The organism is Geodermatophilus sp. SYSU D00697, assembly GCF_054050175.1.
The window spans coordinates 1-57671 of sequence record NZ_JBJGYV010000013.1 but is presented as its reverse complement, the minus strand read 5'-3'; the positions used below and the strand labels follow the sequence as shown (position 1 = coordinate 57671).

Below are 57671 nucleotides of genomic sequence, written 5' to 3'. Positions count from 1 at the left end.
CCGCCGGAGCTGGTCGACACCGCGCGGCGGCGGGACGTCGTCCTGCTCGCGCTGCGCGAGGTCGTGCCGTTCGTGCGGATGGTCGAGGACTTCGCCGACCTGCTGCTGCGCCGGAAGCTGTCCTGGCGGCACGCCGGCGAGCCGGTCTGGCAGGAGCTGCTCGGGCTGGTGGTCTCCGGGCAGGGGCTGGCCGGGCTGCTCGACGCGGTGGCGCGGCTGGCCGACTGCCCCGCCGAGCTGGTCGACGTCGACGGCCGGGTGGTGGAGCGCAGCCGCCTCCCGGGGCAGGCGCACCCGACCGACCGGACGATCGCGGAGGTCCGAGGCCCGCACGGCCCGGTGGGTCGACTGGTGCTGCTGGGCCGGCGGACCGCGCGCCGGACGGGGGTGGCCGACCGGGCGGCGGTGGCGGTCGCGCTGGAGCTCGGCCGCCACCCGGACGTCGGCTCCCGCCCCTCGCTGGCGCAGGCGGTGGTCACCGACCTCGTCGCCGGCGTCCTGGTCTCGGAGGGGAGCTGCGGACCCGCCTGGCCGCCGCCGGCTGGGTGCCGGCACCGGGCGTGCCGGTCCTCGTGGCCGCAGTCGAGTTCGACCGCCGGACCCCGGCCAGCGAGGCCGTGCCCGCGGTGCGGCAGGCCGCCGAGGAGGTCCTCGGGCAGTGCCTGGTGGGCGCCGCGGGCAGCGCCGTGCTCGTGCTCGCCCGCGGCCGGCCGCGGCCGGAGCTCCGGCGGCAGCGGGAGGCGGTCGCCGGCCTGCGGGACCGGCTGTGCGCGGGGCCGCTGGCCGCGGCGATCCGCACCGTCGGCGTGGCGGACGCGGTCGGGGCGCTCGCCGACGTCCCGGCGGCCGTGGCCCAGGCGCGGGAGGTTGTGGCGCTCAGCCGCCGGATCGGCAGCCGGGAGCCCGTCGTGCTGGCCCGGGACGTCGCCATCCACCGGTTGCTGGCCGCCGGCACCTCTGCTGCCGAGGTGGGTCGCTTCGTCGCCGGCCAGCTCGGGCCGCTGGTCGACCACGACGCCGCGCACGGCACCGAGCTGCTGCGCACGCTCGACGCGCACCTGGCCACGGGGCTGAGCAAGACGCGGACCGCGGAGCTGCTCGGCATCCGCCGGCAGTCGCTCTACGCGCGGCTCGACCGCATCGAGCAGCTGCTCGGAGCTCCCGTGGACGACCCCGCCCAGCACGTGGGGCTGGGCGTGGCTCTGGCCGCCTGGCGGCTGCGGACCGGGCTGGACCCGCAGGCGGTGCCCGGGCACACCCGCGGCTGAGGCCCTCGCCGGTCCCCTGGCGTCGGGCCGCAGGGAGCGACGGCAGGATGGAGGGCATGGGACAGGTCGTCGCCACCGCCGAGCACGTGGTCCGGGCACCGGCCGAGCGGGTGCTCCCCGCCCTCGCCGACTACACCGAGACCCGCCGCCGCATCCTCCCCGAGCAGTTCAGCGACTACCGCGTCGAGGCCGGTGGCCAGGGCGCGGGCACCCGCGTGGCCTGGCGGTTCGCCGCCACCTCCAAGCGGGTGCGCGACCAGCTGGTGGAGGTCAGCCAGCCCGACGCCACGACGCTGGTCGAGCGCGACACCCGCTCGTCGATGGTGACGACGTGGACGGTGCACCCGGCCGACGCGGGGCTCAGCACCGTGCGGGTGCGCACCACCTGGAACGGAGCCGGCGGCATCGGCGGCTTCTTCGAGCGCACGTTCGCCCCGAAGGGGTTGCGCCGGGTGTACGAGGACCTGCTGGGGCGGCTGGACCGGGAGCTGTCGGCGTCCTGAGCCGGCGGCGCGAACCGGCATTCGAGGGGACGATGGCCCGGTGACCGCAGTGCCCGCCGCCGTCGAGCCGCCCGCCGTGGACCCGGCTGGCCTCGACGCGCTCGCCCGCCTCGTGGGGGACGGCGACGTCGTCGTCCTCTCCGGGGCGGGGCTGTCCACCGACTCCGGCATCCCCGACTACCGCGGCGCCTCGGGGGCGCTGCGCCGGCACACGCCGATGACCTACCAGACGTTCCTGCGCGACCCCCGCGGCCGGCACCGCTACTGGGCGCGCAGCTTCGTCGGCTGGCGGCAGATCCGGGCGGCGCGGCCCAACGCCGGGCACCGGGCGGTCGCCGACCTGCAGGACGCCGGGCTGGTCGGCGGGGTCATCACGCAGAACGTGGACGGGTTGCACCAGGCGGCCGGCGCACGGGACGTCGTCGAGCTGCACGGCGGCCTGGACCGCACGATCTGCCTGGCCTGCGGCGACGTCGCCGACCGCGCCGAGCTGGACCGGCGGCTGCGGGTGGTCAACCCGCACTTCGGTCCGCACGTGGACGAGGTCAACCCCGACGGCGACGCCGAGCTGCCCGACGAGCTCCTCGACGGCTTCGTCATGGTCGACTGCCTGGCCTGCGGCGGCGGGCCGCTCAAGCCCGACGTCGTCTTCTTCGGTGAGACCGTCCCGAGGGACCGGGTGGACGCCTGCTTCGCGATGGTCGAGGAGGCCGGCGCGCTGCTCGTGCTCGGCTCCTCGCTGACGGTCATGAGCGGCTACCGGTTCGTGCTGCGCGCCGAGAAGCTCGGCATCCCGGTCGGCCTGGTCAACCTCGGCGCCACCCGCGGGGACGCGAAGGTCGACGTCCGCGTCGACGCGCCGCTGGGGACGGTGCTGCCCGACCTGGTCCGGCGCCTGGCCGCGTGACCCACGAGACGAGGGACCTCCCTGCCCCCCAGCACTCGCCGGCCCGCGCCGTCCCCCTGCAGGGAGGCCGCCCGGCGGGTGAGGACGACGGCCGGTGGCTCGTGGTCGACGGACGGCGGTGGCGTCGCGCCGACCCCGCGCTCCCCGAGGACGTGCGGGCGCGGCTGCTGCACCACCTGGGGGTGGCGCGGGCCGCCGTCCGGACCGCCGGGTCGGCCGGGGACGACGCGGCCGTGGCCGCCGCCCGCGCCCGGGTCCGGCTGGCGAAGACCGGGCTGGGCGAGCGGGGCACCGCGTGGTGGGAGCAGGACGACGCCGAGCGCCGCGAGCGCTGGACCGCGGCGCTGACCGCGCTCGAGTCGTCGGGCGGTTGACCCCGCGCCGGCTCGGGAAGGAGGAGCCGCGATGCAGACCTTCCTGCCCGTCGCCGACTTCGAGGAGAGCGCCCGGCTCCTGGACTCCCCCCGCCTCGGCAAGCAGCGGGTCGAGACCCTGCAGGTGCTGCGGGCGCTGGAGCTGCCCGACTACGGCTGGGTCTCCCACCCCGTCGTCCGGATGTGGCGGGGGCGCACCCCGGCGCTGGTGGCCTACGGGCTGGCGATGGTCCGGGTGTGGCGCGAGCGGGGCTTCGCCGACAGCACGCACACGCTGATCGCCGAGTTCGCTCCCGACGTCGTGGGCGTGCCCCAGGAGGAGCTGGCCCGCGCCGGGCTGCTGCCCTCCTGGGTGGGCGACGAGGCGCTGCACCTGTCGCACCGGTCCAACCTGATGGCCAAGGAACCCGACTTCTACCGGGCGCGGTTCACCGAGCGCTTCGGGCCCGAACCCGACGACCTGCCCTACGTCTGGCCGGAGCCCGACGACGTCCCGCCCGCGCCGCCGCCCGAGGGCGTGACGGTGTGGGTGGTGCGACCGCGCGCGCACAACGAGCTCGGGGCGTGCCTGGCCGCCGGCGTCGTGGGGCTGGGCACGCAGTCGGGCATCGACGTCGACGCGACCGGCATGGGTCCGGCGGAACTGCGGGCCCTGTCCAAGGAGATCTCCGGCCGGCGCCCGGCCAAGGACCTCCGCCAGCTGTCGACCTTCCTCGACGAGGTGCGCCCCGGAGACCGGGTCGGCCTGCCCATCGAGCACGGCGCCGGGCTGCTGCTGGGCGAAGTGGTGGGGGAGTACCTCTTCGAGGGCCGGGAGCTCCTGCCGCACCGCCGTCCGGCCCGGTGGGACCGCGTGGTGCCGCGGTCGGCGGCGCGCCCGCCCGCGACGCTGCAGGACCCGCGCGCGCTGTTCTCCGTCGTGCTCGACCCGGCGCACGTGCCCGGCAACTGAGCGGCGCGCAGCCCGCGCGCTGTGCCAGGGTGCCGACGTGGCCAGACCCGCCGTGCTCACGAGCCAGTCCGCCGACTTCCCGCGCTGGTACCAGGACGTCGTGGCCAAGGCCGAGCTCGCCGAGAACGGCCCGGTCCGCGGGACGATGGTGATCCGGCCCCACGGGTACGCGATCTGGGAGCGGCTGCAGCGCGAGGTCGACGACCGGATCAAGGCCGCCGGCGCCCGCAACGCCTACTTCCCGCTGTTGATCCCCGAGCCGTACCTGCGCCGCGAGGCCGAGCACGTCGAGGGCTTCAGCCCCGAGCTGGCGGTGGTCACGCACGCCGGCGGCAAGGAGCTGGAGGTCCCCGCGGTCGTGCGCCCGACCAGCGAGACGGTCATCGGCGAGTACATGGGCAGGTGGGTGCAGAGCCACCGCGACCTGCCGCTGCTGCTCAACCAGTGGGCCAACGTCGTCCGGTGGGAGCTGCGGCCCCGGCTCTTCCTGCGCACGACGGAGTTCCTCTGGCAGGAGGGGCACACCGCGCACGCCACCGAGGCCGACGCCGCCGCCTACGCCCGGCGGATCCTGCGCGAGGTCTACGCCGACGTCATGACCGAGGTCCTGGCGATCCCGGTCCTGCCGGGGCGCAAGACCCGCAGGGAGCGCTTCGCCGGCGCGGTCAACACGCTGACCTGCGAGGCGATGATGCGCGACGGCAAGGCCCTGCAGATGGGCACCAGCCACGAGCTGGGGCAGAACTTCTCCCGCGCCTTCGACATCGGCTTCCTCGGTGCCGACGGCGAGCGGCGGCTGGCCTGGACGACGTCGTGGGGGTCCTCCACCCGCATGGTCGGCGGGCTGGTCATGAGCCACGGCGACGACGCGGGGCTGCGGCTGCCGCCCCGGCTGGCACCGGTGCAGGCGGTGGTGATCGTGGCCCGCGCGGGCGAGGGCGTGGAGCAGGCCGCCCGGACGGTGGCCGACGAGCTGCGGGCCCGGGGGGTGCGGGTCGAGCTGGACGACCGGGTCGACGTCCCCTTCGGCCGCCGCGCCGTCGACTGGGAGCTCAAGGGCGTCCCGCTGCGCGTCGACCTCGGGCCCCGGGACCTGGCCGACGGCCGGGTGACCGTCGTCCGCCGGGTCCCCGGCGAGACCGCGCCGCTGGAGCTGGGCGCGGTGGCCGAGCAGGCCGGGCGCGCGCTCGCCGACGACCAGGAGCGGTTGCTCGCCGAGGCCCGCACCCGGCTGGCCGAGCGCACGGCGGACGTGGACACGGCCGACCAGGCCCTGGCCGCCGCCCGCGACGGGTGGGCCCGGGTCCCCTGGGCGCGGCTGGGCACCGCGGGGGAGGCACGCCTGGCCGAGCACGGCGTCACCGTGCGCTGCCTGGTCAGGCCGGACGGCGGCCTGCCGGACAGCGACGACGAGCCGGGCGCCCTGGCCGTCGTCGGCCGCGCCTACTGAGGCCCGCCCGGCAGGGGCACGTTCTGCAGCCGCACCTGGCCGCGGGCCACCGGCTTGCCGTCGTCGCTGCGGGTCAGGGTGACCAGCCACAGCTGCAGCGTGCGGCCCTGCTGGATCGGCTCGGCCAGGACCTCGACCCGCCCGGTGGTCACCGGCCGGAGGAAGTCGGTGCTGTTGTTGACGCCGACCGCGAACTGGCCGCGGTCGACCACCGCCGCGCTCGCGCCGATGCTCGCGGCCGACTCGACGACGGTGCAGTAGACCCCGCCGTGCACCACGCCCCACGGCGTGTGCTGGTCCGGACCCAGGTCGACGTGCCCGGCCACCCGGGTGCCGCTGGCCTCGGTGACCTGGAACCCCGAGGCGGCGACGAACCGGCTGGCCGCGCTGAGGTCGACCGGTGGCAGGGCGCTCCCGGCGCTCACGCGTCCCACACCAGGCAGAAGGGGTGACCCACCGGGTCGGCGTAGACGCGGAAGTCGCCGCCACCCCCGGGCAGTCGCCGGGCACCGAGGGCCAGCACCTGCGGCTCCGCCTCGTCGACGTCGGCGACCCGGACGTCGAGGTGGAACTGCTGGGGCCGGCCGGGGTCCGGCCAGTCCGGTGGCTGCAGGTCCGGGGCCTGCTGGAAGGCCAGTCGGTGGCCCTGGCCGGTCACGACGACCCAGTCGTCGCCGGGCTCGCCCTTGCTGACCTCCATCCCGAGCAGCTCGGCGTAGAACGTGGCGAGGGCGTGCGCGTCGGGTGCGTCGATGACGACGGAGTGCAACTGGCCGATCATGGCCCCATCCTGCGGGTCCGCACCGGGCGCTGACCAGCGCGGTCCGGGCCGGATGCCGCAGCGTTCCGGCCATCGGGGCAGGATCGGGACGTGGCTGCGACTCCCTCGACCGCTCCCCAGCTCGGCTCCCTGACCTGGGTCCCCGCCGCCGACCGGCCCGAGCTGCTGGCCCCACCGGTGGCCGCGGCGCTCGGGGACCTCCCCGGGCGGGCCTGGGTGGCCGAGATCGACGACGACCTCGCCGACACCACCGAGTTCACCGAGGCCTACGGGGTGCCCCTGGCGGCGTCGGCCAACTGCGTGGTGGTGGCCGCCCGCCGGGCGGGCCAGACGACGATGGCCGCCTGCGTGGTGCCGGCGAGCACCCGCGCCGACGTCAACGGGCTGGTGCGCCGGCACCTGGGGGCTCGCAAGGCGTCGTTCGCGCCGCAGGACGTCGCCGTCGCCGAGAGCGGGATGGCCTATGGCGGGATCACCCCGATCGGGCTGCCGCCGTCCTGGCCGGTGCTGGTCGACGCCGTGGTGGCCGCCGCGGACCTCGTCGTGGTCGGGTCGGGCACCCGCGGCAGCAAGCTGGCCGTCCCCGGGGCGGCGCTGGCCGCGATGCCCGCGGTGGAGGTCCTCGAGGGGCTGGGCCGGGAGCCGGCCGAGCCCCCGCAGTCGGTGCCGGCCGCCGTCGCCGAGCGGGCACCCGACGACCGCGACGTCGGCTGGGGCGAGCGGCCCGACGACCGCACCGCCGACGACCGCCGCTACCTCGAGGACCGGCCCCCGCACTGGGGCAGCGACTGAAGACTCACAGCCGGCCGGGCAGCGACGTCGTCCCCGGGCCGGACGGGTCTCCGCCGGGACCGGCGCCCTGCTGGGCCCGCAGCAGGTCGCGGATCTCGATGAGGAGTTCGACCTGCGTCGGCTCGGCCGGGCCGGGCTCCTCGCCGCGCTTGCGCCGCTCGATGAGCGTCTTCATCGGCAGCACGACGAGGAAGTAGACGACCGCGGCGGTGATCGCGAAGGTGATGACCGCGTTGACGAACGCGGCCCAGTCGAAGACCTGGCCGTCGACGGTGAACGTCCCGCCCTCGATGCCCCCGCCGCCGAACAGTGCGATGAGCGGCTCCAGGAACGACGCGGTGAACTGGCTGACGACCGCGGTGAACGCCGCCCCGATGACGACCGCGACCGCGAGGTCGACGACGTTGCCGCGGAGCAGGAAGTCCTTGAAGCCCTTGATCATGGCGGTATCCACCCACACCGGGGCGCGCCCGTCCACGCGCCACTCAGGGCGGCGGCGGGAGGCTCAGGGTGAGTGTCGCGGTGGTGGCCGCGGCGGCCAGGTGCGCGGCGGTGGTGTCGTCCACGGCGAGCAGGAGCAGGCCGTCGTCCGCGTCGTCCGGCCCCGGCGCGGCCAGCACGAGCGCGCCGGCGGCGACCACCTCGGCCCGCTCGGCGCCGGCCGGGGTCGCCAGGACGTCGACCCGGTCGCCGGCCCGGACCAGCCCGCTGACCGCCAGGTCGGCCGGCCGTACCGGCGCGGCCACCTGTCCCTCGGCCAGTTGCGCGGTCAGGCCGGCACCGACCAGGGCGGCGTCGGTGAGCGGCTCCCCGGCGCGCGTGCTCCCGGCGAGCGTGCCGCCGACCAGCGCTCCGGGGTCAGCGCTCGCCCCGGTGGGGCGCAGGGCGTCCGGATAGCGGGCCACGGCCAGGTCGTCGGCGGTCAGCACCGACCCCGGGGGCAGGTCGGTCGCGGCCACGACCACCGGCACGGTGGTCGGGGCGCGCGCGGCCGCCGGGGCGGGGGCCGGCCGCAGGGCCAGCACGAGGGCCGCGGCGGCGAGCAGCCCGGCGAGAGCTCGCCGGGCCGAGTGCACCGGCGAGCGGGGACGACGGAGTCGGACCATGGGCCCACGCTCGCCGGTCGGTCACGACCGCGGGGCGGCTACCGCCGGGTTGTGGAGGGAGCGGGGTCCTGTGGACCCGCTCGGCTCAGCCGGCGGCGGCCTTGCTCGACGAGGAGCTCGACGTCGAGGAGCTGCCGCTCGACGACGACGAGGAGGACGACGAGGAGGACGAGGAGGACGAGCTGCCGCTCGCGGCCGGGGCCGTCTCCTTCTTGTCGGCGCTCGTCGACTCGCCCGAGGTGGAGCTCGACCGGCTGTCGGTCCGGTAGAAGCCCGAGCCCTTGAAGACCACGCCCACCGAGCCGTAGACCTTGCGCACGGTGGTGCCGCACGTCGGGCACTCGCTCACCGGCGCGTCGGTGAAGGACTGCACGACCTCGAACTCGTGCTTGCCCTGGGGGTTGGTGCAGGCGTACTGGTACGTGGGCACGGCGGGAGCTCTCCTCGTCGGACGGGCCGGGCTGGCACTCTCACCCGGCGACTGCCAATGATGCGCGCTGTCGCGCCCGGCGTCCACGTGCCGCCGGTGAGTGTCCCCCCGGTGCGCGCGGAGAGGTCGACGCGGACTGCCGCGGGCAGCTCACCGCGGTGCTGCCCGACCCCTCGGACACCGCCGTCCAGCCGCGGGGCTCAGGCCTGCCAGCCGAGCACCTCGTCGCCCACCACCAGCACCAGCACGAGCACTCCCGCGGCCAGGACCGGCACGCCCGGGGTCCACCACGACCGGCGCAGTGCCAGCCGGACCAGCCACACCGCCAGGAGCCCCCAGAGGAGCCACAGCGGCAGCAGGGCGGGGACCGGGACCACCAGTCCGCTGACCAGGTAGAAGTACCCGACCCCCAGGTGCCCGGCCCCCGCGAGCACCGCGAGGAGCAGGGCCGCGGTCCCGGCCGCGGAACGCGTCGGCATGGGCGGGTCGAGACGGTCAGCGACCGACGTAGGCCGCGAGGTGCTCGCCGGTGAGGGTCGAGCGGGCGGCGACGAGGTCGGCCGGGGTGCCCTCGAAGACGACCCGTCCGCCGTCGTGGCCGGCGCCCGGGCCGAGGTCGATGACCCAGTCGGCGTGCGCCATCACCGCCTGGTGGTGCTCGATGACGATGACCGACTTGCCGGAGTCGACCAGCCGGTCGAGCAGGCCGAGCAGGTTGTCGACGTCGGCCAGGTGCAGCCCGGTGGTCGGCTCGTCGAGGACGTAGACGCCGCCCTTCTCGGCCATGCGGGTGGCCAGCTTGAGCCGCTGCCGCTCGCCCCCGGACAGCGTGGTGAGCGGTTGGCCGATGGCCAGGTAGCCGAGCCCGACGTCGGCGAGCCGGTCGAGGATGGCGTGCGCGGCCGGGGTGCGTGCCTCGCCGGCGCCGAAGAACTCCTCGGCCTCGGTCACCGACATGCCGAGCACCTCGGCGATGTCGCGGCCGCCCAGCGTGTACTCCAGCACCGACGCCTGGAACCGCCTGCCCTCGCACTCCTCGCAGGTCGACTCGACGGTGGCCATGACGCCCAGCTCGGTGTAGATGACGCCGGCGCCGTTGCAGGTCGGGCAGGCGCCCTCGGAGTTGGAGCTGAACAGCGCCGGCTTCACGCCGTTGGCCTTGGCGAACGCCTTGCGGATCGGGTCGAGCAGCCCGGTGTAGGTCGCCGGGTTGCTCCGTCGCGACCCGCGGATCGCCCCCTGGTCGACGACCACCACGCCGTCCCGGTCGGCGACCGAGCCGTGGATGAGCGAGCTCTTCCCGGAGCCGGCCACGCCGGTGACCACGCAGAGGACACCGAGCGGGATGTCCACGTCGACGCCGCGGAGGTTGTGGGTGTCGGCGCCGCGCACCTCGAGCGCCCCCGACGGCGTCCGGACCGAGGACTTCAGGGCCGCCCGGTCGTCCAGGTGCCGCCCGGTGAGCGTGCCGCTGGCGCGCAGCCCCTCGACGGTGCCCTGGAAGACCACCTCGCCGCCGGCGGTGCCGGCGCCCGGGCCGAGGTCGACGACGTGGTCGGCGATCGCGATCGTCTCCGGCTTGTGCTCGACGACCAGCACGGTGTTGCCCTTGTCCCGCAGCTGCAGCAGCAGGTCGTTCATCCGCTGGATGTCGTGGGGGTGCAGCCCGATCGTCGGCTCGTCGAACACGTAGGTGACGTCGGTGAGCGACGAGCCCAGGTGGCGGATCATCTTGGTCCGCTGCGCCTCTCCTCCGGAGAGGGTGCCGGCGGGCCGGTCGAGCGAGAGGTAGCCCAGACCGATCCGCGCGAACGAGTCGAGGAGGTGCTGCAGCCCGGTGAGCAGCGGGGCCACCGACGGCTCGTCGAGGTCCCGGATCCAGTCGGCCAGGTCGCTGATCTGCATGGCGCAGACGTCGGCGATGCTCCTGCCCCGGATCTTCGACGACCGGGCCTCCGGGGCCAGCCGGGTGCCGTCGCACTCGGGGCAGGTGGTGAAGGTGATCGCCCGCTCGACGAAGGCCCGGACGTGCGGCTGCATCCCGTCGACGTCCTTGGACAGCATCGACTTCTGGATCTTGGGGATCACGCCCTCGTAGGTGAGGTTGACCCCCTCCACCTTGATCTTCGTCGGCTCCCCGTAGAGGAGCGTGTGCAGCTCCTTCTTGCTGAAGTTCGCGATCGGCTTGTCCATGGGCAGCCCGGCGCCGCTGAAGATGCGGCCGTACCACCCGTCCATGCTGTAGCCGGGGACCGTCAGCGCGCCCTCGCTCAGCGACTTGCTGTCGTCGTACAGCGCGGTCAGGTCGAAGTCGGTGACCGCGCCCATGCCCTCGCAGCGCGGGCACATGCCGCCGAGCCGGGTGAAGGTCGCCTTCTCGGCCTTGGTCTTGGCCCCGCGCTCGACGGTGATCGCACCGCTGGCCCGCACCGTGGGGATGTTGAACGAGAACGCGTTCGGCGGGCCGATGTGCGGCTGCCCGAGCCGGCTGAAGAGGATGCGCAGCATCGCGTTGGCGTCGGTGGCGGTGCCGACGGTGGAGCGCGGGTTGGCGCCCATCCGCTCCTGGTCGACGATGATCGCCGTCGTCAGGCCCTCGAGCAGGTCGACCTCCGGCCGGGACAGCGACGGCATGAAGCCCTGCACGAAGGCGCTGTAGGTCTCGTTGATCATCCGCTGGGACTCCGCGGCGATCGTGTCGAAGACCAGCGAGCTCTTGCCCGACCCGGAGACGCCGGTGAACACCGTCAGCCGGCGCTTCGGGAGCTCGACGTCGACGTCCTTGAGGTTGTTCTCCCGCGCGCCGTGCACGCGGATCAGGTCGTGACTGTCGGCGACGTGCCGCGCGGGCGACTGCGTGTCCGTGCTCATGGGGTCTCCATCCGTCGGGCAGGGCCTGCGGGGTCCGTCGTCGGCGACGCCGGGCCCGGTCGGAGCAGCGTCGGGTGGTGCGTCCGGTCCCGGGTCGCCGGCGCGGTCGGGGACCGGAGCGTTGTCTACCGGATCAGGGGGACGGCCGGGAGGCGCGCCGCCCGTCCGGATGACGCCGGGCGGGCGTCGCACCCGGCGGGGGAGTCCGGCCGGATCCGGAGTCGGCCGACGGGTCAGGGCCGCTCCTGGATGCGGACGGTGTTGCCCGCGGGGTCGCGGAAGGCGCAGTCGCGGATCCCGTACGGCTGGTCGGCCGGTTCCTGCAGGACCTCGGCGCCGCTGGCCCGCACCCGGCCGAACGTGCCGTCGAGGTCCTCGGTGGCCAGGACGACGGAGGCGTAGGTGCCCTTGGCCATCATCCCGGCGACCACCCGCCGCTCGTCCTCGGTGATGCCGGGGTCGGCGGTCGGCGGGTGCAGGACGACCGACGTGTCCGGCTGGTCGGCCGGACCGATGGTGAACAGCGCATCCCGCCGTGGCCGACGTCGTTGCGGACCTCGAACCCCAGGGTGTCGCGGTAGGAGGCCAGCGAGGCGTCGGGGTCGGCGTGCGGGAGGACGGTGTGGTGGATGGTGACGTCCATGGCGGTCACGCTAGGGACGACGCGCTGACCGGGGCTTCTCGATTCGTGACCGGTCCGGGGCCCGCCTCGACGCCGCCGGCCCGGGAGGCGTCCCCGACGACCCGGCCCGCGGGCCCAACGTCCCCGCGCCGCCGCGCGTCCGGCCCGCTGGCCTGCTGCGGCGCGCCAGTACGGTTCCGTCCGTGGTCCAGCGGTGGCTCGACGAGCAGCAGCAGCAGACGTGGCGTGCCTGGCTGACCGTGGCCGAGCTGCTCCCGCGGGTGCTCGACGCCCAGCTGCAGCGCGACGCCGGCCTCACCCACGCCGCCTACGTCGTCCTCGCGATGCTGTCCGAGGCGCCCGGGCGCAGCCGCCGCATGAGCGACCTGGCCCGGCGGGCCAACCAGTCGCAGAGCCGGCTGTCGCACACCGTGGCCCGGCTGGAGGAGCGCGGCTGGGTGCGCCGGGAGCGCTCGCCCGAGGACGGCCGCGGCAACGTCGCCGTCCTCACCGACGAGGGGTGGGACGTCGTCCGCGCGGTCGCGCCGGGCCACGTGAACGCCGTCCGGGCCGCGCTGTTCGACCCGCTCACCGACGAGCAGGTCGCGGCGCTGGGCGAGGCGCTGCAGGCCGTCGTCGACCGGCTCGACCCCGACCACAGCATGCGTGTCGAGCACGGCGCGGACGTCTAGCGGGGAAGCGACCGACGGCATCCGGCGTTGGCGCCGGTGATGACCGAGCCGCTGCCGCTGTCCGTCCTCGAGCTGGCCACCGTCGGGTCGGGGCAGTCCACCGCCGACGCGCTGGCCGCCACCACCCGCGTGGCGCGGGCCGCCGACCGGCTGGGGTACGTCCGGCTGTGGGTCGCCGAGCACCACAACATGCCGGCGGTGGCGAGCACCAGCCCGCCGGTGCTCATGGCCCACCTGGCTGCGGTGACGGAACGGATCCGGGTCGGCTCCGGCGGCGTGATGCTGCCCAACCACGCGCCGCTGGTCGTCGCCGAGCAGTTCGCGCTGCTGGAGGCGCTGCACCCCGGCCGGATCGACCTCGGCATCGGCCGGGCACCGGGCACCGACCAGCAGACGGCGATCGCCCTGCGCCGTGACCCCGCCGCGCTCTCGGCCGACGACTTCCCGCAGCACCTGGTCGACCTGCTGGGCCTGTTCGGCGACCCGCGCGTGGAGGGCGGCCTCGCCGAGCGGTTCCGGGCCACCCCGGCGGCGTCGTCCGTGCCGCAGGTCGTGCTGCTGGGCTCCAGCGGGTTCTCCGCGCAGCTGGCCGGCCAGCTCGGGCTGCCCTTCGCCTTCGCCCACCACTTCGGCAGCCCGCACACGCTGACCGCCGTCGGCCTCTACCGGGACACCTTCCGCCCCTCGCCGGCCCTCCAGCAGCCGTACACGATCGTGACGGCGAACGTGCTCGCCGCCGACACCGAGCGGGAGGCCCGCCGGCTGGCCCTGCCCGGGCAGCTGATGCGGCTGTCGATCCGCCTGGGCCGACTGCGCCCGGTGCCCACCATCGAGGAGGCCGAGGTCGACCCGGAGCGGGCCGCGGCCGAGGCCATGCCGAGCAACGCGATCGTCGGGGACGTCGACTCGGCGGTGCGGCAGCTGCGGCAGCTGGCCGCCGACACCGGAGCCGACGAGCTCATGCTCTCGGCGTCCACCCACGGCATCGAGGAGCGGGTGCGCAGCCTCGAGCTGGTGGCGCGGGCGTGGGGGCTGACCGCGCGGGAGTCCGCCGCCTGAACGGGCGGGAGCGCGCCGCCTGACGGCACTCCGGCGACCACCCGGCGGCTCAGGAGCCCGCTCGGATCGTGGCCGGGGCCTCAGCGGCCGAGGTGCCGGTAGCGGTGCAGCCGGCTGCGGAACCGCTCGCCGTCGTCGCGTCCGAGCAGGTCGGCCAGCTCCTCGCCGAGCACCCGGCCCAGCCGCTGGCAGAACTCCACCGGCTCGTCGGCGGCGTCGGGCCGCTCGGGCACCACCCGGTCGACGATCCCGGCCCGCCACAGGTCGGTGGCGCGCACGCCCTGCGAGGCGGCCATCTCGCCGGCGCGGTCGACCGTGCGGTGCACGATCGCCGAGGCGCCCTCGGGCGGCAGCGGACCCAGCCAGCCGTTGGCGGCGGCCAGCACCCGGTCGGCCGGCACCAGCGCCAGCGCCCCGCCGCCGGTGCCCTGGCCGAGCAGCACGGCCAGCGTCGGGGCCTTGAGCATGACCAGGTCCTGCAGGCAGCGGGCGATCTCGGCGGCCAGCCCGCCCTCCTCGGCGTCCTTCGACAGCGCGGCGCCGGGGGTGTCGATCAGCGTGAGCAGCGGCAGCCGCAGCTCGGCGGCCAGCCGCATGCCGCGGCGGGCCTCCCGCAGCGCGGCCGGCCCGAGCGGCGCCGAGAGCGACTGGCCGCGCCGGTCCTGGCCGAGGACGACGCACGGCGCGCCGCCGAAGCGGGCCAGGGCCAGCAGCAGGCCGGGGTCCTTCTCCCCGGCGCCGGTGCCCGAGAGGCCGACGATGTCGGTGGCCGCCGTCCGCAGCAGCCGGCGCACGCCGGGCCGGTCCGGCCGCCGGGACGCGGTGACGACCTCCCACGCGCTGCGGTGGTCTGCACCGTCCACCCCGCCCAGCCCGGCATCCGTGCCGTCCTCGGGCCGCGGCCGCTCGGCGTCACGGACGTCGTGGTGCCAGGTCTGCCGCGCGGCCAGCACCCGCAGCGCCCGGTCGGCGAGGTCGGCGATCTCCTCGTGCGGGACGACGGCGTCGATCAGCCCGTGCGCGGCCAGGTTCTCGGCGGTCTGCACGCCCTCGGGGAAGGGCTCGCCGTAGAGGGCCTGGTAGACCCGGGCGCCGAGGAACCCGATCGAGGCGCCGGGCTCGGCGATGGTCACGTGGCCCAGCGACCCCCATGAGGCCAGGACGCCGCCGAAGGTGGGGTGCCGCAGGTAGACCAGGTACGGCAGCCCGGCCTCCTTGTGCCGGGCGATCGCCGCGGTGATCCCGATCATCTGCAGGAAGGCGACGGTGCCCTCCTGCATGCGGGTGCCCCCGGAGACGGGGGCGGCAAGCAGCGGCAGCCCCTCCTCGGTCGCCCGCTCCACGGCGGCGATCAGCCGTTCGGCGGCGGCGACGCCGATGGAGCCGGCCAGGAAGCCGAACTCACCGGCGAGCACGGCGACCCGCCGGCCACGCAGCCGTCCCTCCCCGGTGATGACCGCCTCGTCCTGGCGGGACTCCTCCGCCGCCCGCGCCAGCTCGTCGGCGTAGGACTCGGGGACCTCGCCGATCTCGATCGGGGCGTCCCAGCTCTTCCACGAGCCGGGGTCGAGGACGAGGTCCCGCAGTGCCCGCGCGTCCGGCGGGCGGGTCATGCCGCCTCCTCGCCGGCGCTCGTCGGGGACGTGCCCCAGCGAGCTGTGCCCATGGGTGGGCTCGCGAGCTCGCTCACGTCTGGAGCCAGGCGCGGATCGCCTCGTTGGACGAGCCCAGCACCGGAGGCGCGGCGTGGTGCCGGCGGGTGGTCTCGGTCTCGCCGTCCGGGCCCGCGGTGAAGAACCGCAGGGGCGGGCCGGGCAGCTGCAACGGGCCGAGGGTGGCGTGCTCCACGTCGACCAGCAGGCCCTGGGAGAGGGTCTGCTCCCAGGTGTAGACCTCGTCGAGGGTGCGGACCTTGCCCGCCGGGATGCCCGCGGCGGCCAGCCGGGCCAGCAGCTCCTCGGGGGCGATGTCGGCGAAGGTCCGCTCCAGCAGCTCGATCACCTGCTGGCGGTTGCCGACCCGCTCGCCGTTGGTGGCCAGGCCGGGGGCGTCGGGGTCCAGGCCGAACTCGGCGCACAGCTTGCGCCACAGCCCCTCCGAGCCGCAGGAGAGCTGGACGCTGCCGCCCTTGCAGTGGAACAGCCCGTACGGCGCGATCGAGGGGTGGTGGTTGCCCTGGGCGCGGCCGACCTTGCCCGCGACCGTCCACGCCGTCCCCTGGAAGGCGTGCACCCCGACGATCGCCGCGAGCAGCGAGGTCCGCACCACCTGGCCGCGGCCGGTCCGCTCCCGCTCCATGAGCGCGGCGAGCACCCCGTAGGCGCCGTACATGCCGGCCAGCAGGTCGCCGATCGGGACACCGACGCGCTGGGGGTCGTCGGGGCCGGACCCGGTCAGCGACATCAGCCCGCCCTCGCCCTGGGCGATCTGGTCGTAGCCGGCCCGCCCACCCTCGGGGCCGTCGTGGCCGAAGCCGCTGATCGACAGGGTCACCAGCCGCGGGTTGAGCGACTCCAGCACGTCGGTGCCGAAGCCCAGGCGGGCCAGGGTGCCGGGGCGGAAGTTCTCCAGCAGCACGTCGGCCCGCCGGATCAGCTCGGTGAGCAGCGCCTTGTCACCGTCGTCCTTGAGGTCGAGGGTCACCGACTCCTTGTTGCGGTTGGTGCACAGGAAGTAGGTCGACTCCCGGTCACCCTCGTCCGGCTGCACGAACGGCGGGCCCCAGCCGCGGGTGTCGTCACCCGACCCGGGGTTCTCCACCTTGACCACCCGGGCGCCGAGGTCGCCGAGCATCATCCCGGCGTGCGGCCCGGCGAGGGCGCGGGTCAGGTCGACGACGAGGATGCCGTCCAGCGGTCCAGGCACGTTCGGGTCTCCGTTCCGGTCAGAACCACGACGGGATGACGACGAACACCAGCCAGGCCAGCAGCGGCCCCACGGCGACGACGATCCCGGCGTAGGCGAGGATCTGCTTGTAGAAGCGGTCCTTGTCGACGTCCTGCGCGTTGGCGAGCACCAGCGCACCGTTGGTCGAGAACGGACTCACGTCGACGATGGTGGAGGAGACCGACAAGGCGACCACGACCCCCACGGCCCCGATGGTCCCGGCCTGCAGGAACGGCACGGCCAGCGCGATGGCGACCCCGATGATCGCGACTGACGACGCGAACGCCGACACCACTGCGCCGATGTAGCAGAGCAGCAGGGCCACCAGCAGCGGGGCGCCCAGACCGGTGACCGCCTCGCCGACGTAGTCGATCGCGCCGGCCTCCTGCAGGACGAACACGTAGCTCAGCACGCCGGCGATGAGCAGCACGGTCGACCAGCTGATCTGGCTGACCGCGTTCTTGTGCCGGGCGGCGGCGAACAGGGCGAGCACCGTCGCGACGGTGATGGCGACGAACCCGATGTCGAGGTCGAACACCAGGGCCAGGACGGCGACGACGGCCAGCCCGAGGAGGGTCAGGACCTGGTCGATCGTGACCTTCGGGCTCTCCGGCTCCGCGGTGCCGTCGCCGCCGGTCCCGCCCGTCACGCGGTCGCCGCCGGTCGCCGTGCCGTCGCCTCCGCCGACCGCCGGACCGGGCGCGGCGCCGTGCCCGCGGACGACGGTGGCCTCCGCGTGCTCGGTCTCCGCCGGCGCCGTGACGGCGACCTTCCGGCCGATCAGCTGGCGGCCGCCGAGCACGAGGAAGAGCACGACCGCGATGGCGATGTTGAAGACGAGGCTGCCCAGGAAGACCGCGACCGGGCTGCCCGGCAGACCCTCGTCGTCGACGATCGTGTTGACCGTGACGCCGTAGACGCTGATCGGCGAGAACCCGCCGCCCTGGGCACCGTGGATGACCATCATGCCCATGAGCAGCGGGTTGATCCCGTGTCGGACGGCGAAGGTGAGCGCGATCGGGGCGATGATCGCGACCGCGGCGGGGGAGAGCGCGCCGATCGCGGTGAGCAGCGCGGTGACGAAGAACATGATCCACGGGATGGCCGCGACGTGGCCGCCGACCAGCCGCACCGCGCCGCGCACCAGCAGGTCGACGGTGCCGTTGTTCTGGGCGATGGCGAACAGGTACGTGACGCCGATCAGCGTCACGACGAGCTCGGCGGGGAAGCCGCCCAGGATGTCGTCGGTGGTCAGCCCGACCGACAGCGTGCCGACGATGAACGCGGCCGTGAACGCCAGCGCGCCCATGTTGATCGGCAGGAAAGTCGCGATCGCGAAGATCACGACGAGCGCGATGATGGTGACTATCTCGGGGGACACGGCGCGCTCCCACGGCGTCGGGGGGACGAAGGCGTGATCACTGTGTCAGTGACCGGTCGGTAGCGCCTCCCAGCCACCGGAGGGCGTGACCACCGCGGTGACCCGTCGGTCGTGCGGCTCCGATGGCAGGTCGTCCACCAGTTCGTCGTCGAACACCACGGCCACCAGCTGGGCGTCGGCACGGGCGTGCCGCAGCGCCCGGTCGTAGTAGCCGCCGCCGCGGCCCAGCCGGACGCCGGACCGGGACGCCGCCACCGCGGGGACGACGACGACCTCCGCGGCGCCGATCGCGGTCGGCCCCAGCCGCGGGCCCACCGGCTCCATCAGGCCGAAACGGCCCGGGGCCAGCCGGCCGGTGTCGACTGCCCAACCGAGCTCCCGCCCGTCGGCCGGCACCACCGGCAGCAGCACCCGCGCGCGGAGCTGGGTGTAGGCCGCCGGGAGGCGCCCCGCCCCCGGTTCGGTGGGGTCGGGGACGAAGGCGGCCAGCGTGCGGACCCCGGCCAGCCCGCGCAGCAGGGTGGCGGCGACCGCCGCCGCGGCGGCGGCCCGCGCCTCGCTCGTGCGGCTCGCACGCAGGGCCTGGAACCGGGTCCGGAGCATCGCCTTGGCCGCGGCGACGTCGTCCGGAGAAGGCACCGTCGAAGGCTAGCCAGGGCCGGGGACCGTCCTCCGGCCGGGCCGGGGGGCGGTCGTGCCGCCTCCACTACGCTCCGCCCATGCCGACTTCGAGCTCCCGCCCCGCGCGGAAGGCCGTTCTCCCGGTCGCGGGCCTGGGGACCCGTTTCCTGCCGGCGACCAAGGCCGTGCCCAAGGAGCTGCTGCCGGTGGTCGACCGGCCGGCGCTGCAGTACATCGTCGAGGAGGCCGCGCGCGCCGGGCTGGGCGAGGTCCTCATGGTCACCGGTCGCAACAAGGGCGCGATCGAGGACTTCTTCGACCGCTCTCCCGAGGTCGAGGCCGCGCTGGAGAAGAAGGGCGACGCCGACCGGCTGGCCGCCGTCCAGGCCTCGACCGACGTGGCCCAGGTGCACTTCGTGCGGCAGGGCGAGGCGCGGGGGCTGGGCCACGCGGTGCTGCAGGCGGCGGCCTTCGTCGGCGACGAGCCGTTCGCCGTGCTGCTCGGTGACGACCTCATCGACGCCCGTGACCACCTGCTCGAGCAGATGCTGGACGTCCAGGCCGAGCACGGCGGCTCGGTGGTCGCCCTGCTCGACGTGGGCCGGGAGAACATCGACAAGTACGGCGCGGTGGCGGTCGAGGACACCGACGGCGACGTCGTGGCGATCACCGGCCTGGTCGAGAAGCCGCCCGTGGAGGAGGCGCCGAGCAGCCTGGCCATCATCGGCCGCTACGTGCTCGCGCCGGAGGTCTTCGACGTGCTGCGCGAGACCGCGCCCGGCCGCGGCGGGGAGATCCAGCTGACCGACGCCCTCGCCACCCTCGTCCAGCGGGGACAGCCGGTGCACGGCGTGGTGTTCCGCGGCCGGCGCTACGACACCGGGGACCGGCTGGACTACCTCAAGGCGGTCATCCGCCTGGCCGCCGAGCGCGACGACCTCGGCCCGCCGCTGCGGGCCTGGTTGACCGAGTTCGTGGCCGACCTGTCCCCGAAGGGCGCGTCGCAGGCCTGAGGGCGGCCCCTCAGGGGGGAGCATCGACCTCCGTGGTGGGTATGACCGAGGACGGCACAGGACAGCGGGACACCACGGCGATGGACCTGCGCCGCGGCACGGTGGTGTCCCCGGCGCCGGCGGGGACCCACGAGACGACCGCGATCGAGCCCGGGCAGGTCCCGCCGCCGCCACCGGGCGCGGCCGAGCCGCCCGCGCCCCGGCCGGTCGAGCAGCACCTCGACGAGATCCTCTCCGCGGTGCCGCAGCCGGACCCGATCGAGCTGGCCGTCCTCGACGCGCAGGGGCTGCTCTGCGCGGAGGAGGTCGTCAGCCAGCGGGCGTTGCCGGCGTTCGACCAGGCCGCCCTGGACGGCTACGCCGCGCGGGCCATGGACATCGAGGGCGCCACCCCCGGTGAGCCGGCCTCGTTGGCGGTGGTGGGGGAGAGCGTCCCCGGGCCCAGCGGCCCGTCGTCCATCGGGCCCGGGCTGGCGTTGAAGGTCGCCGCAGGCTCGATGCTGCCCACCGGCGCCGATGTCGTCGTCCCGGCGGTCTGGACCGACCGCGGCGTGGCCAAGGTGACGGTGCACGCGGCCGTGGCGCCGGGCGGCTACGTCCGCCGCACCGGGGACGACGTCACGCCGGGGACGACGGCGGTGCAGGTCGGCACCCCGATCGGCCCGGCGCAGATCAGCCTGCTCGCGGCGGTCGGCCGCGACCGCGTCCTGGTGCGGCCCCGGCCGCGGATCGCCGTCCTCTCCGCCGGTGCCGAGCTGGTCGACATCAGCAGCGCGGCGGCCCCCGGCCAGGTCGTCGACGTGAACAGCTACGCGCTGGCGGCCGCCGCGCGTGACGCCGGCGCGGAGGCCTACCGGTCGGGGATCGTCCCCTCCGACCGGCGCCGCCTCTCGGAGGTGCTGGAGAGCCAGCTGCTGCGCAGCGACCTGGTGCTCATCGCCGGCACCCTCGCCGACGAGGGGGACATGGTGCGCGAGGCCCTCGCCGAGCTCGGCGACATGCGCTTCTCGCAGGTCCTCATGCACCCCGGCCCGGTCCAGGGGTTCGGCCGGCTGGGCCGCGACTCCGTCCCGGTCATCTGCGTACCCGGGGAGCCGGTGGCCGCGCTGGTCGCCTTCGAGGTGTTCGTACGGCCGGCGATCCGGCTCATGCTGGGCAAGCGGCAGCTGTTCCGCCGCACCGTGCAGGCGATCGCCGCCGAGCAGCTGACCTCCCCGCTGGGGTACCGGCAGTACCTGCACGGCCAGGTGATGCGCCACCCCGACGGCGGCTACGTCGTCGAGCCGCTGGGCGACGGTGACGAGGCGATGCTGGCGCGGATGGCGCGGGCCAACTGCCTGATCGTGATCGACGAGGACGTCACCGAGGTCGCCGCCGGCGGGCTGGTCACCGTCATGCCCCTGCTGCTGGGCGGCTGAGCCGACCCGTGCCCGACCCCGCGCAGCACCCCGGCTGGCCCGCCCGCCTCTCCCACGGGCCGGTGGAGCTGCACCCGCCGCGCCGGCGGGACGCCGAGGAGTGGAGCCGGGTCCGGCTCGCGAACGAGGCGTGGCTGTCCCCGTGGGAGCCGACGGCGCCCTCGTCGTGGGCGGCCCGGCACACCCCGCAGGCGTACCGGGCGATGCGCCGCGCGGTGCTGCGCCGGGCCCTCATGGGCACGACGCTGCCGTTCGTCGTCCGCGTGGAGGGGCGGCTGGCCGGCCAGGTCACCATCGACAACGTCGTCCGTGGCGCGCTGCGCTCGGGCAACCTCGGCTACTGGATCGACCGCTCGGTCGCCGGCCGGGGCATGGCCTCGCTCGCGGTGGCGCTGGTGTGCGACCACGCGTTCGGCGCGGCGCGGCTGCACCGGTTGCAGGCCGACATCCGGCCGGAGAACGGCCCGAGCCAGCGGCTCGTGGAGCGGCTCGGGTTCCACCACGAGGGGTTGCTGCGCCGATACCTCGACATCGACGGGGACTGGCGCGACCACCGCTGCTACGCGCTGCTGGCCGAGGACGCGCCCGAGGGGGTCCTCGCCCGCTGGCACGCCGCCGCCTCCGGCTGAGCCGCGCCCGCATACCACGCGCACGGGCGTCCGCCCCGGGGCTCTTTGTCGACACGCCGCGCCGACGACACTCCAGTCACACGACACTTCAGTGACACGCCCGCGCGCCTCCCTCGAACGGGGGAGTGCAGGCCGTAACTTCGCCCGTCAAGTGACTCGTGTGACGGGTGGTGTTCTGGATGGGTTCGGGCGTGCTGCTGGCCGCTCTGGTCGTGCTGTGGTTCGTCGTGCTGGTCCCGATGGTGGTGACCCGCGGTGACTCCCAGGCGGGTCGAGCCGGGCTGACCGACTCCGGCCGGACGCTGCAGCGGCGACGGGCGGTGGACCCGGCGGTCTACGCCGAGACCGAGAAGGTGTCCATCGACCGCGGGGCGCTGCTGACCTCCGGCGAGCTGCGGGTCGACGTGCACGCCGTGCGCCGTCGCACGCTGGCCGGCCTGGTGGGGCTCACGCTGGTGGCCCTGGCCGGCGCGTTGCTCTACAGCCCCTGGCTGTGGATCGCGCAGGGCGTGCTCGACCTCGCCGTCGTGGCCTACCTCATGGTGCTGCGCGCCGCGGCCCGCCGGGAGCGGCTGGCCGCCCGCCGGGCCGCCCGGGCCGCTGCTCGCGAGTCGCGTCGGCCGGTCGCCCGGCCCGTGCCGGCGCCGCGCCGCGCGGAGGAGGTGCCGGTCGCCGAGGAGGTGCACCACCACACCGTCGACCTGCCGCACCCCAGCCTGCCGCTGGCGCCGGTCCACCCGCTGCGCCCCGGCCGCGTCGTCGCCGCCCGCACCGCGGCGCCGGCCGGCTGGCAGAACAGCGCCGTCGTGGGGCTGGACGACGACGACATCGGCTTCGCCGACATCGACGTCTACCAGCCGCGCCGGGTCGTCAACGGCTGAAGGACCACCCTCCCCCACGCCTCGCAGGCTCCGCGTGGGCCCTGGAGGGTGGCCACCCGGTGGCGGTGCCGGAACCGGTGGACGGTAGACTCGTCCACCGTCAGGGGCTGTAGCGCAGTCCGGTAGCGCACCTCGTTCGCATCGAGGGGGTCAGGGGTTCAAATCCCCTCAGCTCCACCCCGACACAGGAGGCCCCGCCCGGCACACCGGGCGGGGCCTCCTGCTGTCCCGGGCCGGGTGGCTCCCCGCGCACGGCCGGGCACCCGCCGTGCGTCCCGCCCCGGCGGGTCGCACGGACCCGCGTGTTGCGTTGGTCGGACGGCCCGAGGACGGGGAGCGTCGCCCGGCGTGACCCGAGAGCCAGGCGGTTCCCTCCGGGCGGCGCGCGCCGCCGTGCGGATCGGCGTCCTCGTGACCCTGGTCGCCGGGACGGTGGCCGTCACCCCCGGCCGGGCCGCGGCGGCCCCGGCGCTGACGGCCGGCTTCGTCGTCGTCGACCTGCCCAGCGGCCAGGACGAGCTGCTCACCGACTTCGCCCACCTGCCCGACGGCGGCTGGCTGACCACGGGCAAGAACGGGCGGGTGGCCCGGGTGGCGCCGTCCGGGGAGGCCCGCACGGTCGCCGAGCTGCCCGTGGTGACCACCGGCGACCTCGGGCTCGTCGCGGTCGAGGTCGCGCCCGACGGGACGGTCTACACCGGTCGCACCCTCGACGTCGACGGTCAGTGGACGATGCGGCTGTCCGCCTGGGCCCTCACCGACGAGGGCCTGGCCGACGAGCGCGTCGTCCTGGAGCTGCCCGCCGGGTCCGACACCCACGGGCTGACCGGCGTCGTCGCCGACCCCGACGGTTCCCTGTGGGTGACCATCGGTGACTCCGCCGACTTCCGGGACGTGGACCCGCTGGCCCTGCGCGCGCTGGACCCCGCCACCGGGTACGGCAAGCTGCTGCACCTGCTGCCCGACGGGCGCGGTGTCGCGGACAACCCCTTCTACGACGAGGCCGACCCGGCGTCGTGGCGCAGCCGCGTGTACGCCCTGGGCTTCCGCAGCCCGTTCCGGTTCAGCCTGGACCCGGTGACCGGCGGCCCGATCGTGGGCGACGTCGGCTGGGCGACCTGGGAGGAGGTCGACGTCGTCCGCCCCGGGGCGAGCTACGGCTGGCCGTGCTGGGAGGGCGACGCGCGCAGCCCCGGCTACGCCGACCTGCCCGAGTGCCAGGACGCCCCCAACACCGCGCCACTGTGGCGGTACGAGCACGGCCCGGCCGGCACGGCCGTCACCGGCGGCGTCGTCTACACCGGCAGCGCCTACCCGGCCGAGTACCAGGGGGCCTACTTCTTCGGCGACTACTCCTCCCAGCGCGTCTACACGTTGCGCTCCGACGCCGAGGGCGGGCTGGTCCGGGCGCCGGAGGCCGAGGGCTTCGGCGCGGGGAACGGGCTGCCCGTGGCGTTCGCCCTCGCCCCGGACAACGGCGACGTCATCTGGGCCGACATCGGCGGCAGCGTGCTCAAGCGGCTGGTGCACGCGCCCGGCAACCGGCCCCCGACGGCGCGGGTCACCGCCACGGTCGACGCCGCGACGCGCACGGTCACCTTCGACGGCAGCGCCTCCAGCGAGTGGGACGGCGAACCGCTGACCCACCGGTGGGACTTCGGCGACGGGACCACCGGCGAGGGCGTCCGGGTGGACCACGCCTACGCCGACCCCGGTCCGGTCACCGCCCGGCTCACGGTCACCGACCCCGGCGGGGCGGAGGCCAGCACGACGGTGACGGTCGTCCCCGGCAACACCGCGCCGGTGCTGACCCTGACCGCGCCGCCACCCGAGCGCCACTACTCACCCGGGGACCTGGTGCAGGCCGGCGCGACGGCCACCGATGCCGAGGACGGGCCGCTGACCGTGCGGTGGAGCGAGGTGCTCGTGCACTGCAGCGGCGGGCTCTGCCACGACCACCCCGGGGAGTCCTTCGAGGGGCCGGAGTACTCCCGTCCCTTCGTCGACCACGGTGCGGGCACCCGGCTGGTCGTCACGGCGACGGCGACGGACTCGACCGGGGTCGAGGCCAGCGCGTCCTTCGAGGCCTGGCCGGTGGAGGTCGTCTAGACCGGCTCAGCGCGCGTTGCGGAAGTCCGGCTGTCGCTTCTCCACGAAGGCCCGGACGCCCTCGCGGCCCTCGGGGTCGGCGGCGGACTCGGCGATCAGCCGCGCCTCGTCGTCCAGCTGCTCCTCGAGCGTGCGGACAGCGGCCTGCCGGACCAGCGCGCGGGTGCGCACCATCGCCCGCACCGGGCCCGCGGCCACCCCCTGCGCCAGCGCGATGGCGGCCTGGTGCACCTCCTCGTCCTCCACGAGTCGGGCGACCAGACCGAACATGTGCGCCTCGGCGGCGGTCAGCGCGCCGTTGGTCAGCATCAGCTCCAGCGCCCGCGGGGCCCCCAGTGCCCGGGTCAGCGCCCACGAGCTCCCGCCGTCGGGGGAGTAGCCGATCGCGCCGTAGGCCGGCCGGATCTTGGTGGACCGGGCGCAGACGACGATGTCGCACGCCCCGATGAGCCCGACCCCCGCACCGGCGACGGCACCCTGCACCCCGGCGACGACCGGCACCGGGCAGTACAGCAGCGCGCGGACCACCTGGTGCCAGTCCTGCGCCAGCTGCCCGACGTAGGCGGCCGGGTCGTCCACGCCGGCGAAGGCCCGCACGTCGCCGCCCACGCAGAACCGGTTCCCGTTGCCGAGGAGGAGCACGGTGCGGGTCTCCACCGGGCGGTCGCGCAGTGCCGCGGCCAGCTCGGCGGCCATCGCCGGGTCGAGGGCGTTGCCGGTCTCCGGGCGGTCGAGGGTGATCGCCCAGACGTCGCCGTCCACCCCGGTCAGCACCCGCGGTCGGTCCTGTGCGCTGGTCATCGCCGTCTCCTCCGTGGCCGTGCACCGTTCCCCTGGGTCGTCACGGTACGGAGTCGGGGGTGGTCAGGCGCGGGCGCGGGGAGCTCCCGCCTGCAGCTCGCTGTCGATCGCGGCGGGCGCCCCGCCGAACTCGCCGGCCACCTCGCCGGCGGCGAACGGGGCCAGGCCGCCACCGAGGAACCGGACGAAGCCGTGGGCGGCCGAGGCCACCGGCCGCTCGACGGGCGAGACCAGCATGACCGCCTGGGTGGCCAGCGTGTTGTTGACGCCGATGAAGACCCCCGCGACGACGACCGCGGTGATCAGCGCCCACCGGGTCTCGACGACGACGCCGATCGCCAGCAGGTCGACGGCGAAGAGGACCAGCGCGGCCGACAGCGAGCGCGCGGCGTCCCCCGCGCCTGCATGCGGGGCGCGGCGACCACCGAGGAGAAGGCCACCAGCAGGCCCCAGCCGAAGAACACGAAGCCCAGCTGCAGCTCGGAGAGGTCCATGGGGAAGGGCGTGCAGCCGAGCATCGTGAAGGAGCCCCAGTCGTGGAGCAGGGCGGTGAGGTTCGTGGTCAGCAGGGGTCAGAACCACGAGGGGAACCACATCCGGTCCAGCCACTCGGCGTGCGACAGCGGCTGCCCGGTCAGCACGGGGTAGAAGAAGACGAAGGTCGCCGCCACGACGCCGACGTAGAGCGCGACCACGCCCAGCCCCACCTGCCGCCGCCAGCGGTCGCTGCCCGGCCGGCCCAGCACGTCCTGCAGGACCAGCACCACGGCCAGCACGAAGAACGGCACCACCGGGGCCATGTAGAAGACGAACATCGTGCGCTCGGGGTTGAGGAACCAGGTGCCCCACCCGGCGGCGATCGCGGTGGCCACGACCAGCGCGGCCGGGTCGCGGCGGGCGACCAGCCGCCAGGCCAGCCAGACCAGCGCCGGCGCGAAGGCGAACCACAGGGTCGGCGTCCCGACCATGAGGATGTAGCGGACGACCTGGTCGCCGGCGGCGTCGGTGAGCCCCTGCGGGTTCCACAGCAGGATCGGCCGGCCGTTGACCAGCCACGACCACGGCCCGGACTCCCAGGGGTGCGGCGTCGACAGGCCGTTGTGGAAGCGCAGCCACTCGGCGTGCTGGTGCCACAGCGAGCGCAGCGCGTCGGGGATCCACGGGAACGCCGTCCCCGGGTTCTGCTGCGCCCAGGCCTTGCCCTGCGAGGTCTCCCCGAGGAACCAGCCGGTGAAGCTGGCCAGGTAGGTGAGCACCGGGACGGCGGCCAGCGCCCACAGCGCGCCGGGCAGTGCCCGCCGCGCCGCGGTGAGGCTGGGCCGGGGGACGCCGGCCTCCCGCCAGGCGGCGCGGTCCCAGAACAGCGACAGGACGGCGAAGAAGGCGAGGAACCACACCCCGCTCCACTTGACCGCGCAGGCGCAGCCGAACAGGAACCCGGCCGCGAGCCGCCAGCCGCGCGGGCCCAGCCGGGAGCCGGTGCCGCCCTCCGCCGCCCGGGTGCGCGCGCGCACCTGATCGCGGTCGACCACCAGGCAGGCCACCGCCGAGACGACGAACACCTGCAGGAAGACGTCGAGCAGGCCGATGCGCGACAGCGAGAAGGCGAACCCGTCCAGCGCCAGCAGCAGGCCCGCCACGAGGCCGAGCAGCGTCGACCCGGTGAGCCGCCGGCCCAGCCGGGTGAGGACGACGACGGCGACGGTGCCGGCCACCGCGGAGGGGATCCGCCAGCCCAGGGAGTCGTAGCCGAACAGGTGGATCCCGCCCGCGATCATCCACTTGCCCAGCGGCGGGTGGACGATGAACGTGTAGCCGCGGTTGTACTCGTGGCCCCACTCGAGCAGCTCGCGGGCCTCGGGCGGGTAGTAGGCCTCGTCGAACAGCAGGTCCGCGGGGTAGCTGAGGTCCCAGAGCCGGACGACGAAGGTGAGGGCTCCCAGCGCCGCCGCGAGCACCCACGACAGGAGCCGGTCTGCCGGCAGCGGCGGCGTGCGGTCGCGGCGCGGCCGGGGCGGCGGCCACCGGCGCGACCGGCCGGCCGGGGGCTCGCCGGGCTCCCGGTCCGTGCGATCGGGAGCCAGTACCGCCATGGGGGTCAGGGTAGGGCGGCCGGCTGCGGCTCCCGGCGTGACAGGCTCGCCCCGTGACTGGACGCCTGGTGCTCGGTGGCGCTCCGCTCGGCCAGCCCGGTGACGTGGGGCCGCGGCTGCGCACCGCGATGGCCTCGGCGGACGTGCTCGCCGTCGAGGACACCCGCCGCCTGCACCGCCTGGCCGCCGACCTCGAGGTGACCCTCACCGGGCGGGTGGTCACCTTCCACGAGTCGGTGGAGCGGTCGCGGCTGCCCGGGCTGCTGGCCGCGCTGGCCGAGGGGCGGACCGTGCTGCTGCTCACCGACGCCGGGATGCCCTCGGTCTCCGATCCCGGCTACACGCTGGTGCGTGCCGCCATCGACGCGGGTGTCGAGGTCACGTCGGTCCCGGGGCCGTCGGCGGTGACGACGGCGCTCGCGGTGTCGGGCCTGCCGGTCGACCGGTTCTGCTTCGAGGGCTTCCTGCCGCGCAAGGGCGGGGAGCGCCGGTCGCGCCTGGCCGGGCTGGCCGACGAGCGCCGCACGATGGTCTTCTTCGAGTCGCCGCACCGGCTGGCCGACGCGCTGGACGACGCGGCCGCCGCGTTCGGGCCGGACCGCCCGGCCGCCGTCTGCCGGGAGCTGACCAAGACCCACGAGGAGGTCCGCCGCGGGTCGCTGGCCGAGCTGGCGTCGTGGGCGGCCGACGGGGTGCGCGGGGAGATCACCGTGGTCGTGGGCGGGGCGCCGGCGGGTCCGGTGTCGGTCTCGCCCGCCGAGCTGGCCGCGCTCGTGGCCGACGAGGAGGCCGCGGGCGCCACCCGCAAGGACGCCATCCGCGCCGTCGTCGTCCGCACGGGGCTGCCGCGGCGCACCGTCTACGACGCCGTCGTCGCCGCGAAGGGCGAGGCCTGACCGCTGTGGGTTGAGCGCCGCGTGCACACATCGCGATCCCGCGCCCGCGCGTCGGGCGGTGTGTGCACACAGCGCTCCCTGTGGACGGCGGGAGAGGGTGCCCCGGCCGGTCGGGCGAGCCTGCGCCCATGTCACCGGCGACCCGTCTCCCTGGATCGTTGCGAGGCCGCGTCTTCCGCGGGACCGACGTGGTCGGGCGCGGCCTGCTCACCCCCGCCGCGTTGCGTGGCCCGTCCTGTCGCCGGCTCCACCGCGACGTCTACGTCGACGCGCGGGTGCCGGACTCGCACCAGCTGCGCGCGAGCCGCGGCCCTCGTCCTCCTCCCCGGTGCCGTCGTCTCCGGCCTGAGTGCTGCGGTCCTGTGGGGCGTGGACCTCGCCGACGAGCGGGACGACGTCGAGGTCGTCCTGCCGCCGGGATCGCACCCCCGCCGCATCCCCGGCGTCCGGGTCCGGGCGGCGGCGTCGCTCGACCCGGACGACGCAGTCGTGGCGATCGACCGCATGGCTGCTGCAGGACTCGTCGACCTCGAGACCGTCCGCGCCCGGGTCGACGTCCCCGGTGCGGCGTCCGCCCGGGTCCGGCGGGCCTGTCGCCGAGCGGACGGCCTGGCCGAGTCGCCGCAGGAGACCCGGCTGCGGCTGCTGATGGCCGACGGTGGGCTGCCGGCGCCGGTGGCCCAGTACGTCGTCCGGCACGAGGGCCGGGAGGTCGCCCGGGTCGACGTCGCGTGGCCCGAGCTCGGGATCGCCGTCGAGTACGACGGCGCGTGGCACGCCGAGCCCGGCCAGTTCGCGAAGGACCGGAGGGGCCTGAACCGGCTCCAGGCCGCGGGCTGGACCGTCGTCCTCGTCACCGCCGCGGACCTGCACCGTCCCGCGGAGCTCCTGGCGACGATCCGGACGGCGCTGGCCAGGTGACGAGGTGTGCGCACAGCGCGCTCGGGAGGTCGCCCTGTGCGCGGCGTGTGCACACAGCGCGGGCGGCCCCCGCGCTCAGAGCCAGCCGTTGCGCTTGAAGCCGCGGTGGAGCAGCACGCAGACGGTCGCGATCACCAGCAGCACCAGCGGGTAGCCGTACCGCCAGCGCAGCTCCGGCATGAACTCGAAGTTCATCCCGTAGATGCCGGCGATCGCGGTGGGGACGGCGATGATGCCGGCCCACGCGGAGATCTTCCGCATGTCCTCGTTGTCCGCCTGGGAGGTGCGGGCCAGCGACGCCTGCAGGATCGAGGTCAGCAGCTCGTCGAGGGCGGCGACCTGGTCGCGCACCCGGATGGCGTGGTCCTCGACGTCGCGGAAGTAGGAGCGCATCGCGCTCGGCACCACCTCGAGCTGCCGCTCCGCCAGCTTCTGCAGCGGCACCTCCAGCGGGGAGACCGCCCGCCGCAGCGCCATCAGCTCCCGCTTGAGCTGGTAGAGCCGGCCGATGTCGTCGGTGCGCCGGTCGCTGAACACCGACGCCTCCAGCTCGTCGACGTCCTCCTCGACCAGGCCGGTGACGTCGACGAAGTCGTCCACGACGTGGTCGGCCACCGCGTAGAGGACGGCGGAGGGCCCGAGGCACAGCAGGTCGGGCTGCTCCTCCAGGCTGCGGCGCAGCGCGGTCAGCCCGCCGTGCTCGCCGTGCCGGACGGTGATCACGTAGTCCCGGCCGAGGAAGACCATGACCTCGCCGGTGTCGACCACCTCGCTGGTGGCGGTCAGCCGGTCGTGCTCCACGTACGTCGCGGTCGTGAACACCATGAACAGGGCGTCGTCGTAGCGCTCGAGCTTGGGCCGCTGGTGGGCGTACACGGCGTCCTCCACCGCCAGCGGGTGCAGCCGGTACCGCTCGGCGATCGCGCTCAGCTCGTCCTCGGTCGGGGCGTAGAGCCCGAGCCAGACGAAGCCACCCTGCTCGCTCGCCGCCCGGAGCGCGTCGTGCGGGTCGACCGGGGCCTGCCGTCGGCCGTCGACGTAGACGGCGCAGTCGACGACCGGCCCCACGCCGTCGGGCCGGGACGGCGTCGTGCGCGGCGGGCCGGCCGGACGCGGGCGCACCGCCGGGCGTTCCGGCAGCGGCCCGCCCGGTGCGCTGCGGGGGATCTCCGTGCCGGTCATCTGCACTCCTTCGCGCGGTCCTGCTGCGCACGTCAGCGTAGGCATGCGGTCCGGCCCGCCCCGTGCGACGCTCGCCTGGGTGAGCAGCGCCGGGGGCACCCCGGCCGGCCGGGAGGAGCCGCCGTGGCCGTGAACACGCGCCGGGTCAAGTCCGTCGAGGACTCCATCCGCGACACCGACGAGCCGGAGCACCGGCTCAAGAAGAACCTCTCGGGCCTGGACCTCACCGTCTTCGGCGTCGGGGTCATCATCGGCACCGGCATCTTCGTCCTCACCGGCCTGGTCGCCCGCGACCAGGCCGGACCGGCGGTCGCCGTCTCCTTCGTGATCGCCGGCGTGGTCTGCGGCCTGGCCGCGATCTGCTACGCCGAGTTCGCCTCGACCGTGCCGGTGGCCGGGTCGGCCTACACGTTCTCGTACGCGACCTTCGGCGAGTTCGTCGCGTGGGTCATCGGGTGGGACCTGGTCCTCGAGCTGGCCCTCGGCGCGGCCACCGTGTCGGTCGGCTGGTCGGGCTACCTCAACCAGCTGCTCGACGACATCGGCATCGCGCTGCCCTCCTCGATCGCGGGGGAGACGGCGGTGTTCAACATCCCCGCGATCGCGGTCGCGCTGGCGATGACCGCCGTCCTCGTGCTGGGGATCAAGCTGTCCTCCCGGGTCACCGCCGTCATCGTGGCTATCAAGCTGGCCGTCGTCCTCCTCGTGATCATCGTCGGGCTCTTCTACATCACCGCCGACAACTACTCGCCGTTCGTGCCGCCGGCGCAGCCCGCGGCCGAGGGCGAGGGGGGACTGCACACCCCGCTGATCCAGCTCCTCGGGGTCACCCAGGCGACCTTCGGGTGGAGCGGCGTGCTGGCCGGTGCGGCCATCGTGTTCTTCGCCTTCATCGGCTTCGACATCGTCGCGACCGCCGCCGAGGAGACCCGCGACCCCAAGCGCGACCTGCCGCGCGGGATCATCGGCTCCCTGGTGATCTGCACGCTGCTGTACGTCGCGGTGTCCCTGGTCGTCGTCGGGATGCAGAACTACACCGAGCTCAGCGCCACCGCACCGCTGGCCGGGGCGTTCGCCGCCAACGGGCTGACCTTCTTCTCCAGCGTCATCTCCCTGGGGGCGCTCGCGGGCCTCACCTCGGTGGTCATGATCCTGATGCTCGGCCAGTCGCGGGTGCTGTTCGCGATGAGCCGCGACCACCTGCTGCCCCCAGCCCTGGCCAAGGTGCACCCGCGGTACGGGACGCCGTACCGGATCACCATCGCGACCGGTGTCGTCGTCGCGCTGCTGGCAGGGCTGGTGCCGCTGTCGGCCCTCGCGGAGCTGGTCAACATCGGCACGCTCTTCGCGTTCCTCCTGGTCTCCATCGGGGTCTGGTGGCTGCGACGCACCCGCCCGGACCTGCACCGGTCCTTCCGCGTGCCGCTGATCAACGTCGTCCCGTGGATCTCCGCGGCCGCCTGCCTGTGGCTGATGGCCAACCTGCCGGTCGACACCTGGCTGCGGTTCCTCGTCTGGATGGTCCTGGGGATCGGCATGTACTTCGTCTACGGCCGGCAGCACAGCCGCATGGCGACGGGCGAGCGCCGCCCGGCCGACACCCCGCGCTGACCCCCTCGGAGGGGTGAGGCCCCTCCCCGCGGGCGTACAGCGGGCCGCGGCGCACGCCGACCCGACCGGTGACCGTCGTCCCCGGCCAGGGAGAGCAGCCCCGTGGCGAGCACCACCGTCCTCGACCCCCGCACCCCCGTCGTGCCGGGGGCGCCCGACCGGCGCCGCCCGCCGCCGACCGTCGTCGCCGCCGCCGCGGTGGCCGGGGTCGAGGCCGTGGGGCTGGTCGCGGGTGCCCTCACCGGCCTCGACGGGCTGCTGCTGTCCCCGCTGCGGCCCTCCGGCCTGGTCGTCGCCACGGTGCTCCTGCTCCTGGCGGTCTGGGTGGTGCTGTGCGCCGGCGGCGGCGTGCTGCTCGCCGACGGCTCGGGCCGGCGTCTCTACACGGGGGTGGCGGTCACCGAGGTCGGCCTGGTCGCCGTCCTGCTGGGGCTGAGCCTGGGGACCCCGCTGCTCGACGGGCTGCCCGCGTCCCTCCCGGGCCCGGCCCTGGCGCTGCTGGCCCTCGGCGTCCCGGTGGGCAAGCTGCTGCTCGCCGGCGCCCCCACGGCGGTGGCCTGGGGAGCCGCCGGGCCCCGCGCCCGGGCTCGCCAGCCGGAGCCGGCGCCGGGCCCCCCGGCCCTGCGCGCGGCCACCCTGGGCGTCATCGCCCTGGCGCTGGTGACGATCGCCCTCGTGACCCCGACGCCGCAGGCGGCGACCGGCAGCTCCACGACGGCGGGGACCAGCCAGCCCTGAACCGGCTGGACGGCGCTCCGTACTGTTGGAGTGTGAGTGATCGGCACATCCTGACCGCCGTGGCCTGGCCCTACGCCAACGGCCCACGGCACATCGGCCACGTCTCCGGGTTCGGCGTCCCCTCGGACGTCTTCAGCCGCTACCACCGGATGGTCGGCGACCGGGTGCTGATGGTCAGCGGCACCGACGAGCACGGGACGCCGATCACCGTGGCCGCCGACGCCGAGGGCGTGTCCCCGCGGGAGATCGCCGACCGGAACAACCGGGTCATCGTCGGCGACCTGCAGTCGCTCGGGCTCTCCTACGACCTGTTCACCCGGACGACGACGGCCAACCACGCCGCGATCAGCCAGGAGATCTTCCTCGGCCTGCTGAAGAACGGGTACGTCTTCCCGAAGACGACCCTGGGCGCGATCAGCCCGTCGACCGGGCGCACCCTGCCCGACCGCTACATCGAGGGCACCTGCCCGATCTGCGGCTACGACGGCGCCCGCGGCGACCAGTGCGACAACTGCGGCAACCAGCTCGACCCGATCGACCTGATCAACCCGGTGAGCCGGATCAACGGCGAGACGCCCAAGTTCGTCGAGGAGGAGCACTACTTCCTCGACCTGCCGGCGTTCACCCGGGCGCTCGGCGACTGGTTGGACACCCGCAGGGGCTGGCGGCCCAACGTGCTCAACTTCGCGAAGAACCTGCTGACCGACCTCAAGCCGCGCAGCTACACCCGTGACATCGACTGGGGTGTGCCGGTGCCGCTCGACGGGTGGCGCGACCGCCCTGACAAGCGCATCTACGTGTGGTTCGACGCCGTCGTCGGCTACCTGTCCGCGTCGATCGAGTGGGCCCGCCGGTCCGGGGACGGCGAGGCGTGGCGGCAGTGGTGGCAGACGCCGGACTCCGACGCCTACTACTTCATGGGCAAGGACAACATCGTCTTCCACGCCGAGATCTGGCCCGCCCAGCTGCTCGGCTACGACGGCGAGGGCGACAAGGGCGGGACGCCGGGCTCGCTGGGCCGGCTCAACCTCCCCACCGAGGTGGTCTCCAGCGAGTTCCTCACCATGGAGGGCCGTAAGTTCTCCTCCTCGCGCCAGGTCGTCATCTACGTGCGCGACTTCCTGGCCCGCTACGACGCCGACGCCCTGCGCTACTTCATCGCCGTGGCCGGCCCGGAGACCCAGGACACCGACTTCACCTGGTCGGAGTTCCTGCGCCGCAACAACGACGAGCTGGTCGCCGGCTGGGGCAACCTGGTCAACCGCACGGTGTCGATGGCGGCGAAGAACGTCGGCGCCGTCCCGACGCCGGGGGAGCTGGCCGACGCCGACCGCGCGCTGCTGGACGCCACGACGGGGGCCTTCGGACCGATCGGCGAGCTGCTGTCCCGCAACCGGCAGAAGGCGGCCGCCACCGAGGCGATGCGGGTGGTCGGTGAGACGAACAAGTACCTGTCCGACCAGGCGCCGTGGAAGCTCAAGGAGGACCCGGCCCGCCGGGACACCGTGCTGCACACCGCGCTGCAGGCGGTCAGCGACTGCAACGCGCTGCTCACCCCGTTCCTCCCGCACTCCGCGCAGAAGGTCCACGAGCTGCTCGGCGGCACCGGCGTCTGGTCGCCGGCCCCGCGCATCGAGGAGGTCACCGACCTCGACGACGGCTCGCCCTACCCGGTGATCACCGGCGACTACGCGTCGGCACAGGCGGTGTGGGCCTCCCGGCCGCTGCAGCCGGGGACTCCGCTGTCGCCGCCCACCCCGGTGTTCACGAAGCTCGACGACTCGATCGTCGCCGACGAGCTGCGGCGGCTCGAGGGCGACGAGTGAGCCGGTCGGCGCGCGGCGCCGGCGGGGCGGCGCGGTGAGCCGGTCGGCCAGCGCCCGCGCCAACCGGCGCGGCGAGCCGCCGCCGTCCCCGGAGCCGCTGCCCGCGCCGGCGGTCGACAGCCACACCCACCTCGACATCGTCCTGGGCGAGCGGCCGGCCGACGGGCACGGCGAGTGGGCCACCGCCGAGCAGGTGGACGCCGAGATCGCGGCGGCGGCCGCGGTCGGCATCCCGCGGCTGGTGCAGGTCGGTGTGGACGTGGGCTCCTCGCGGTGGTCGGCCGAGCTCGCCGCGCGGCACCCGAACGTGCTGGCGGCCGTGGCCGTCCACCCGAACGAGGCCGGCGCGGGCGCGGCGACCGAGGAGGCCCTGGCCGAGATCGACCGGCTGGCGGCGCTGCCGCGGGTGCGTGCGGTGGGGGAGACCGGGCTGGACCGCTTCCGCACCGGGCCGGAGGGCTGGGCGGCGCAGGAGGCGTCGTTCCGGGCGCACATCCGGATCGCGAAGGAGCGCGACGTCGCCCTGGTCATCCACGACCGCGACGCCCACGAGGAGATCCTCCGCGTGCTCGACGACGAGGGCGCCCCGGGGCACACCGTCTTCCACTGCTTCTCCGGTGACGCGGCCTTCGCGAAGGCCTGCGTGGAGCGGGGCCACGTGCTCTCCTTCGCCGGCACGCTCACCTTCGGCAACGCCGGGTACCTGCGCGAGGCGGCGGCGCTCACCCCGCTCGACCAGCTGCTGGTGGAGACCGACTCCCCGTTCCTGACACCGATGCCACACCGCGGCCGGCCGAACGCCTCGAGGCTGGTCCCCCTGACCGTCCGCTCGCTGGCCGAGGTCACCGGGGTGGACCTGCCGCGGTTGTGCGCCGCGCTGACCGCCACCGCTGAGCGCGTGTTCGGCCGGTGGGAGGAGGACCCGCCCGCCGGCCGCTGAGCGCCGGGAGCACCGCCCTCCCTCTCCCGGGAGAAGCGTGGACACTGATGTCGTGGGCCGCCTCATCGCCGTCGTGCTGTTCATCGCCGTGCTGGTCCCCGGGGTCCTGCTCGCCCGTGCCTGGGCGCTGGCCGCCGGCCGCCGCGCCGTCGCCGGCGCCGCCGTCGACTTCGCCACGCCCACGCAGGAGGGGACCGCGACCCTGCAACGCCAGGCGCAGCACGGCCGCCGCATCCGGGCCCTGGGCTGGCTGCTCGGCCTCGTCGGCGTCGGCGTGAGCATCGTGCTGTTCGCCGAGGCGTCGGTCTTCCTGTGGGCGCCGGCGCTGGTCATCGGCCTGCTCGTCGGCGTCGTGCTCGCCGAGGTGACCCGCCCGCGGCCCCGCTGGCGGGTCAGCTCCCCGGCGCGGCGACCGCGGCGCTCCGAGCAGATCTCCCCGGCGCTGGTCTGGACGATGCGGCTGGTGGTCGCCGCCGAGGTGCTCGCCACGGTGCTCATGTGGCGGCAGGACAGCCTGCCCTCCTCCGTGGGCTGGGTCGCGCTGGTCGTCCCGCTGCTGACCTGGCTCCTGGCCGAGGTGGCGCTGCTGCGGGCGATCGTCCGCCCGCTGCCGGCCGAGGGCGCAGACGTCCCGGTCGACGAGGCGCTGCGCACCTGGACCGCGCACCTGGTCACCGCCGCGGCCAGCGTGCTGGCCCTGCTGCCGCTGGGCACGCTGCTCCTGACCGCAGGCATCGACCTGGGCGACCGGGTCACCGAGGGCGTCGACCTGCTCCCGGTGGCGCTGGTCGCGGGTGGCTTCGCCGGGCTCGCCGCGGGCCTCGCGGTCGCCGTCTTCCTGATCACCTGGCTGCGGCCGGTGCGCTCCCGGGACCGCGCCCTCACCAGCTGAGGGACCGCGCCGCTTCCCCGGGAGGCGGCCGCCACACTGTGGCGTTGCTCACCCCGAGGGCTTCACGCAGCGCAGCCGTCACACCCGCCCCACGCGGCACGTCGCTGACCATGCGTGTCGGCGTGCCCACATGTCGTCAGGTCGACGCTCTGCTTGACTGCTCTCGCCCCGTCGCCAGACGGGCACCAGTCGTTATCGTGTCGTGACCAGCCGGGGTGGGGACCGACCCGGGCGGCGTCGGCCCGACCGGGAGCTCCCCTCCTGGTGGGCGGCCGTCCGGGGTGCGGGACGGCCCTCTGCCCGGGTTCCGTGACCCCTGGAAGTGTCGTGCCCCGATCGCTGAAGCTCGCCCTCTCCGCCCTCGTCCTGCTCGGACTGGTGGGCGGGTCCCTGGCCTTCTACGCCGCCCAGAAGTCCCTGACGCTGACCGTCGACGGGCAGGCGCGCGAGGTCAGCACCTACGCCGAGACCGTCGGTGAGGTGCTCGAGGAGGAGGGGCTGCAGACCCAGGCGCACGACGTCGTCCTCCCCGACGCCGGGGCGACCGTGGCCGACGGCGACACGGTCGTCGTCAACCGGGCCCGGCCCCTGCAGCTGACCGTGGACGGCGTCCGGAGCGAGGTCTACGTGACCGCGCTGTCGGTCGACCAGGCGCTCGACCAGCTCGGCTACCGCGCCGAGGACCTCCAGGTCTCCGCCAGCCGCAGCGAACGGCTGCCGCTCGACGGCATGGCGCTGGAGATCACCACGCCCAAGGACGTCACCCTCGTCGTCGACGGCCAGCAGCGGGTCGTGACCACCACCGCGGCGACCGCCGGCGACCTGCTCGCCGAGCAGGGCGTCGCCCTCGCCGAGACCGACCGCACCAGCGTCTACCCCGACCAGGCGCTGCTGGACCGGATGCGCGTGCAGGTCTTCCGCGTCCAGGTCGCCGAGGTCACCGAGACCGCGGCCGTCCCGCACGGGACGGTCGAGACCGAGGACGCCGGGGCCTACGAGGACGACCGCACCGTCACCCGGCCGGGCGTGGACGGCGAGCAGGCCACCACCTTCCGCGTCACCGTCACCGACGGCGTCGAGACCGCCCGCGAGCAGCTGGCCACGACCGTGACCCGGGCGCCGGTCGACGAGCTGGTCACGGTCGGCACCAAGGAGCGCCCCGCGGCCCCGGCGGTCGCCGGCGGCAGTGTCTGGGACCAGCTCGCCAAGTGCGAGGCAGGTGGCAACTGGGCCATCAACACCGGCAACGGCTACTACGGCGGGCTGCAGTTCTCGCTCGGCACGTGGCGGGCCAACGGCGGCACCGGCATGCCGCACCAGGCCAGCCGGGAGGAGCAGATCGCCGTCGCCGAGCGCGTCCAGGCCTCGCAGGGCTGGGGTGCCTGGCCGGCCTGCACCCGCAAGCTCGGCCTCCGCTGAGCACTCCCGACGACACCGACGGGCTGCTTGGCCCGGCCGCGATCCGCGACCTGGCCCAGCAGCTCGAGCTGCGTCCCACCAAGACGCTCGGGCAGAACTTCCTGCACGACGCCAACACCATCCGGCGGATCGTCCGCACCGCCGAGCTCACCCCCGAGGACGTCGTCCTGGAGGTCGGGCCGGGGCTGGGGTCGCTGACCCTCGGGCTGCTGCCGGTGGCCGCGCACGTGACCGCGGTGGAGATCGACCCGCGCCTGGCCGCCCGGCTGCCCCGGACGGTGGCCGAGCGGCTGCCCGCGCTGGCCGACCGGCTGACCGTCGTCGAGGCCGACGCGCTGCGGGTGAGCGAGCTGCCCGGCCCGCCTCCCACGGCGCTGGTGGCCAACCTGCCGTACAACGTGGCGGTGCCCGTCCTGCTGCACCTCCTGGACCTGCTGCCCACGCTGCGCCGCGCCCTCGTGCTCGTGCAGGCCGAGGTCGCCGAGCGGCTGGCGGCCGGCCCGGGGACGGCCGCCTACGGCGTGCCGTCGGTCAAGGCCGCCTGGTACGGCGACGTGCGCCGCGCGGGCAACGTCGGCCGCCGCGTGTTCTGGCCCGAGCCCAACGTCGACTCCGGGCTGGTCTCCCTGGTGCGCCGGCCACCCCCACCGGGCGACCGGGCCGCGACCTTCGCCGTCGTCGACGCCGCCTTCGGCATGCGCCGCAAGGGGCTGCGCGCGGCGCTGGCGCGCTGGGCCGGGAGCCCCGCGGCCGCCGAGGCCCGGCTGCGCGCGGCGGGCATCGACCCGGCGACCCGCGGTGAGCAGCTGTCGGTCACCGACTTCGCCCGGCTGGCCGCGACCGACCCCGGGGCGCCGGCATGAGCTGGTCCTCACCGGGCGGTCCGGGGCGGCTGGCCGGCGGTGGCGCCGTCGTCGCGCGGGCGCCGGCGAAGATCAACGTGCACCTCGGGGTGGGCCCGCTGCGCCCCGACGGCTTCCACGAGCTGCGCACCGTCTACCTCGCCGTCTCGCTGTTCGACACGGTGACGGTGCGGCCGGGGAACGGGCTGACCGTGACGGTGACCGGGGAGGGGACGGCCGGGGCCGACGCGGTGCCGACCGACCGCCGCAACCTCGTCTGGCGCGCCGCCGAGCTGCTGGCCGAGCGCGCCGGGGTGGCCGCCGACGCCACGATCGCGATCGACAAGTCCATCCCGGCCGCCGCCGGGCTGGCCGGGGGCAGCGCGGACGCCGCGGCGGCGCTGGTCGCCCTCGACGCGCTGTGGGGCACCCACGCCACCCGGGGGGAGCTCGCCACGCTCGCCGCCCAGCTGGGCAGCGACGTCCCGTTCAGCCTGCACGGCGGGGTGGCGCTCGGTTCCGGGCACGGGGAGCAGCTCTCCCCGGTCCTGGCCCGGCAGCGCTGGGACTGGGTGCTCGGGATCGCTGGCGAGGGGTTGTCGACCCCCGCCGTCTACGCCGAGCTCGACCGGCTGCGCGCCGAGGGGCGGGTGCCGGACGGCGAGGTCCTCGACCCGGTGGAGCCGGTCATCTCGGCCCTGCGCAGCGGACCGGTGACGACGCTGGCCTCCGCGCTCGCCAACGACCTGCAGCCGGCCGCCCTGTCGATGCGGCCGGCCCTGCGGCGGGCCCTGCGGGCGGCCACCGACGCCGGCGCGGCGGGGGCGATCGTCAGCGGGTCGGGGCCGACGATCGCCGCGCTCAGCGAGGACGAGGAGGCCGCGGTGCGGCTGGCCGCCGTCCTGGCCGGTGAGGGCGTCTACCGCACCGTGCGCGCCGTGCACGGCCCGGTGCCCGGGGCCCGGCTGGTGGGCTGAGGGTCGCCCGGTCGGGTGGGCGTCGGCGCGCGGGCGGCCGCTGCCCGTCCGGAGGGGGCACCCTAGGCTCCTGGGGGACGCCGACCGGTGTCCGCGCCGCCGGGGCACCGGTGACGCCCGCAGTGGGGGATGGGGTAATCGGCAGCCCGCCGGCCTTTGGAGCCGGGAAGTCTCGGTTCGAGTCCGAGTCCCCCAGCAACGCCGCCCCGAGCCCGAGGCACGAGGAGACCCGTGACCGTTCCACCCGCCCCGACCGTCGCCGCCGTCGTCGTCCTCGCCGCCGGCCAGGGCACCCGGATGAAGTCCGCCACGCCCAAGGTGCTGCACACCCTCTGCGGGCGCAGCATGCTCGGGCACGTGCTGGCCGCGGCCGAGCCGCTGTCGGCCGGGCACACCGTCGTGGTCGTCGGCGCCGGCCGGGAGCAGGTCGAGGAGCACCTGGCCGCGGTCGCGCCCGACGCGCGCCCGGTGTTCCAGGCCGAGCAGCGGGGGTCCGGGCACGCCGCGGCCGTCGCGCTGGACGCCGTCCCGGAGGTCGACGGGCCGGTGCTCATCGTCAACGGCGACGCGCCGCTGCTGCGGCCGGAGACGGTCACCGCGCTGGTCGACGAGCACCGCGCCGCGGGCAACGTGCTGACCGTCCTCACCGCCGTGGTCGACGAGCCCACCGGCCTCGGCCGGATCGTGCGGGACGCCGACGGCGCGGTGACCGCGATCGTGGAGGAGCGCGACGCCACCGACGAGCAGCGCGCGATCCGGGAGATCAACGCCGGCGTCTACGTGGGCGACGCCGCGGCTCTCCGCCGGAGCCTCGCCGGGCTGGGGGAGGACAACGACCAGGGTGAGCAGTACCTCACCGACGTCCTGGGGCTGCTCGTCGCCGAGGGCGCCCGCGTCGGCGGTGCCCCCGCGGAGGACCCGGTCGACGTCCTCGGCTGCAACGACCGCCGCGAGCTCGCCGCCCGCCGGCGCACCCTCAACGACCGGCTGCTCGACGAGCTGATGCGCGCCGGCGTCACCGTCGTCGACCCGGCGACCACCTGGGTCGACGTGACCGTCACCGTCGAGGCCGACGCGGTGCTCGAGCCAGGCGTGCAGCTGCAGGGCGCGACGGCGGTCGCGACCGGGGCGGTCGTCGGCCCGGACACCACGCTGCGGGACACCGCGGTGGGGGAGGGCGCCAGCGTCGTGCGCTCGCACGTCCTCGGGGCGGTCGTCGGCCCCGAGGCCACCGTCGGGCCGTTCAGCTACCTGCGGCCGGGCACCCGCCTGGCCGCGGGGGCGAAGGTCGGGGCCTTCGTCGAGACCAAGAACGTCACGGTGGGCGAGGACTCCAAGGTGCCGCACCTGTCCTACGTGGGCGACGCCACCATCGGGCGGGGCGCGAACATCGGGGCGGCGACCGTGTTCGTCAACTACGACGGCGTCGCCAAGCACCACACGACCGTCGGCGACCACGTCCGCATCGGCTCCGACACCATGCTCGTCGCGCCGGTCACCGTGGGCGACGGCGCCTACACCGCGGCCGGGTCGGTGATCACCCAGGACGTCCCGCCCGGGGCGATGGCCGTCGCGCGGGGTCGCCAGCGGAATGTGGGAGGCTGGGTGCAGCGGCGGCGTCCGGGGACGGCCGCGGCGAAGGCCGCCGAGGCGGCCGGGGATGCAGGGGCCGGGTCAGCGCCCGACACTGGGACGACGGGGTCCGAGTAGACCGGCGAACGGCGACGAACTTCGACGACCACCAGGGGTAGCAGAGCCGATGAGCGCCATCCGGCAGACACCGAGCAAGAGCCTGATGCTGTTCTCCGGCCGGGCCTATCCGGAGCTGGCCGACGAGATCGCCGGGCACCTCGGGGTGACCCCGACGCCCACGGCGGCCTACGAGTTCGCCAACGGCGAGCTGTTCGTCCGCTTCGAGGAGTCGGTACGCGGCTGCGACGCCTTCGTGGTGCAGAGTCACACGGCGCCGATCAACACCTGGCTCATGGAGCAGCTGATCATGGTAGACGCCCTCAAGCGGGCGTCGGCCAAGCGGATCACCGTGGTCGCCCCCTTCTTCCCGTACGCCCGTCAGGACAAGAAGCACCGCGGCCGCGAGCCCATCTCCGCCCGCCTGGTCGCCGACATGTTCAAGACGGCCGGCGCCGACCGGCTGATGACCGTCGACCTGCACACGGCGCAGATCCAGGGCTTCTTCGACGGTCCGGTCGACCACCTGTTCGCCCTCGACCTGCTGGTGTCGCACGTCTGCGAGCGGTGGGGCGACCGGGACATCACCGTCGTCTCGCCGGACTCCGGCCGGGTGCGGGTCGCCGAGCGCTGGACCGACAAGCTCGGCGGCGTCCCGCTGGCCTTCATCCACAAGACCCGCGACCCCATGCGGCCCAACGAGGTCGTCGCCAACCGCGTCGTCGGTGAGGTCGAGGGCCGGGTCTGCATCCTGGTCGACGACATGATCGACACCGGCGGCACCATCGTGAAGGCCGCCGAGACGCTGTTCGACGCCGGTGCCGCCGACGTCATCGTCACCGCGACCCACGGCGTCCTGTCCGGGCCCGCGGTCGACCGGCTCAAGAACAGCCGGGTCAGCGAGGTCATCGTCACCAACACGCTGCCCATCGAGCCGGCCCGCCAGTTCGACAAGCTGACCGTGCTCTCCATCGCCCCGCTGCTGGCCCGGGCGATCAAGGAGGTCTTCGAGGACGGCTCGGTGACGAGCCTCTTCGACGGCGCCAGCTGAGCACACAGGCGTCCACCGCGGCGCGACGAGAGCCGCGGTGTGGTCGCCGGACCCGGGCCGTACCGCGGCTCCGGCGACCACCCGGCGAGGTCGGTGGCCAGGGACGGCGGGCTCGGGGGCTGGGGTACCCTGGGTGAGTTGCCCGGCGAGGGAGACGGTCCGCCGTACTCCGTGATCGACGTGCGTGTGCCCTGCGAGGTGTGCCGCGCCGTGTGCCGGCTCCAGACCTGATCCACCTCCCGAGGAGCACACCACCGTGGCTGACTTCCGCCTCGTCGCCGAGGCCCGCACCGAGTTCGGCAAGGGCAGCGCCCGCCGCACCCGCCGGGCCGGCCGCATCCCCGCCGTCCTCTACGGGCACGGCCAGGACGTCGTGCACCTGTCCCTGCCGGCCCGCGAGTTCGCCGCGGCGCTGCGCAACGGCGGCACCAACGCCCTGCTCACCGTCGTCCTCGACGGCAAGGAGCAGCTGGCCCTCACCAAGTCCGTCCAGCGCGACCCGCTGACCCGCGTCCACGAGCACGTCGACCTGCTGCTGGTCAACCGCGGCGAGCGGACCACCGTCGACGTCCCGATCGTCGTCGTCGGTGAGCCCGGGGTCGACGCGATCACCAACCACCAGCTGAACACCGTCTCCCTCGAGGCGGACGCCACGAACCTGCCCGAGACGATCGAGGTCGACGTCACCGGGCACACTGCCGGGCAGAACATCACCGCGGGCGACCTGGTGCTGCCCGCAGGCGTGACCCTCGTGACCGACGCCGAGGCGCTCGTCATCGGCTTCCTCGGCGCGCCCACCGCCGAGGCCCTCGAGGCCGAGCTCGAGTCCGCCGAGGCCGAGGCCGGCATCGAGCGCGAGGAGTCCGCGGCACCCGTCGAGGAGGCCACCTCCGAGATCGAGGGCGCCGTCCCGGCTGACGCCGGCGAGAACACCGGCGTCCAGCCCTGAGCACCGCGTCCGGGGACCCCGGGGGCGCCGGCACCGCCGGCGCCCCCGGGGCGTCTCCGTCCGAGGGGCCCTTCCTCGTCGTCGGGCTGGGCAACCCCGGGCCCTCCTACGCCGGCAACCGGCACAACGTCGGCGCGATGGTGCTCGACGAGCTCGCCGCCCGCGCCGGGGTGAAGCTCTCCCCGGGCAAGGGCAAGCGGGCGCGGACGCTGATCGGCGAGGGCCGCCTGGCCGGCCGCCGGGTCGTGCTGGCCCGCCCGACCAGCTACATGAACGAGTCCGGTGGCCCCGTTCGTGGCCTGCTGGACTACCACTCCATCCCGGCCACCGACCTCGTGGTCCTGCACGACGAGCTGGACATCCCCTTCGCCAGCGTGCGGCTCAAGCGCGGCGGCGGCGAGGGCGGGCACAACGGGCTGCGGTCGATCACCCGGTCCACCGGCACCAAGGACTACCTGCGGGTGCGCGTCGGCATCGGCCGCCCGCCCGGCCGGCAGGACCCCGCCGACTTCGTCCTCAAGGACTTCTCCGCCACCGAGCGCAAGGAGCTCGACCTGCTCCTCGCCGAGGCGGCCGACGCGACCGAGGAGCTCCTGGTCCGCGGCCTCGAGGCGGCGCAGAACGTCGTCCACCCCCGCAGCTGACCCCGGCACCCCATCCGGTGACACGGTCACCGTGCGTGCTCCCGATCGGGTGAACGGTCACGCTCCGCATTGACCTTCCCGTGACGCCTTGTGATGGTGACGAGGTCGCCGAGCGTCGCGACGGGGGAGAAGTCCTGGTGACACGGGCAGTCCTTCCCCCGCACGCGTGACCGTCGGCTACACACCGTCACGCGTGCTCGGGGGGAACCGTGCTGCTCGACCACTCCAGGATCCGTCTCGGGACGGCGTCGCGTGCGGCGGCCGTCGATGCCGCGCCGCGGATCCGGCCACGCGCCGGCGCGCCGGCCTGGGCGGCCCGGTACTCCCTCGCGCTCACGGTCTTCGAGGTCCTCGCCGCCGCGGTGGCCGGAGGAGCGGTCCTCACCACGCACCCGGGCGCCTTCTCGCCCGCGACGTCGCTGTTCTGGGCCGCGCTCGCCCTCGTCGTCGTCTGGCCGGTGCTCCTGCAGGCCACCGGCGCGCACTCGGAGCGGGTGTTCGGCACCGGTAGTGACGAGTACCGCGCCGTCGGCAAGGCCGGCTTCGTGCTCCTCGCCGTCGCGGGCTTCCTGTCCTACGCCGCCGCCCTCGACCTCAGCCGGGCGCTGGTCGTCGTCGCCGTCCCGGCGCTCACCCTGGCCACCCTCCTGGGCCGCTGGGCCGCGCGCTGCGCCCTGCGCCGCCTGCGCGCCCGCGGCCTGTGCACCAAGCGCGTGGTCGTCGTCGGCCGTGGGTCCGCCGTCCTCGACCTGGTGGGCCAGGTGCGGCGGGAGCAGTTCGCCGGCATGGACGTCGTCGCCGCCTGCGTCACCCCCGGCGACCGGGCCCGCGTGGCCGAGACCTCCGGCGTCCCCGTCGGCGGGCTGGACGAGGTCGTCGCCCTGGCCGGCCGGCTCGGCGCGGACACCATCGCGGTCACCTCGGCCAGCGAGACCGCCGCCCAGTACCTCCGGCAGCTGTCGTGGCAGCTCGAGGGCACCGGCATCGAGCTGCTCGTCGCCCCGGGCCTGATCGAGGTCGCCGGGCCGCGGCTGCACATCCGGCCGCTGGAGGGGCTGCCGCTGCTCTCGGTCGAGCAGCCGCGGTTCGAGGGCTGGCGCCGGGTGGTCAAGGGCGGCCTGGACCGTGTGGCCGCCGCGGGCGCGCTGGTCCTCATCGCCCCGGTGCTGCTCGCCATCGCCGTCGCGATCAAGCTGACCAGCCCCGGCCCCGTCCTCTACCGCCAGGAGCGGGTGGGGGTGAACGGCCGGTCGTTCACCATGCTCAAGTTCCGCAGCATGGTCGTCGACGCCGACCGCCAGGTGGACGCGCTGCGGGCGGAGAACATCTCCGACGGCCTGCTGTTCAAGATGCGGGTCGACCCGCGCGTCACCCCGGTGGGCCGGCTGCTGCGGCGGTTGTCGCTCGACGAGCTGCCCCAGCTGTTCAACGTCCTGGGCGGCTCCATGTCCCTGGTCGGGCCGCGCCCGCCGCTGCCCGGCGAGGTGGCCCGCTACGACACCTCGGTGCACCGCCGGCTGCTGGTGAAGCCCGGCCTGACCGGCCTGTGGCAGGTGTCCGGCCGCAGCGACCTGCCGTGGGAGGAGGCCGTCCGCCTCGACCTCCGCTACGTGGAGAACTGGTCGCTGGCGATGGACCTGCTCATCCTCACCAAGACGTTGCGCGCCGTCCTCAGCCGTTCCGGCGCCTACTGACCGTCACTGCCCTCCTCCCGGGTGACCCGTGGGGGTGAGGGCGTCCGCTCTGCACTCCCGTCGGCGGCCCGAGCCGACGAACCTCACTGGGAGCGACGGCACGAGTGCGTCCCGCACCGCGTGCCGTTCGCTCGGACGCCGAGGAACGGAGAACCCGTGGACCGCTTGAGCATCGCCCTCGTGGGCACGCGCGGTGTCCCCGCGCGCTACGGGGGCTTCGAGACCGCCGTGGAGGAGGTCGGCCGCCGCCTGGCCGAGCGCGGGCACCGGGTCGTCGTCTACTGCCGGACGACGCCCGGCGCCGAGCAGGCCCCGCCGGCCGAGCACCTGGGCATGGAGTTGGTGCACCTGCCCGCCGCGCGGAAGCGCTCGCTGGAGACGCTGAGCCACACCGCGCTGTCGGTGCGGCACCTGCTCACCCACCGCACCGATGCCACGATCGTGTTCAACGCGGCCAACTCCCCGCTCCTGCCGGCGCTGCGCGCCGCCCGGATCCCGGTCGCCACGCACGTGGACGGGCTGGAGTGGAAGCGCGCGAAGTGGGGCCCGGTCGGCCGCCGCTACTACCGGGTGGCCGAGGCGCTCGCCGTCCGCTGGTCCGACGCGCTCATCGCCGACGCCCAGGGCATCGCCGACTACTACCGCGACGCCTTCGCCGCCCCCACCACGCTGCTCAGCTACGGGGCGCCGCTCATCGAGCCCGGCTGTGACCGGCTCGCCGAGGTCGGCCTCGAGCCGCGCGGCTACCACCTGGCGGTCGCCCGCTTCGAGCCGGAGAACCACGTCGACGTGATCGTCGAGGGCTACGCCGCCAGCGCCGCCCGCGAGCCGCTGGTCGTCGTCGGGTCCGCCCCGTACGCCGACGAGTACACCCGCCGGGTGCACGCGCTCGCCGACGGCCGGGTGCGCTTCCTCGGCGGGGTCTGGGACCAGGAGCTGCTCGACCAGCTCTACGCCAACTGCTGCACCTACCTGCACGGTCACTCGGTGGGGGGCACCAACCCCTCGCTGCTGCGCGCCATCGGCGCCGGCGCTGCGGTCACCGCCTTCGACGTCGACTTCAACCGCGAGGTCGTCGCCGACACCGGCCGCTTCTTCCGCACCCCTGCCGACGTCGCCCGCGAGGTCGAGGCCGTGGAGGCCGACCCGGAGGGGACGGCGCGCGCCGGCCAGCGGGCCCGCGAGCTGGCCCGCGGCTACGACTGGGACGAGGTCGCCGCCGGGTACGAGGAGCTGGCCCGCGCACTGGCCACCCGCCGCTTCCCCCGGCGCCGGCCCTCCGGGCGGCGCCGCGCGGCCGCCGCCGACCTCCCCGTGCCGGTCAGCCGTCCGCAGCCGGCCGGCGCCGCGCCGCTGCCCCGGCCGGCTCCCGCCCCGGTGGCCGAGGACCTCCTGGCGGGCCGGCAGTGACCGCGACCGCCGAACGCCCGGTCCGCCCGGCGGGGGAGAGCCTGCGCGCGACCGTCGCCCGGCTGTCGGCCGCGCAGAAGGGGGCCGCGGGCGCGCCCGCGTACTCCCGGTTCGTCAACCGCAAGCTCGGCCGGGTGTTCGCCGCCCTGGCCTTCCACGCCGGGCTCACCCCGAACGCGGTCACCGGCATCAGCGCCGCGTTCACCGCCACCGGGATCGCGCTGCTCGCCCTCGCCCCGCCGTCCTGGACGACCGGTGCCGCCGTCACGGCCTGCCTGCTGGTCGGGTACGCGCTCGACTCGGCGGACGGGCAGCTGGCCCGGCTGCGCGGCGGCGGTTCCCCGGCGGGGGAGTGGCTCGACCACATGGTGGACGCGGTCAAGTTGCTGAGCCTGCACCTCGCCGTCCTGGTCGGGCTCGCCCGGTCCGAGGCCGTCGGGACCGGCGCGCTGCTGCTCCTCCCGATCGGCTACTGCATCGCCGACGGCGCCCTCTTCTTCGCGATGATGCTCAACGAGGCGCTGCGCGCCCAGCACGGCGTCGCGACGCGCGCCCAGCCCTCCGGCGCCAGCCCGGGGCTGCGGCGGTCGCTGGTGAACCTGCCGACCGACTACGGGGTGCTCTGCCTGGCCTTCCTGCTGCTCGGGGCGCCGACGGCGTTCCTGGCCGGGTACGGCGTGCTGCTCCTCGCCACGGTGGCGCACCTGGGGATCGGATCGGTCAAGTGGTATCGAGAGATGGGCAGGTTGCCGCGATGAGTTCCCCTGACGACAGCCGGCCGGTGCCGTCGCGCCGGCGCGAGGTGATCGGCGGCGCGCTCGCGGCGCTGGTCATGCTGGCCGTGGTCGTCCTCGGCCTGACGCTGCGCGGGAGCGACGGGGGAGGCGGGGACGTGGCGGCGGCCGGGACGGCGACGTCGGCTCCCGCCAGCAGCTCCGCCGCGCAGCCTCCTGCCGCCGCTGCGGAGGAGCCCGCGGCGGGGACGCCGGAGCAGGCTCCGCCGACCGGCGACGCATCCGTGCTGCCGCCCGCCCTCCCGGCGGTCGCCTTCGACCAGGAGGCATCGGGGGAGGACGGCGTCCGCGCCCGGGTGGTGTCCCTCGACGCGATCGACGGCACCGCGCAGGGCCCGGGCAACGTCGCCGGCCCCGCGCTGCGCGCCACCGTGCAGCTGGTCAACGAGACCAGCGAGCCCCTGGAGCTGGACCTCGTGGCCGTCAACCTGACGCACGGCCCGGACGGGACGCCCGCCCCGCCGCTGCAGGACGCCTCGCGGGCGCCGTTCACGAGCACCCTGGCACCGGGGGACAGCGCCGAGGGCGTGTACGTCTTCACCGTGCCCGAGGGCGCCCGCGACGTCGTGACCCTCACCGTCGGCTATCGGGCCGACGCCCCGTTCCTGGTCTTCACCGGATCGGCCGGCTGACGCTCCCCGACTCCCCAACTCCACCCGCAGGGCCCCGGCGACCGCCGGGGCCCTGCGGGCGTTCGGGCTCGGCCCGCTCTCACCCAGAGTGATGAACGACGGAGCGTGATCGGTGCCGACCAGGCATTCGTCACCGGATCAGGGGATGCCGGACCCCTTCTCGTCACGCTTAGTGTTCGCCCGCTGGTCCGTGGAGACCGGCGATTGTCGTTCTTGGACGAGCGGGGGAACATCGCATGTCTTCACTGTTGGCCGCCTGGAGCAAGTCGCTCCTCGGTGGCCTGCTCAGCCTGCTGCTGGGGGTCGGGGTGATCGCCGCGCCGTCGGCGGAGGCCGACACCGCGCCACTGGACCCGGCCAACCCGGCGACCCCGGCGACCGTGACCGCCGACCCGCTGCCCACCGTGCAGATCAACGGTGTCGCGTGGTCGCAGGTCGTCGTCGGCAACACCGTCTACGTCGCGGGCAGCTTCGACCGGGCCCGCCCGGCCGGCGCCGCGCCCGGCACGCAGGAGGTGGTGCGGAACAACCTGCTGGCCTACGACATCCGCACCGGTGAGCTCGTCACCTCCTTCGCGCCGAGCCTCAACGCCCAGGCGCTGACCGTGGCCGCCTCGCCCGACGGGTCGCGCATCTACGTCGGTGGCGACTTCACCGAGGCCGACGGCCAGGCCCGCGCCAACATCGCCGCCTACAGCACGGCGACCGGCCAGCTCATCAGCACCTTCAAGCCGGCGTTCAACAGCCAGGTGACGACGATCGCCGCCACCAACGACAAGGTGTACGCCGGCGGCTGGTTCACCGCCGTCGGCGCGACGCCCCGCCGCAACCTGGCTGCCGTCTCCGCCAGCAACGGCGCGCTGCTGCCGTGGGCACCCGTCCCGGGCCCCGGGCAGGTCGCCTCCCCCGCCACCTCGGTCCTGGCCCTCACGGTCACCAACAACGGCACCCAGGTGGTCGCCGGTGGCCGCTTCGGCACCCTCAACGGCGTCGCCTCCGTCGGCATCGGCGCGCTGGACGCCACCACCGGGGCGACCAGGCCGTTCGCGATCGGCCAGCTGCTCACCAACCAGGGCACCGGCTCGGCCGTCTACAGCCTCACCAACGACGGCACCCACGTCTACGGCACGGCGTACAACTTCCAGAGCCAGGGCAACCTCGAGGGGTCGTTCAAGGTCACCTCGAGCGGTGGCCAGCTGGTGTGGGCCAACGACTGCCGGGGCGACACCTACTCGAGCTTCGTGACCCACGGCGTGCTCTACCAGGCCACGCACGCGCACGACTGCGGCCAGATCGGGAGCTTCCCGGAGCAGAACCCGCGGGTGAACCAGTTCGCCACCGCGCTCAGCCTGTCCGCGACCGGGACGGTCGGCACCCGGACCATGACCAACGCCAACTTCGCCGGCAAGCCCGCGCCCACCGTGCTGCCCTGGTTCCCGACCTTCTACTCGGGCAGCTACACCGGTCAGTTCCAGGCCGGCTGGAGCGTCAGCGGCAACGACCAGTACGTCGTCTACGGCGGTGAGTTCCCCGGCGTGAACGGCAGCGAGCAGCAGGGCCTGGTCCGGTTCGCCGTGTCGGCCCTCGCGCCGAACAAGGTGGCGCCGCGCGCGACCGGGACCTTCGCCCCGACCGTCAGCCTGGTCACCGGCGCGGTCCGCGTGTCCTGGAAGGCCGTGCACGACCGGGACAACGAGAACCTCACCTACCGGGTGTACCGGGACGACGAGGACTCCGCCCCGGTCTGCGAGGTCACCCGGCCGTCACAGTGGTGGAACCTGCCCACCTACGCCTGCTCGGACACCGGCGCCCCCGCGGGGTCGCACCGCTACCTCGTGGTCGCCAGCGACCCGGCCGGCAACGAGCTGGCCTCCACCTGGGCCACCGCCACCGTGGGCGCCGCCAACAGCAGCCCCTCGGGCGCCTACGGCAGCCTGGTCGGGGCCGACGGTGCCACCGCGCACTGGTCGCTCGGTGAGACGTCCGGTGCGACGGCCTACGACCGGGTCGGGACCCGGGACATGACCATCAACGCGGGCGTCACCCGCAACCAGGCCGGCGCCATCGCCGACGGTGGGAAGGCGTTCTCCTTCAACGGCACCACCACCGGCTTCCTGGCGACGGGGACCACCGTCCCCGGCCCGCAGGCCTTCTCGGTCGAGGCGTGGTTCCAGACCACGTCCCGGACCGGCGGGAAGATCGTCGGCTTCGGCAACGCCCGGACCGGTGCGAGCACCCGCTACGACCGGCACGTCTACATGGACACCGCGGGCCGGGTGTGGTTCGGCGTCCACAACGGCACGGCCCAGACCCTCGGGACCACCACTGCCTACAACGACGGCAAGTGGCACCACGTGGTCGGGACGCTCGGCCGCAACGGCATGGCCTTCTACGTCGACGGCGTCCTCGTCGGCCAGAAGGCGAACGTCACCAGCGCACTGCCGATCAGTGGCTACTGGCGCGTGGGTGGCGACACCAGCTGGTCGGGTGCCGCCTGGTTCAACGGCCGCATCGACGAGGTCGCGGTCTACGCGGGTTCGCTCACCGCGGCGCAGGTGAAGGCGCACCGCGACCTCGCTGTGGGCGTCAACGCCGCCCCCACGGCGTCGTTCACCTCCAGTGCCGCGGACCTGGTGGTGTCGGTGGACGGGTCGGCCTCGGCCGACGCCGATGGCCGGGTGGCCTCCTACGCGTGGGAGTTCGGGGACGGCGGGACCGGCACCGGTGCCACCGCCTCGCACACCTACGCCGCGGCCGGCACCTACCAGGTCAAGCTGACCGTCACCGACGAGAAGGGTGCGACCGGCACGGTGACCCGCGCGGTCACGGTGACCGCGCCGCAGCCGCCGGTGGAGGAGCCGCCGGTGCAGGGGGCGCCGTTCGCGGTGGACTCCTTCGGGCGTGAGGTGGCCTCCGGTTGGGGGTCGGCCGAGGTCGGTGGCGCCTGGACGGTCGGGGGCAGCACCGCCGCCGCGCGGGTGGTCGACGGCGCCGGGCAGATCTCCGGTGCGGCCGGCAAGGAGTCGCGGGCCGGGCTGGCCGACGTCGCGCAGCAGGAGGTGGTGGTCCAGGCCGACGTCACCCTGCCGCAGGCGGCCACCGGGGGTGGGGCCTACATCAGCCTCGCCGGGCGGCGGATCGGCACCAGCGACTACCGGGCGACGCTGCGGTTCCAGGCCTCCGGGCTGGTCGACCTGCGGCTGGACCGGTACGTCAACGGCGCCGAGACCGTGCTCCGCACCGTGCGGGTCCCCGGCACCTACGCCGCGGGCACCCCGCTGACCGTGCGGCTGGAGCTGACCGGCGACGGGACGACGACGCTGAAGGCCAAGGCCTGGGCGGCCGGCGCGGCCGAGCCGGCCGACTGGACGGTCACCACGACCGACAGCACCGCCGCCCTGCAGGCCCCGGGCGGGGTCTACCTGGAGACCTACACCGCCTCCACCGCGACGCGGACCCAGGTCTTCCGGATCGACGACCTGCGGGCCCAGGCCCCGGGTGCGGTGCCGGCCCCCGAGGAGCCGCAGAACGCTGCTCCGACGGCGTCGTTCACCTCCAGTGCTGCGGACCTGGTGGTGTCGGTGGACGGGTCGGCCTCGGCCGACGCCGATGGCCGGGTGGCCTCCTACGCGTGGGAGTTCGGGGACGGCGGGACCGGCACCGGTGCCACCGCCTCGCACACCTACGCCGCGGCCGGCACCTACCAGGTCGAGCTGACCGTCACCGACGAGAAGGGTGCGACCGGCACGGTGACCCGCGCGGTCACGGTGACCGCGCCGCAGCCGCCGGTGGAGGAGCCGCAGAACGCTGCTCCGACGGCGTCGTTCACCTCCAGTGCTGCGGACCTGGTGGTGTCGGTGGACGGGTCGGCCTCGGCCGACGCCGATGGCCGGGTGGCCTCCTACGCGTGGGAGTTCGGGGACGGCGGGACCGGCACCGGTGCCACCGCCTCGCACACCTACGCCGCGGCCGGCACCTACCAGGTCAAGCTGACCGTCATCGACGAGAAGGGTGCGACCGGCACGGTGACCCGCGCGGTCACGGTGACCGCGCCGCAGCCGCCGGTGGAGGAGCCGCCGGTGCAGGGGGCGCCGTTCGCGGTGGACTCCTTCGGGCGTGAGGTGGCCTCCGGTTGGGGGTCGGCCGAGGTCGGTGGCGCCTGGACGGTCGGGGGCAGCACCGCCGCCGCGCGGGTGGTCGACGGCGCCGGGCAGATCTCCGGTGCGGCCGGCAAGGAGTCGCGGGCCGGGCTGGCCGACGTCGCGCAGCAGGAGGTGGCGGTCCAGGCCGACGTCACCCTGCCGCAGGCGGCCACCGGGGGTGGGGCCTACATCAGCCTCGCCGGGCGGCGGATCGGCACCAGCGACTACCGGGCGACGCTGCGGTTCCAGGCCTCCGGGCTGGTCGACCTGCGGCTGGACCGGTACGTCAACGGCGCCGAGACCGTGCTGGGGTCGGTCCGGCTGCCGGGCACCTACACGCCCGGCAGCGCGATCACCGTGCGGCTGGAGCTGACCGGCGACGGGACGACGACGCTGAAGGCCAAGGCCTGGACGGCCGGCACGGCCGAGCCGGCCGACTGGACGCTGACCCGCACCGACAGCACCGCCGCCCTGCAGGCCCCGGGCGGGGTCTACCTGGAGACCTACACCGCCTCCACCGCGACGCGGACCCAGGTCTTCCGGATCGACGACCTGTGGGCCGGCGCGGCGGGGGAGACCCCGGCGGTCCGCTGACCCGGTCGCGGTCCTCACCCCTCACCCCCGGCGGGCTCCCCGCCGGGGGTGAGGTCGTCCCGGGGTCACCCCGTCGGGGGACGACGGGGGGCGCCCCGCACCGCACGATCGACCAGCCCGGCCGTCGGCACGGCCGGGGAGGGGGGAACAGCAGCATGAGCCCATCGGCGGCAGCATCCCGCGGAGGGTCCCGGGAGCGGACCGCGCCGGACCGACCACCCGCACCCTCGGGTGGGGACGTCCTCGGCATCGTCGTCGTGTCGTACGGCTCGGCGGACCTCCTGCGGCGCACGCTGGCGACCGCGGGCCTCGGGCGGGACGGCGTGCACGTCGTCGTGGTCGACAACTTCTCCTCGGCGGAGAACCGGCGCGACATCGAGGAGCTCGGCGCGGCGCAGGGCTGGCACGTCGTCGGCATGCCGGACAACCGCGGGTTCGGCGCCGCCTGCAACGCCGGCGTCGCCGCCGCGCGCGAGCTGGGCTGCCGGACCTTCCTCTTCCTCAACCCCGACGCCGTCATCACCCCGTCCGTCGTCGCCGAGCTGCGGGCGCACAGCACACGGGAGCCCCTGGCGCTGATCAGCCCCCTGCTGGTCGACTCCGCCGGGCGCACGGTCTTCCGCAAGGCCCGGACCGACCTGCGCGACGGGCGGATCCGCAGCGTGCCCGCGGGCACCGACGGGCCCCCGGACCCGGGGGACTGGCTGTGCGGCGCGTGCGTGGTCGTCCACGACGAGCTGCTGGCCCGCATCGGCGGCTTCGACGAGGGCTACTTCCTCTACTGGGAGGACGTCGACCTCGGCTACCGGGCGGTCGCCGTCGGCGGCTCGGTGGTCCTGCGGGAGGACCTGGTCGCCGTCCACGACGAGGGCGGTACCCACGACGACGGGCGCCGCGGCCAGGCGAAGTCGGCGCTCTACTACCGCTACAACTGCCGCAACCGGCTGCTGTTCGCCGCGCGCCACCTCGGGCGCCGCCGGCTGCTGCGCTGGGTGCTCACCACCCCGGCGGTCAGCTGGGAGATCCTGCTCCGCGGCGGACGGCGCCAGCTCGTGCACTCGCCCCGGCTGCTGTGGGCGGCGGTGTCGGGTTCCCTGGCCGGCGTCCTCCTGGTCCTCGGTGCCCTGGTCGGGCGGTCTCCCCACCGGTCGGCGCGGCCGTCGGTCCTGCTCGTGCACCCCGGTGCTGAGCTGTACGGCTCGGACCGCGTGTTCCTGGAGTCGGTCACGGCCCTCGTGCCCGGTGCCGACGTGGTGGTGGCCCTGCCCGGCCCCGGCCCGCTGGTGGCCGAGCTCGAGCGCCGCGGCGCCCGCGTGGTCGTCCGCCGGATGCCGGTCCTGCGCAAGGCGGTGCTGCGCCCGGCCGGGATGCTGCGGCTGGTGCGCGACGCCGTCCTCGGGCTGGTGCCCGCGCTGACCCTGCTGCGGCGGGCCGGGCGGGACGGCGTCTACGTCAGCACGACGATCCTGCCGACCTGGCTGCTGCTCGCCCGGGTGGCCCGCCGCCGCGTGGTCTGCCACGTGCACGAGGCGGAGTGGCCGGGCCCGGCCGCGCTGCACCGGGTGCTGCTCCGGCCGCTGCTGGCCGCCTCCACCGTGGTGGCCAACAGCCGGTTCACCCGCGACGTGCTGACCGGCCTGCTGCCCGCGCTCGCCGACCGGACGACCGTGGTGCCCAACCCGGTCCCCGGACCGGCCGCGCCCGAGCCCGCCCGCGCCGACCTCGACGGTCCGGTGCGGCTGCTGTTCGTCGGCCGGCTCTCCCCGCGCAAGGGACCCGACGTCGCGATCGCCACGCTGCGGGAGCTGCTCGCCCGCGGGGTCGATGCCCGCCTGTCGCTGCTCGGCTCGGTCTTCGCGGGCTACGAGTGGTTCGAGGAGGAGCTGCGGGCGACGGTGGCCGCCGACGGGCTGGCCGACCGGGTCGAGTTCCTCGGGTTCCGCCCCGCCGTCGGGCCGGTCCTCGAGCAGGCCGACGTGGTGCTCGTCCCGTCGCTGCTGGACGAGTCCTTCGGCAACACCGCGGTCGAGGCGGTGCTGGCCGCGCGGCCTCCGATCGTCAGCGCGCTCAGCGGCCTGCGCGAGGCGGCCGCCGGATACGACTGCGCACGGGCGGTCGCGCCGGGCCGGCCCGCGCTCTGGGCCGACGCCGTCGAGGCCGTGCTCGCCGACTGGGCGCGGTCCCGGTCGGCGGCGGTGGCCGATGCCGCGGAGGCCCGGCGGCGGCACCACCCCGGCCGCTACCGGCAGCTGCTGGCGCAGGTCGTGCTACCGCGTCCGGACGCCGCGACCGCACCCCCGACGAGCCGAGCCGAGCGAGGAGCACCGGTGCTGGGACGCCTGTCATGAGCCTGCCGACCGCCGTCCCGGCCGCCCCGGCGCAGGCCCGGGACGTCGTGGGCGTCACCATCGCGGTGCCGACGTACCGCCGTCCCGACGACCTGCGGGCGCTGCTGCCGATGCTGCTCGAGCAGGCGGGGGAGGTGGCCGTGGCCTCGGGCGGCCGGTACGCCGTCGATGTGCTCGTGGTGGACAACGACCCCGACGGCGGCGCCGCCGCGACGGTCGCCGGGGTGGGCGCGCCGGGGCTCCGGTACGTCGCCGAGCCGACGCCGGGCATCGCCGCCGTGCGCAACCGCGCCCTGGACGAGGCGGCCGGCTCCCGACTGCTGGCCTTCATCGACGACGACGAGCGGCCGCTGCCCGGGTGGCTGGCCGGCCTGCTGGACACCTGGGCGGACAGCCGGGCCGCGGCCGTGTCCGGCCGGATCCTCGCCGAGTACGCCGGCGAACTGGACCCGTGGATCCGTGCGGGGGAGTTCTTCGTCCGCCGCCGGATGCCCACCGGCACCGCGATCGACGTCGCCGCCTGCGGCAACCTCCTGCTCGACCTGGACCAGGTGCGTGCCGCCGGTGTGCGGTTCGAGTCCGCGCTGGGTCTCGGCGGCGGCGAGGACACGCTCTTCAGCCGGTCCCTGGCCCGCGCCGGCGGAGCGCTGGTGTGGTGCGACGAGTCCGCCGCGGTCGACCAGGTGCCGCTGCACCGGATGACCCGCCCCTGGGTGCTGACCCGCGCCTACAGCCACGGCAACGCGACCGTCCTCATCGCCCTGCGCCTGACCGACGGTGTCGCGGCGCGGCTGGGCGTGCGGGTCCGGGCGGTCGCCGGCGGCCTGCTGCGCGCCCTGTGCGGCACCGCCCGGTGGACCTGGGGCCTGCTGCGCCGGTCGTACCGGCACCAGGCCCGCGGGCTGCGGCTGGTCTGCCGGGGCGCCGGCATGGCGGGGGCTGCCTGCGGGGTGGTCTACGAGGAGTACGCACGATCGGGCCGTCGCTGGCGGCTGCTGAGGGGAGTCGCCCGATGACCGCGCTCGCGACGGCGAGGACGGTGGCCAAGGCCGCCCGGCGCACGGTCCGGCGGGGTGCCGGGACCGTGCTCGGCTCGGCGGTCGAGCTGCGCACCGACGCGCCGCACGTCGTCCTGACCTTCGACGACGGCCCCGAGCCGGGGGGCACCGACCGGGTGCTCCCGGCCCTGGCCGACGCCGGGGCGACCGCGACGTTCTTCGTGCTGCTGACCCGCGTCCGCAAGCACCGCGGCCTGCTCGACGAGGTCGTCGCCGCCGGCCACGAGGTGGCGCTGCACGGCGTGGACCACCGGGCGCTGCCGACCCTGCCACCCGACGAGGTGGCCCGGCTGGTCCGCGCCGGCAAGGCGGAGCTGGAGGACGCGACCGGTCGCCCGGTGCGCTGGTTCCGCCCGCCCTACGGCCGGCAGACGATGCGCAACTGGCGGGCGGTCACCGGCGCCGGGCTCCTCCCGGTGCTGTGGGGGCCCACGACGTGGGACTGGAAGGACGTGTCGGTCGCCGAGCGGGTCGCCAAGGCCCAGCAGGGCATCCGGCCGGGCGCGATCGTGCTCGCCCACGACGGGTTCGCCGGGCCCGAGGACGGCGCCTGTGACGGGCCGCCGCCGGTGCTGGACCGCGGCGAGCTGATCAGCGGCGTCCTCGACGGCTACGCCGATCGGGGGCTCTCGGCCCGCTCGCTGGAGCAGGCGCTGGCCGCCGGCGACCTGGTGCGGGAGACCTGGTTCCCCGGCTGAGCCGGACACCGCGGGAACGGGGGGGGGGGGGGGGCGGGCGCGGCGGGGGGGGGGGGGGGGGGGGGGGGGGGGGGGGGGGCGGGGC

At 75.2% G+C, this 57671-nt stretch carries 51 protein-coding genes, 2 tRNA genes and 2 pseudogenes (1 of these 55 running past the window's edge); 39 read left to right on the top strand and 16 right to left on the bottom strand.

Annotation, left to right across the window (positions count from 1 at the left end; translation table 11 throughout):
* The 7 genes and pseudogenes from ACI79C_RS13080 to proS form a co-directional block, all read left to right on the top strand.
* A pseudogene (locus tag ACI79C_RS13080) lies at positions 1–87 on the top strand (PucR family transcriptional regulator ligand-binding domain-containing protein); its annotated part reaches 279 nt to the left of the window's first position; the annotation flags it as partial.
* Positions 88–572: 485 nt separating this feature from the next.
* Positions 573–1268: a PucR family transcriptional regulator gene (locus tag ACI79C_RS13075; protein ID WP_456946090.1), complete on the top strand. Its 696-nt coding sequence runs from the start codon at positions 573–575 to the stop codon at positions 1266–1268.
* Positions 1269–1324: 56 nt separating this feature from the next.
* Positions 1325–1771 carry an SRPBCC family protein gene (locus tag ACI79C_RS13070; RefSeq protein WP_456946089.1) on the top strand — a complete coding sequence of 149 codons (447 nt, stop codon included), beginning with the start codon at positions 1325–1327 and terminating at the stop codon, positions 1769–1771.
* A gap of 40 nt (positions 1772–1811) precedes the next feature.
* On the top strand, positions 1812–2678 hold the full coding sequence (locus ACI79C_RS13065) for an NAD-dependent protein deacetylase (protein WP_456946088.1): 867 nt from the start codon (positions 1812–1814) through the stop codon (positions 2676–2678).
* Positions 2675–3052 carry a biopolymer transporter Tol gene (locus ACI79C_RS13060; protein ID WP_456946087.1) on the top strand — a complete coding sequence of 126 codons (378 nt, stop codon included), beginning with the start codon at positions 2675–2677 and terminating at the stop codon, positions 3050–3052. The genes ACI79C_RS13065 and ACI79C_RS13060 overlap by 4 nt, the downstream gene beginning before the upstream one ends.
* A 31-nt stretch (positions 3053–3083) precedes the next feature.
* Positions 3084–4004: an MSMEG_6728 family protein gene (locus tag ACI79C_RS13055; protein ID WP_456946086.1), complete on the top strand. Its 921-nt coding sequence runs from the start codon at positions 3084–3086 to the stop codon at positions 4002–4004.
* Between the two features lie 37 nt (positions 4005–4041).
* Entirely contained in the window at positions 4042–5454 is a 1413-nt protein-coding gene (gene proS, locus ACI79C_RS13050) for a proline--tRNA ligase (RefSeq protein ID WP_456946085.1), read from the top strand.
* Here proS and ACI79C_RS13045 read toward each other — a convergent pair.
* Complete coding sequence (locus ACI79C_RS13045; protein WP_456946084.1) at positions 5448–5879, bottom strand: PaaI family thioesterase; 432 nt, start codon at positions 5877–5879, stop codon at positions 5448–5450. The two genes, proS and ACI79C_RS13045, sit on opposite strands and share 7 nt — an antisense overlap.
* Positions 5876–6235: a VOC family protein gene (locus tag ACI79C_RS13040; RefSeq protein WP_456946083.1), complete on the bottom strand. Its 360-nt coding sequence runs from the start codon at positions 6233–6235 to the stop codon at positions 5876–5878. The genes ACI79C_RS13045 and ACI79C_RS13040 overlap by 4 nt, the downstream gene beginning before the upstream one ends.
* Positions 6236–6325: 90 nt before the next feature.
* Here ACI79C_RS13040 and ACI79C_RS13035 point away from each other — a divergent pair, with 90 nt between their 5' ends.
* A complete protein-coding gene (locus ACI79C_RS13035; protein ID WP_456946082.1) occupies positions 6326–7027 on the top strand; it encodes a YbaK/EbsC family protein in 702 nt (233 codons plus the stop codon).
* Between the two features lie 4 nt (positions 7028–7031).
* Here ACI79C_RS13035 and mscL read toward each other — a convergent pair whose 3' ends face one another.
* The 6 genes and pseudogenes from mscL to ACI79C_RS13005 form a co-directional block, all read right to left on the bottom strand.
* Complete coding sequence (mscL, locus tag ACI79C_RS13030) at positions 7032–7469, bottom strand: large conductance mechanosensitive channel protein MscL (protein ID WP_456946081.1); 438 nt, start codon at positions 7467–7469, stop codon at positions 7032–7034.
* Positions 7470–7512: 43 nt separating this feature from the next.
* The gene (gene cpaB, locus ACI79C_RS13025; protein ID WP_456946080.1) at positions 7513–8133 is read right to left on the bottom strand and encodes a Flp pilus assembly protein CpaB; all 621 of its coding nucleotides are present in this window, start codon (positions 8131–8133) and stop codon (positions 7513–7515) included.
* Positions 8134–8218: 85 nt separating this feature from the next.
* Positions 8219–8563: an FmdB family zinc ribbon protein gene (locus ACI79C_RS13020; protein WP_456946079.1), complete on the bottom strand. Its 345-nt coding sequence runs from the start codon at positions 8561–8563 to the stop codon at positions 8219–8221.
* A gap of 200 nt (positions 8564–8763) precedes the next feature.
* Positions 8764–9042, bottom strand: a complete 279-nt coding sequence (locus ACI79C_RS13015) for a hypothetical protein (RefSeq protein ID WP_456946078.1) — start codon at positions 9040–9042, stop codon at positions 8764–8766.
* A gap of 16 nt (positions 9043–9058) precedes the next feature.
* A complete protein-coding gene (locus ACI79C_RS13010; RefSeq protein ID WP_456946077.1) occupies positions 9059–11434 on the bottom strand; it encodes an ATP-binding cassette domain-containing protein in 2376 nt (791 codons plus the stop codon).
* A 233-nt stretch (positions 11435–11667) separates the two neighbouring features.
* Positions 11668–12077: pseudogene (locus tag ACI79C_RS13005) on the bottom strand (VOC family protein).
* A 182-nt stretch (positions 12078–12259) separates the two neighbouring features.
* Here ACI79C_RS13005 and ACI79C_RS13000 point away from each other — a divergent pair.
* Together ACI79C_RS13000 and ACI79C_RS12995 are read left to right on the top strand one after the other, a co-directional pair.
* Entirely contained in the window at positions 12260–12748 is a 489-nt protein-coding gene (locus ACI79C_RS13000) for a MarR family winged helix-turn-helix transcriptional regulator (protein ID WP_456946076.1), read from the top strand.
* A gap of 39 nt (positions 12749–12787) precedes the next feature.
* Positions 12788–13807, top strand: coding sequence for an LLM class flavin-dependent oxidoreductase (locus ACI79C_RS12995; protein WP_456946075.1), 1020 nt, complete (start codon positions 12788–12790; stop codon positions 13805–13807).
* 80 nt (positions 13808–13887) lie between these two features.
* On the opposite strand, the gene ACI79C_RS12990 is transcribed toward ACI79C_RS12995, so the two are convergent.
* The 4 genes from ACI79C_RS12990 to ACI79C_RS12975 form a co-directional block, all read right to left on the bottom strand.
* On the bottom strand, positions 13888–15420 hold the full coding sequence (locus ACI79C_RS12990; RefSeq protein ID WP_456946074.1) for a carboxyl transferase domain-containing protein: 1533 nt from the start codon (positions 15418–15420) through the stop codon (positions 13888–13890).
* A gap of 73 nt (positions 15421–15493) precedes the next feature.
* Entirely contained in the window at positions 15494–16672 is a 1179-nt protein-coding gene (locus ACI79C_RS12985; RefSeq protein WP_456946073.1) for a CaiB/BaiF CoA transferase family protein, read from the bottom strand.
* Between the two features lie 19 nt (positions 16673–16691).
* Positions 16692–18074: an SLC13 family permease gene (locus tag ACI79C_RS12980; RefSeq protein ID WP_456946072.1), complete on the bottom strand. Its 1383-nt coding sequence runs from the start codon at positions 18072–18074 to the stop codon at positions 16692–16694.
* A gap of 45 nt (positions 18075–18119) precedes the next feature.
* A complete protein-coding gene (locus ACI79C_RS12975; protein WP_456946071.1) occupies positions 18120–18713 on the bottom strand; it encodes a 5-formyltetrahydrofolate cyclo-ligase in 594 nt (197 codons plus the stop codon).
* An 80-nt stretch (positions 18714–18793) separates the two neighbouring features.
* On the opposite strand from ACI79C_RS12975, the gene galU reads away from it, so the two are divergent.
* The 6 genes from galU (at position 18794) to ACI79C_RS12945 (ending at position 24745) form a co-directional block, all read left to right on the top strand.
* Positions 18794–19708 carry a UTP--glucose-1-phosphate uridylyltransferase GalU gene (gene galU / locus ACI79C_RS12970; RefSeq protein WP_456946070.1) on the top strand — a complete coding sequence of 305 codons (915 nt, stop codon included), beginning with the start codon at positions 18794–18796 and terminating at the stop codon, positions 19706–19708.
* A gap of 41 nt (positions 19709–19749) precedes the next feature.
* Positions 19750–21126, top strand: coding sequence for a molybdotransferase-like divisome protein Glp (gene glp, locus ACI79C_RS12965; RefSeq protein ID WP_456946069.1), 1377 nt, complete (start codon positions 19750–19752; stop codon positions 21124–21126).
* Between the two features lie 8 nt (positions 21127–21134).
* Complete coding sequence (locus ACI79C_RS12960) at positions 21135–21755, top strand: GNAT family N-acetyltransferase (RefSeq protein ID WP_456946068.1); 621 nt, start codon at positions 21135–21137, stop codon at positions 21753–21755.
* Between the two features lie 179 nt (positions 21756–21934).
* Positions 21935–22636 carry a divisome protein SepX/GlpR gene (gene sepX, locus ACI79C_RS12955; RefSeq protein WP_456946067.1) on the top strand — a complete coding sequence of 234 codons (702 nt, stop codon included), beginning with the start codon at positions 21935–21937 and terminating at the stop codon, positions 22634–22636.
* 103 nt (positions 22637–22739) lie between these two features.
* Positions 22740–22813: transfer RNA gene (locus ACI79C_RS12950), tRNA-Ala, on the top strand.
* A 171-nt stretch (positions 22814–22984) separates the two neighbouring features.
* A complete protein-coding gene (locus tag ACI79C_RS12945) occupies positions 22985–24745 on the top strand; it encodes a PQQ-dependent sugar dehydrogenase (protein ID WP_456946066.1) in 1761 nt (586 codons plus the stop codon).
* Positions 24746–24751: 6 nt separating this feature from the next.
* Here the strand turns inward: ACI79C_RS12945 and ACI79C_RS12940 are convergent, their stop codons facing one another.
* The 3 genes from ACI79C_RS12940 to ACI79C_RS12930 form a co-directional block, all read right to left on the bottom strand.
* The gene (locus ACI79C_RS12940) at positions 24752–25546 is read right to left on the bottom strand and encodes an enoyl-CoA hydratase/isomerase family protein (RefSeq protein WP_456946065.1); all 795 of its coding nucleotides are present in this window, start codon (positions 25544–25546) and stop codon (positions 24752–24754) included.
* Positions 25547–25609: 63 nt separating this feature from the next.
* Positions 25610–26128, bottom strand: coding sequence for a hypothetical protein (locus ACI79C_RS12935; RefSeq protein ID WP_456946064.1), 519 nt, complete (start codon positions 26126–26128; stop codon positions 25610–25612).
* Positions 26119–27639: a dolichyl-phosphate-mannose--protein mannosyltransferase gene (locus tag ACI79C_RS12930; RefSeq protein WP_456946063.1), complete on the bottom strand. Its 1521-nt coding sequence runs from the start codon at positions 27637–27639 to the stop codon at positions 26119–26121. Before ACI79C_RS12930 ends, ACI79C_RS12935 begins: the two co-directional genes overlap by 10 nt.
* 53 nt (positions 27640–27692) lie before the next feature.
* On the opposite strand from ACI79C_RS12930, the gene rsmI reads away from it, so the two are divergent.
* Both rsmI and ACI79C_RS12920 read left to right on the top strand, forming a co-directional pair.
* Entirely contained in the window at positions 27693–28535 is an 843-nt protein-coding gene (gene rsmI / locus ACI79C_RS12925; protein ID WP_456946062.1) for a 16S rRNA (cytidine(1402)-2'-O)-methyltransferase, read from the top strand.
* 369 nt (positions 28536–28904) lie between these two features.
* Complete coding sequence (locus ACI79C_RS12920) at positions 28905–29456, top strand: endonuclease domain-containing protein (RefSeq protein ID WP_456946061.1); 552 nt, start codon at positions 28905–28907, stop codon at positions 29454–29456.
* 75 nt (positions 29457–29531) lie between these two features.
* Here ACI79C_RS12920 and corA read toward each other — a convergent pair whose 3' ends face one another.
* The gene (gene corA / locus ACI79C_RS12915) at positions 29532–30638 is read right to left on the bottom strand and encodes a magnesium/cobalt transporter CorA (protein ID WP_456946060.1); all 1107 of its coding nucleotides are present in this window, start codon (positions 30636–30638) and stop codon (positions 29532–29534) included.
* Between the two features lie 123 nt (positions 30639–30761).
* Between corA and ACI79C_RS12910 the strand changes: the two genes are divergently transcribed.
* From ACI79C_RS12910 to ACI79C_RS12810, 21 genes are all read left to right on the top strand, one after another.
* Positions 30762–32249 (top strand): amino acid permease, encoded by a 1488-nt coding sequence (locus ACI79C_RS12910; protein ID WP_456946059.1) that lies wholly within the window; start codon positions 30762–30764, stop codon positions 32247–32249.
* Positions 32250–32351: 102 nt separating this feature from the next.
* Positions 32352–32987 carry a hypothetical protein gene (locus ACI79C_RS12905; RefSeq protein WP_456946058.1) on the top strand — a complete coding sequence of 212 codons (636 nt, stop codon included), beginning with the start codon at positions 32352–32354 and terminating at the stop codon, positions 32985–32987.
* Between the two features lie 32 nt (positions 32988–33019).
* Positions 33020–34813: a methionine--tRNA ligase gene (metG, locus tag ACI79C_RS12900; RefSeq protein WP_456946057.1), complete on the top strand. Its 1794-nt coding sequence runs from the start codon at positions 33020–33022 to the stop codon at positions 34811–34813.
* A gap of 34 nt (positions 34814–34847) precedes the next feature.
* On the top strand, positions 34848–35753 hold the full coding sequence (locus tag ACI79C_RS12895) for a TatD family hydrolase (protein WP_456946056.1): 906 nt from the start codon (positions 34848–34850) through the stop codon (positions 35751–35753).
* 37 nt (positions 35754–35790) lie between these two features.
* Positions 35791–36645 (top strand): hypothetical protein, encoded by an 855-nt coding sequence (locus tag ACI79C_RS12890; RefSeq protein WP_456946055.1) that lies wholly within the window; start codon positions 35791–35793, stop codon positions 36643–36645.
* Positions 36646–36972: 327 nt separating this feature from the next.
* Positions 36973–38064, top strand: coding sequence for a transglycosylase family protein (locus ACI79C_RS12885; protein ID WP_456946054.1), 1092 nt, complete (start codon positions 36973–36975; stop codon positions 38062–38064).
* Positions 38019–38927: a 16S rRNA (adenine(1518)-N(6)/adenine(1519)-N(6))-dimethyltransferase RsmA gene (rsmA, locus tag ACI79C_RS12880; protein WP_456946172.1), complete on the top strand. Its 909-nt coding sequence runs from the start codon at positions 38019–38021 to the stop codon at positions 38925–38927. Before ACI79C_RS12885 ends, rsmA begins: the two co-directional genes overlap by 46 nt.
* A complete protein-coding gene (locus ACI79C_RS12875; protein WP_456946053.1) occupies positions 38924–39883 on the top strand; it encodes a 4-(cytidine 5'-diphospho)-2-C-methyl-D-erythritol kinase in 960 nt (319 codons plus the stop codon). The genes rsmA and ACI79C_RS12875 overlap by 4 nt, the downstream gene beginning before the upstream one ends.
* Positions 39884–40006: 123 nt before the next feature.
* Positions 40007–40079, top strand: a tRNA-Gln gene (locus ACI79C_RS12870).
* A 35-nt stretch (positions 40080–40114) separates the two neighbouring features.
* Positions 40115–41593, top strand: a complete 1479-nt coding sequence (gene glmU, locus ACI79C_RS12865; protein ID WP_456946052.1) for a bifunctional UDP-N-acetylglucosamine diphosphorylase/glucosamine-1-phosphate N-acetyltransferase GlmU — start codon at positions 40115–40117, stop codon at positions 41591–41593.
* A 49-nt stretch (positions 41594–41642) separates the two neighbouring features.
* Positions 41643–42623: a ribose-phosphate diphosphokinase gene (locus ACI79C_RS12860; RefSeq protein ID WP_456946051.1), complete on the top strand. Its 981-nt coding sequence runs from the start codon at positions 41643–41645 to the stop codon at positions 42621–42623.
* A gap of 256 nt (positions 42624–42879) precedes the next feature.
* Positions 42880–43572 (top strand): 50S ribosomal protein L25/general stress protein Ctc, encoded by a 693-nt coding sequence (locus ACI79C_RS12855; RefSeq protein ID WP_456946050.1) that lies wholly within the window; start codon positions 42880–42882, stop codon positions 43570–43572.
* Positions 43573–43658: 86 nt separating this feature from the next.
* Positions 43659–44216, top strand: a complete 558-nt coding sequence (gene pth, locus ACI79C_RS12850) for an aminoacyl-tRNA hydrolase (protein ID WP_456946171.1) — start codon at positions 43659–43661, stop codon at positions 44214–44216.
* Between the two features lie 209 nt (positions 44217–44425).
* A complete protein-coding gene (locus tag ACI79C_RS12845; protein WP_456946049.1) occupies positions 44426–45910 on the top strand; it encodes a sugar transferase in 1485 nt (494 codons plus the stop codon).
* Positions 45911–46066: 156 nt separating this feature from the next.
* Positions 46067–47320 (top strand): DUF1972 domain-containing protein, encoded by a 1254-nt coding sequence (locus ACI79C_RS12840; protein WP_456946048.1) that lies wholly within the window; start codon positions 46067–46069, stop codon positions 47318–47320.
* Complete coding sequence (locus tag ACI79C_RS12835; protein WP_456946047.1) at positions 47317–48078, top strand: CDP-alcohol phosphatidyltransferase family protein; 762 nt, start codon at positions 47317–47319, stop codon at positions 48076–48078. The genes ACI79C_RS12840 and ACI79C_RS12835 overlap by 4 nt, the downstream gene beginning before the upstream one ends.
* Positions 48075–48746, top strand: coding sequence for a hypothetical protein (locus tag ACI79C_RS12830; protein WP_456946046.1), 672 nt, complete (start codon positions 48075–48077; stop codon positions 48744–48746). Before ACI79C_RS12835 ends, ACI79C_RS12830 begins: the two co-directional genes overlap by 4 nt.
* Before the next feature lie 236 nt (positions 48747–48982).
* Complete coding sequence (locus ACI79C_RS12825; protein ID WP_456946045.1) at positions 48983–53482, top strand: PKD domain-containing protein; 4500 nt, start codon at positions 48983–48985, stop codon at positions 53480–53482.
* Between the two features lie 257 nt (positions 53483–53739).
* Positions 53740–55830, top strand: coding sequence for a glycosyltransferase (locus ACI79C_RS12820; RefSeq protein WP_456946044.1), 2091 nt, complete (start codon positions 53740–53742; stop codon positions 55828–55830).
* On the top strand, positions 55827–56846 hold the full coding sequence (locus ACI79C_RS12815) for a glycosyltransferase family 2 protein (RefSeq protein WP_456946043.1): 1020 nt from the start codon (positions 55827–55829) through the stop codon (positions 56844–56846). Before ACI79C_RS12820 ends, ACI79C_RS12815 begins: the two co-directional genes overlap by 4 nt.
* The gene (locus tag ACI79C_RS12810; protein ID WP_456946042.1) at positions 56843–57586 is read left to right on the top strand and encodes a polysaccharide deacetylase family protein; all 744 of its coding nucleotides are present in this window, start codon (positions 56843–56845) and stop codon (positions 57584–57586) included. Before ACI79C_RS12815 ends, ACI79C_RS12810 begins: the two co-directional genes overlap by 4 nt.
* Positions 57587–57671 lie beyond the last annotated feature (85 nt).

What these genes read in the sequence shown, in the direction of transcription:
- ACI79C_RS13040 (WP_456946083.1), bottom strand. Translation starts at nt 6,235, where the DNA reads ATGATCGGCCAGTTGCACTCCGTCGTCATCGACGCACCCGACGCGCAC.
- galU (WP_456946070.1), top strand. Translation starts at nt 18,794, where the DNA reads ATGCCGACTTCGAGCTCCCGCCCCGCGCGGAAGGCCGTTCTCCCGGTC.
- ACI79C_RS12875 (WP_456946053.1), top strand. Translation starts at nt 38,924, where the DNA reads ATGAGCTGGTCCTCACCGGGCGGTCCGGGGCGGCTGGCCGGCGGTGGC.
- ACI79C_RS12815 (WP_456946043.1), top strand. Translation starts at nt 55,827, where the DNA reads ATGAGCCTGCCGACCGCCGTCCCGGCCGCCCCGGCGCAGGCCCGGGAC.
- ACI79C_RS12940 (WP_456946065.1), bottom strand. Translation starts at nt 25,546, where the DNA reads ATGACCAGCGCACAGGACCGACCGCGGGTGCTGACCGGGGTGGACGGC.
- ACI79C_RS12930 (WP_456946063.1), bottom strand. Translation starts at nt 27,639, where the DNA reads ATGGCGGTACTGGCTCCCGATCGCACGGACCGGGAGCCCGGCGAGCCC.
- ACI79C_RS13015 (WP_456946078.1), bottom strand. Translation starts at nt 9,042, where the DNA reads ATGCCGACGCGTTCCGCGGCCGGGACCGCGGCCCTGCTCCTCGCGGTG.
- glp (WP_456946069.1), top strand. Translation starts at nt 19,750, where the DNA reads ATGACCGAGGACGGCACAGGACAGCGGGACACCACGGCGATGGACCTG.
- ACI79C_RS12860 (WP_456946051.1), top strand. Translation starts at nt 41,643, where the DNA reads ATGAGCGCCATCCGGCAGACACCGAGCAAGAGCCTGATGCTGTTCTCC.
- ACI79C_RS12825 (WP_456946045.1), top strand. Translation starts at nt 48,983, where the DNA reads ATGTCTTCACTGTTGGCCGCCTGGAGCAAGTCGCTCCTCGGTGGCCTG.
- mscL (WP_456946081.1), bottom strand. Translation starts at nt 7,469, where the DNA reads ATGATCAAGGGCTTCAAGGACTTCCTGCTCCGCGGCAACGTCGTCGAC.
- ACI79C_RS12810 (WP_456946042.1), top strand. Translation starts at nt 56,843, where the DNA reads ATGACCGCGCTCGCGACGGCGAGGACGGTGGCCAAGGCCGCCCGGCGC.
- cpaB (WP_456946080.1), bottom strand. Translation starts at nt 8,133, where the DNA reads ATGGTCCGACTCCGTCGTCCCCGCTCGCCGGTGCACTCGGCCCGGCGA.
- ACI79C_RS12995 (WP_456946075.1), top strand. Translation starts at nt 12,788, where the DNA reads ATGACCGAGCCGCTGCCGCTGTCCGTCCTCGAGCTGGCCACCGTCGGG.
- ACI79C_RS12830 (WP_456946046.1), top strand. Translation starts at nt 48,075, where the DNA reads ATGAGTTCCCCTGACGACAGCCGGCCGGTGCCGTCGCGCCGGCGCGAG.
- ACI79C_RS13055 (WP_456946086.1), top strand. Translation starts at nt 3,084, where the DNA reads ATGCAGACCTTCCTGCCCGTCGCCGACTTCGAGGAGAGCGCCCGGCTC.
- sepX (WP_456946067.1), top strand. Translation starts at nt 21,935, where the DNA reads ATGGGTTCGGGCGTGCTGCTGGCCGCTCTGGTCGTGCTGTGGTTCGTC.
- ACI79C_RS13010 (WP_456946077.1), bottom strand. Translation starts at nt 11,434, where the DNA reads ATGAGCACGGACACGCAGTCGCCCGCGCGGCACGTCGCCGACAGTCAC.
- ACI79C_RS12990 (WP_456946074.1), bottom strand. Translation starts at nt 15,420, where the DNA reads ATGACCCGCCCGCCGGACGCGCGGGCACTGCGGGACCTCGTCCTCGAC.
- corA (WP_456946060.1), bottom strand. Translation starts at nt 30,638, where the DNA reads ATGACCGGCACGGAGATCCCCCGCAGCGCACCGGGCGGGCCGCTGCCG.
- ACI79C_RS13070 (WP_456946089.1), top strand. Translation starts at nt 1,325, where the DNA reads ATGGGACAGGTCGTCGCCACCGCCGAGCACGTGGTCCGGGCACCGGCC.